The organism is Inquilinus sp. 2KB_23 (genome assembly GCF_052115705.1).
GTDB lineage: Bacteria > Pseudomonadota > Alphaproteobacteria > DSM-16000 > Inquilinaceae > Inquilinus > Inquilinus ginsengisoli_A.
Map to the genome: position 1 here is coordinate 1 of NZ_JBFRHF010000037.1, position 54,508 is coordinate 54,508.

Below are 54,508 nucleotides of genomic sequence, written 5' to 3' on the forward strand. Positions count from 1 at the left end.
GCCCACTGCCGCCCAGCCCGCCGCCGCCGCCCAGCACCTGGCTGAGGATGCCGCCGATGTCGAGGCCTCCCGCGGCCCCGCCGCCGGCGGCGGGCCGGCCGAGGCCGCCCTGCGTCAACGCACCCAAGAGCTTGTCGAGATTCATGGTCTCTCTCCCTCGGTTCGCCGTGACGGCCGCGTCATCGCCAGGTGGGCCGCCGCATTGTCATGCCGGCCGCGGGTGCGGCTCTCAGTGATCTTGACGGAACGGGAGGTGTTCGGCGAGGTCTTCGATGCCGGCCTCGACCGCCCGGGCCTCGCGCACCAGGAAATCGGCCACGGCGCGGCGGAAGCCGGGGTCGCGGATCCAATGGGCGCTGTAGGTGCGCACCGGGCGGTAGCCGCGCATCACCTTGTGCTCGCCCTGGGCCCCGGCCTCGACCCGCTTCAGCCCGCGGGCGATGGCGAAGTCGATCGCCTGGTAATAGCAGGTCTCGAAATGCAGGAAGGGGTAGTCGCGGCCGTCGCTGCCCCAGTTGCGGCCGTACAGCGTGTCGGTGCCGATCAGGTTCAGCGCGCCGGCGATCCAGCGTCCGTCCCGCTCCGCCATGACCAGGGCGATGCGGTCGGCCATGGTCTCGCCGATCCGGGCGAAGAACTCCCGGGTCAGGTACGGGTCGCCCCATTTCCGGTCGCTGGTGTTGATGTAGAAGCGGAAGAAGGCGTCCCAGTGCCGGGGCTTCAGGTCGTCGCCGGTCAGCACGGTCAGGCGGATGTCGCCGTTGACCGCGCGCTGCCGCTCCTTGCGGATGTCCTTGCGCCGGCGGCTGTTCAGCGTCGCCAGGAAATCGTCGAAGCAGGCGTAGCCGTCATTGTCCCAATGGTACTGCTCGCCGATCCGCTGCAGCCAGCCGGCCCCGCCGAAGCGCGACCAGTCGGCCTCGGTCGGGAAGGTGACGTGCAGCGACGACACCTTGTGCGCCAGCGCCGCCTGCTCCAGCGCCCGGATCAGCAGGTCGGCAGTGCCGGAGGGCGCGCCGGGGCGGGTCAGCAGCCGCGGGCCGGTCACCGGCGTGAACGGCACCGCCGATTGCAGCTTGGGATAGTATTCGCCGCCGGCCTGCTCATAGGCCCGGGCCCAGCTGTGGTCGAACACGTATTCGCCCTGGGAATGGCCCTTGAGGTACAGCGGCACGGCGCCCAGCAGCCTGCCGTCCGGCTCCTCCAGCACCAAATGCTGCGGCAGCCAGCCGGTCTCGGCCGAGACCGACCCGCTCTGCTCCAGCGCCAGCAGGAAGGCGTGGGACAGGAACGGGTTGTCCGGCCCGGCGCAGGCATCCCAGGCGGCGGCGTCGATCGCCGAGATGTCGGCGACGAGCTTGAGACTTGCCTCGGGCGTACCGTCGGGCATGGATCGCTCTCTCGCATGTGCGAAAGCCTTAATCTGGTCCCAATGGTTTTGTCGGGCAAGTGCCAGACGGCATCACGGTCTTCCGCCTGGCCCATCCCTCTTCGTCATTGCGAGGAGGCGAAGCCGACGAATCCATCCATGGCGCCGCCTGGCATGGATTGCTTCGCTGCGCTCGCAATGACGTCGTGGGGGATTCCCTACCCTGCCGCGGCGTCCGTCTCCTCCACCACCTGCTCGATGGCGCCGAAGATGGAATGGCCCTGCGCGTCCTTCATCTCGATGCGGACGGTGTCGCCGAAGCGCAGGAACGAGGTCTTCGGCGCACCGGACAGGATGGTCTCGACCATGCGCAGCTCGGCCAGGCAGGAATAGCCGACGCCGCCCACTGCGATCGCCCGGCCGGGGCCGCCATCCGCGCCGCGGTTCGAGACGGTGCCGGAGCCGATGATGGTGCCGGCGCCGAGCGGCCGGGTCTTCGCGGCATGGGCGACCAGGGTCGGGAAGTCGAAGGTCATGTCGGTCCCGGCATCGGCCAGGCCGAAAGGGGCGCCGTTCAGCTCGACCGACAGCGGCCGGTGCAGGCGGCCGCCGTCCCAGGCGTCGGCCAGCTCGTCCGGCGTCACCGCCACCGGAGAGAAGGCCGAGGACGGCTTGGACTGGAAGAAGCCGAAGCCCTTGGCCAGCTCCGCCGGGATCAGGTTGCGCAAGGACACGTCGTTGACCAGCATGACCAAGCGGATGGCCTTGCCCGCCGCCTCGACATCGACGCCCATCGGCACGTCGCCGGTGATCACCGCGACCTCGCCCTCCAGGTCGATGCCCCAGGTCTCGCTGGCCATCCGGATCGGCGCGCGCGGCGGCAGGAAGCTGTCGGACCCGCCCTGGTACATCAGCGGGTCGGTCCAGAAGCTCTCCGGCATCTCGGCGCCGCGCGCCTTCCGCACCAGCGCGACATGGTTCACATAGGCCGACCCGTCCGCCCATTGGTAGGCGCGGGGCAGGGGCGACAGCGCCTGGTGCTCGCGGAAGCGCTCGCTCGGCACGGCGCCGAGCTCGAGGTCGTAGGCCAGCGCCTCCAGCCGCGGCCGCAGCAGGTCCCAGTCGTCGAGGGCGCGCTGCAACGTCGGCGCGATCCCCCCGGCCACGGTGTACCGGGTCAGGTCGCGCGACACGAGCACGAGACGTCCGTCCCGCGATCCGTCCCTCAGGCTGGCGAGCTTCATCGGCCGGTATCCTCCCGATTGGTCTTGTCGAACCGCTTCTCCAGCCCACTCCAGCAGGCCGTGTAATCATCCTGCAACGTCGGAAGCTCCGCTGCATAGCGTGTCAGCTGTTGCGGGAAGCGGGTTTCGAACATGAAGGCCATGGTGCCGGTCAGCTTCACCGGCTTCAGCTCGGCGGTGCTGGCCTTGGCGAAGGCGTCGGCGTCGGGGCCGTGCGGCAGCATGCAGTTGTGCAGGCTCATGCCGCCGGGCAGGAAGCCCTCCTCCTTGGCGTCGTAGCGGCCGTAGATCAGGCCCATGAACTCCGACATGATGTTCATGTGGTACCAGGGCGGCCGGAACGAATGCTCGGCCACCAGCCAGCGCTCGGGGAAGATCACGAAATCGACATTGGCGGTGCCGGCCTCGCCCGTCGGCGCGGTCAGCACGGTGAAGATCGACGGGTCGGGGTGGTCGAAGCCGATGGCCCCGACCGGCGAGAAGGTGCGCAAATCGTATTTCCAGGGCGCGTAGTTGCCGTGCCAGGCGACGACGTCGAACGGGGAATGGCCGATCTCGCTCTCATGGAAGCCGCCGCACCATTTGACCACCACGCGGTGCGGCGTGTCCTTCTCCTCATAGGCCGCGACCGGGGTCTTGAAGTCGCGCGGATTGGCCAGGCAGTTGGCGCCGATCGGGCCGCGGTCGGGCAGGGTGAACTTGGCGCCGTAATTCTCGCAGACATAGCCGCGGGCCGGGCCGTCGACCAGCTCGACCTTGAACTTCAGGCCGCGCGGGATCACCGCGATCTCGGCCGGGGCGATCTCGATCACGCCGAGCTCGGTGACCAGGCGCAGCGCCCCCTGCTCCGGCACGATCAGCAGCTCGCCATCGGCGTTGTAGAAGGCCTCGGCCCCCATCGACTCGGTGACGGTGTAGATGTGCGCGGCCATGCCCGCCTGGGTGAACACGTCGCCCGCCGTGGTCATGGTGCGCAGGCCGGTCAGGAAGGTGAGTCTCTCGTCCGGGATCGGCGTCGGGTCCCAGCGCAGCTGGCCCAGCGGCCGGCCGTGGCGGACGACATGCGGCGCCGTCTTCCAGCCCGGCAGCTCGATCTCGCGGAAGCGCCCGACATGCCGGACCGAGGGGCGCATCCGGTACAGCCAGGACCGCTCGTTGGTGCCGCGCGGCGCGGTGAAGGGCGACCCGGACAGCTGCTCGGCATAGAGGCCGTAGGCGCAGCGCTGCGGCGAGTTCTGGCCCTGCGGCAGCGCGCCCTCCAGCGCCTCGGTCTCGAAGTCGTTGCCGAAGCCCGGCATGTAGCGAAGCGTCATCGCATCCTCCCGACCGGCCGGCGCCTCGCGATTCCGGGGCCCCGTCACTCCATGTTGCCGGAATGATCGTTTCATTTGAAACGAATTTCAACGTGAATCGATGATCACCATAGACCGGCGACACCGTCTGCGCTGTCCTGACATCGGCGACAGACGGGCACGGTCCGGAGTCGAGGGAGCGGCCATGGCCCGATACGCGCATCAGCCTTTCGCGGCATCCACCCCGCCGGAGCTGGCCGGCGGCGGCCGGGCGCGCTATCCCGTGGCCATCGTCGGCGCCGGGCCGGTCGGGCTGGCGGCGGCGATCGACCTGGCGCTGCGCGGCGTGCCCAGCGTGGTGCTGGACGACAACGACGTGGTCTCGGTCGGCTCGCGCGCCATCTGCTGGGCCAAGCGCAGTCTGGAGATCTTCGACCGGCTCGGCGTCGGCCGGCGCATGGTGGCCAAGGGCGTGACCTGGCAGGTCGGCCGGCTGTTCCACCGCGACCGCGAGCTCTATGCCTTCGACCTGCTGCCCGAGCCCGGCCACCGGATGCCGGCCTTCATCAACCTGCAGCAGTATTACGTCGAGCAATACCTGGCGGAGCGCTGCGCCGACTTCCCGGACCTGATCGACCTGCGCTGGAAGAACCGGGTGGTCGGGGTGGCGCGGGCCGAAGACGGCGTGCGCGCCCGAGTCGAGACGCCGGCCGGCAGCTACGACCTGTCAGCGGACTACCTGCTGGCCTGCGACGGCGCCCGGTCGGCAGTGCGCGACCTGCTGGGCCTCGACTTCGCCGGGCGGGGCTTCGAGGAGCGCTTCCTGATCGCCGATGTCGAGATGAAGGCCGATTTCCCCTCCGAGCGCTGGTTCTGGTTCGAGCCGCCCTTCCACGCCGGCCAGTCGGCGCTGCTGCACAAGCAGCCGGACGACATCCACCGCATCGACCTGCAACTCGGCCCCGACGCCGATCCGGAGGAGGAGCGCAAGCCGGAGCGGGTGATCCCGCGCATCCGGGCGATGGTCGGCGACCGGCCGTTCGAGCTCGACTGGGTGTCGGTCTACAGCTTCCAGTGCCGCCGGCTGGAGCGGTTCCGCCATGGCCGGGTGATCTTCCTGGGCGACGCGGCGCATGTGGTGTCGCCCTTCGGCGCCCGCGGCGGCAATGGCGGCATCCAGGACGCCGACAACCTGGCCTGGAAGCTGGCGCTGGTGCTGCAGGGCGAGGCGCCGGCGGCGCTGCTGGACAGCTATGACGAGGAGCGCATCCGCGCGGCCGACGAGAACATCCTCAACTCCGCCCGCGCCACCGCCTTCATGACCCCGAAGAGCGAGATGGAGCGGGTGTTCCGCGCGGCGGTGCTGGATCTCGCGGCCGACCACGACTTCGCCCGCCGGCTGGTCAATTCCGGCCGGCTGTCGCGGCCCTGCGCCCTGACCGGGCTGTCGCTGCAGAGCCCGGCCCCGGCGGCGCCCGGGCTGCTGGCGCCGGGAGTGGCGTGCCCGGACGCGAGGCTGGCCGACGACACCGGGGCCGCGACCTTCCTGCTGGACCATCTCGGCGACGGCTTCGTGCTGCTGGCCGTCGGTGCCGTCGTGGTCCCCGGGGAGGCCGGGCTGCCGGTGCTGCGCGTCGGCGCCGGCGGCTTCGGCGACCCCGAAGGCGACGCCGCCGCCCGCTACGGCGAGGCGCTGTACCTGATCCGGCCGGACCAGCATGTCGCGGCCCGGCTGACCGGCGCTTCGGTGGAAGACCTGCGCGCGGCGCTGGCGCGGGCGAGGGGAGAGAGGCTATGACCGGACGGGATTTCGGCCGCGACCGGCTGGCGGGGCGCGGCGACGATGTCTACGAGGCGCTGATGCGGGCGCATGACGGTCTGGATGCTGCCGAAAGCGCGCGGCTCAACGCGCGGCTGGTGCTGATCCTGGCCAATCTGGCGGGGGATCCGGACGGGGTGATCGAGGCCATCGGCCATGCCGCGCGGAACCGGGAAACGGGGGGAGAGCGATGACGGTGCAGTCCGGGGCGCAGCTGCGGTCGGGGTCCGACCGATCGCAGATCCCCGCCATCGGCAGCCTGAACTGGCGGGTGATCGTCCTGGCCAGCCTCGGCGCCGGGCTGGAGTTCTACGACTTCATCATCTACGGCATCTTCGCCCAGTACATCGCCGCCGCCTTCTTCCCGGCGCAGGACCCGCTGGTCGCGCTGATCAGCGTGTTCGCGATCTACGCCGTCGGCTACCTCTCGCGCCCGCTCGGCGGGCTGGTGTTCAGCCATATCGGCGACCGCCGCGGCCGCCGGCTGTCCTTCATGGCGTCGCTGCTGATCATGACCGGCGCGACGCTGGCGATGGCGGTGACCCCGGGCTATGCCGCGCTCGGCATCGCCGCGCCGATCCTGTTCACGGCGCTGCGCTTCATCCAGGGCTTCGCGGTCGGCGGCGAGATGCCCGGCGCCATCACCTATGTCGCCGAGATGGCACCGCGGCGGGCCGGCCTCGCCTGCGGCATCGTCGTGTTCTTCGTCAACACCGGCGTCTTCCTCGGCACCTCGGTCAGCGTGGCGCTGCACGAGGTGCTGTCGCCGGCCGCGATGGGCGACTATGGCTGGCGGATCGCCTTCGCCGTCGGCGGCCTGCTCGGCGTCGTCAGCCTCCTGCTGCGCCGGGCGCTGCAGGAAAGCCCCGCCTTCAGGGCCATGGCCAAGGCCCCGGCGCGGATCCCGGCGCTGGAGATCTTCCGGCGCTTCCCCGGGGCGCTGATCGTCGGCATCAGCGTCGGCGCCGTGGTCCAGACCTACAACAGCCTGGTCTTCGTGGCGCTGGCACCATACCTGTCGACCGCGCTGGGCTACGACCCGACCACGGTGGCGGTCGCCATCAACCTCGCGGTCGGGCTGCTGTCGATCGGCATCCTGGTGATCGGCTTCGTCAGCGACAGCTTTCCCCGCCGCCACCTGCACCGCTTCGGCGCCTTCGCCATCGCGCTCGGCGCCTATCCCGCCTACCAGGCAATGGTCGGGCACAGCGTCAACATCACCCTGCTGATCGCCGCGATCGGGCTGGTCGGGATCTTCGCCAACGGCACCTTCGCCGCCCTGCTGGCCGATTTGTTCCCGACCGAGGTGCGGTTCAGCGGCGTCGCCCTGGCCTACAACATCACCGCGGCGGTGTTCGGCGGCTTCACCGCCCTGATCACCGCCTGGCTGCTCGCGATCACCGGCGACAAGGCCGCGCCCGGCATCTTCCTGGCGGTGGTCGCGGCCCTCAGCGTCGTGGTCGGGCTGGGCCACCGGCACTATGCCGAGCGGGCCGCCCGGATCGGCTAGCCCTCGGCGGCAAACTCACGCGCGGCGGTGGCCGCTGACCTCGGTGCCGGCGTCGCGGCGCAGCGGCAAATAGTCCAGCAGCGACAGCGCCGCCAGCACGCCCAGCAGGGCGAAGGCGGTCTGGTACTCGGCGATGACCGACCCGACGCCCAGCGCCCCGGCCAGCCGCAGCGCGATCGCCCCCAACGCCACGCCCAGCCCCATCGAGATCTGCTGGGTCACGCTGAACAGGGTGTTGGCCGCGCTCATCTCCGGCTTGGGCACGTCGACGAAGGCCAGGGTGTTCAGGCTGGTGAACTGCATCGACCGGGCGGCGCCGCTGACCACCAGCAGCACCGCGACCAGCGCCGTCGGCGTGTCCGGCGTCAGCAGGGCGCAGGCGAACAGCGTCGCCGCCAGCAGCGCGCCGTTGGCCAGGAGCGCGGTGCGGAAGCCGAAGCTGCGCAGCACCCAGCTGGTCATCGGCTTCATGCCGAGATTGCCGGCGAACAGCGCCAGCACCAGCAGGCCGGAATGCACCGGGTCCAGCCCGAAGCCGAGCTGGAACATCAGCGGCAGCAGGAAGGGCACGGCGCTGACCACCGCGCGGAACAGCGACCCGCCGCGCACGGTGACGCGGTAGGTGTGGATCGCCATCGCCGCCAGCCCGACCAGCGGATGGGCGTGGCGGCGGGCATGGCGCACCGCCCAGGCCCCCAGCAGCACCGCGGCGGCCAGCAACGCGGCGACCCTCGCCCAGGGGATCTCCTGGTGCCCGATCAGGTCCAGCCCGTACATCAGGGCCAGGCAGGCGAAGCCGGTCAGGGCGAAGCCCAGCCAGTCGAACGGCCGGCGGTCGTCGCTGCGGTCGTTGGGAATCAGCCGCAGCGCCAGCACCAGGGCGATGGCGCCCAGCGGCAGGTTGAGCAGGAAGATCCAGCGCCACGACGCGATGCTGGTGATCAGCCCGCCGACCGGCGGCCCCAGCACCGGGGCGGCCAGCGCCGGCCAGGTGATGTACGCGATCGACCGCATCAAATCCTGCTTGGCGGTGTTGCGCAGCACCACCAGCCGGCCGACCGGCACCATCATGGCGCCGCCGACGCCCTGCAGGATGCGCGCGGCGGTGAAGCTCCACAGGCTGTCGCTGGCGGCGCACAGGGCCGAGGCCAAAGTGAACACCGCGATCGCGGTGGTGAACACCGACCGGGCGCCGAACCGGTCGGCGACCCAGCCGCTGGCCGGGATGAACACGGCGAGGGTGAGGAGATAGGCCGACAGCCCGACATTCAGGTCGATCGCCCGGACGCCGAAGGACGCCGCCATGTCGGGCAGCGCCGTGACGATCACGGTGGCGTCCAGGTTCTCCATGAAGAAGGCGCCGGCGACCAGGAGCGCGATCAGCACGGGTTGGCGCGAGGACAGGGTCATGGGGCGGCCGGATCGTGGGGAGGGCCCGCGCGGTGGCGGGCAGCTTGGTCCCCGATAGCACGATCCCGCCGGCCGGTCCCATGCCCAGACGGCGGGGAAGGGGCGCTAACCGGCGGCGGTCTGCCGGGCGGAATCGTCGACCGAAGTCAGCACGCTCTTGACCACGAAGATCTGGCCCAGCTTGCGCGCCACCGCTTCCCATTCCGGGCAGGCGTCGCGGCGGATGGCGATGGTCACCCGCATCTCGTCGCCCTGGCGTTCGGCCAGGACATGGTCGGGCACGATATCGCGCAGGCAGAAATGTTCGAGCAGGCGGGGCAGCAGGTTGGTGTCGGCCATGCCGACCACATGAAAGACGACCTGCGCATCATCGCTGGTCATGGTCATCGTCTTCTCCCGGGGATCGCGAAACAGCACACGGACGAGACCCCGGGGGAGCCGGTGAAGACCGGCCCGGGGCCTAGTGGCTAATTCGCAGGGAGGACGTGGTGACCATTCGCCATGGTTATCCGCTCCCGGCGCGCTTGGCAAGCGCCGACGCGATCTACCGGCAGAGCCCGGATTCTTGATTTTCCCCCGGGAAGGCGCTATGTATATCCCAACTGGATATACAAGATGCCGAGGCCGGCCATGACTCGCACGACGCTGTTCACCAGCAACCGCAGCCAGGCCGTGCGCCTGCCCAAGGCGGTCGCGTTTCCCGACGGGACGCATCAGGTCGAGATCATCAAGATCGGCGACAGCCGGCTGATCACGCCGGCCGGCAAGCGCTGGGACGATTTCTTCCTGCATGGGCCCCGCGCATCGGACGACTTCATGGAGGAGCGCAGCCAGCCGCCGGCCGAGGATCGCGAGCCGCTGTGATGCTGCGCTACATGCTCGACACCAACATCTGCATCTACGTGATCAGGAACCAGCCGCCCGGCCTGCGCGAGCGGTTCAACCAGCTGGCCGAGCAGCTCTGCATCTCCAGCATCACCCTGGCGGAGCTGCATTACGGGGCGGAGAAGTCGGCGCGCCGGCCGGAAAACCTCCGGGCGATCGAGAGCTTCGCGGCGCGTCTCGACATCCTGCCCTTCTCGCCCGCCGCGGCCGCCCATTATGGGCAGGTCCGGGCCAGCCTCGAGCGGGCGGGCCGCCCGTCCGGCGCGCATGACATGCTGATCGGCGCCCACGCCCGCAGCGAGGCGCTGACCCTCGTCACCAACAATGTCCGCGAGTTCGACCGGATTCCCGGGCTGCAGGTCGAGAACTGGGTGCAGGCATAGGCGGCCCTGGTCACCTACACCCTCACCTTGCTGCATAGGAACTATGTCCGAAGTTTTCGGGCGCGTCGGTTGACTCCCGGGGTTACCCCTTTATGAACTGTTGCCCGGCGGAATCAGCGCCGCCGGCCCTCGGCCGGACGACACCGGACGGGGGGAGGCGAGGCGAATGGCGGATCAGGGCCGGATGGGGCGCGGCCTCGTCCTCGCGGCCGCCATCGCGGTCGGGCTGGTCGGGGCGGGGCTGATCGGGGCCGGGCCGGCGGCGGCGCAGATCCCGGCGCAGCCCGAGGCCGGCAGCTTCCGGATGGGGATCGAGCCCTGGCTGGGCTACGGCCTGTGGCATGTGGCGGCGGCCAAGGGGCTGTTCCGGGCGCAGGGCCTGACGGATGTCGAGATCGTCAACTTCACCCAGGACAAGGACATCAACGCCGCCCTGGTCAGCGGTCGGCTGGACGGCGCCAACGTCGCCACCCATACCGCGCTGGTGCTGGCGGCGGCCGGGCTGCGGATCCGGATCGTCGCGCTGCTCGACGTCAGCATGACCGCCGACGCCATCATCGCCGGGCCGGGCATCGCGCATGTTTCCGACCTCAAGGGCAAGGCGGTGGCGTATGAGCCGGGCAGCACCAGCCAGATCCTGCTCAGCTACGCCCTGTCGCAGAACGGGATGACCCTGGCCGACATCACCTCGATGCCGATGCCGGCCCTGGATTCCGCGGCCGCGGTCACCACCCTGCAGGTGCCGGCGGGGGTGAGCTACGAACCCTATCTGTCCCTGGCGCGGATCGTGGATCCGACGGTCCGGCTGCTGTACACGGCGGCGGAGGATCCGGGCCTGATCTCCGACGTCTTCGTGGTGCGCGAGGAGGTGCTGGCCAGCCGGCCGGGCCAGGTCGCAGCGCTGCTGCGCGTGTGGCAGGCGGCGCATGACGACTACGAGAAGGACAGGATTGGCGGCCGCGCCATCATCGCCAAGGCGGTGGGCGCGGCGCCGGAGCAGCTGTCGGCCGCCTTCGACGGCGTGATCTTCAGCTCGCTGGCCGACAACCGGCGGGAGCTGACCGGCGCCTTCACCGAGCATGTCATCGCCGATGTGAAGAAGGCGGCCCGGGCGGCCGGGGTGCTGCATGGCGATGTCGACGCCGCCGGGCTGATCGACCCCCGCTTCGTCGCCGCCACCCGCTGACACCTGCCCGGCTTCGCGATCCGGTCAGTGGCGGGTGACGCTGGTATCGAAGGTCTCGACCTGGGCCACGCCGACATCGGCGCCGACCCGCATGTTGGCGGTGGCGCGCTCGATCAGCGGCGTCACGCTCTCGACCTCGACCGCGGCGGCGATCATCTGGCCGGTCAGGAAGGCCAGCGCCCCGATCAGCGCGCCGCTGACCGCGTCCTGGTCGCCCCCGGCCTCGGCGGCGTAGTCGTCCGAGCGCTCGCCGATCAGGGTCAGCAGGTCGTTGTGGATCTGCTGGGTCAGGGGGCCGATGTTGTTCATGACGTCTTCCTCCGCGATGCCCGTCCGGCCCGGCCATCGCCGGTCACGGAGTCAACGGGGCCTGCGGGCGCCGGGTTCCGGGCGCTATTCCGCCACCACGTCGACGCCCATCGCCGCCAGCAGGGCGTGCTGCTGGTCGCGGCCGATCTTCAGCCCGGCCAGGCTGCGCAGCGCCAGCAGGTTCAGCCCGGCGATCGCGGCGCCGCGCAGATCGGCCCCGGCCAGGGCGGCGCCGGCCAGCACCGCCGTGGTCAGGTCGCTGTCGCGCAGGTCCGCCTCGCTCAGATCCGCATCCGTCAGGTCGGCCTCGCGGAAGTCGCAGCCGGCCAGGGTGCAGCCGGGCAGGCGGATGCCGTGCAGGTCGGCCAACTCGAAGCGGCAGTCGCGGAACTCGGCGCGGGTGGCGATGGTCTTGCGGCCGAAGGCGTGGCTGAACTCGGCGCGGTCGAACTTCGCGCCCAGCAGGTTGCAGCCGGTCATGGCGATGCCGAACAGGCCGGACCGCTCGAAGCCGCAGAAGGACAGGTCGCAGCGGGCGAAGCGGGCGTCGCGCAGCTCGCTGAACGCGAAGACGGTGCCGGTGGAGGCGGCGCGGTCGGTGAACACGCAATCCTCGAACACCGCGTCGCGCAGGGTGGTGCTGGCGAAGCGGCAGCGCAGGAAGCGGCAGTTGCGGAACTCCGCGCCGGTCAGGTCGCCGCCGGCGAAGCCGCAATCCTCGAACAGGCAGTCGGCGAACCGCGCCTCCGCGCCCGCCGCGTCGGGCCACTCGACCCCGCACAGGGCGGCGCCGGAGACGCCGTCCCCGGCCGCCAGCCGGCGGCGGAACTGGTCGAGATCGAGCGGAATCGGATCGGTGGCCATCGCGGGACTCGCATTGCAATCAGCGATTATAGGAATTCCCGAGAGGGTTGCTGCTTCGTTCGAGTGACATCGGGGGCTATGCTCGGGCGAATCCATCGTGCCTTGGCCGGCAGGCCTGGGGCAGGATGGGAAGAATGGGAACATAAGCCGCGGGGAGGGCCATGTTCAGCCACATCACGGTCGGCACCAACGACATCGACCGGGCCAAGCAGTTCTACGACCAGGTGCTGGCGTCGATCGGGTTGCGCTGCCAGCTCGACGACCGGGTCGCCGGCTGGCTGTGCTATGTGCCCGAGGCCGACAGCGGGCCGGAATTCCTGATCTGCCGCCCGATCAATGGCGAGCAGGCGACCTTCGGCAACGGCGTCACCATCGGCTTCAACGTCCGCGACCGCTCGCAGGTCGACGCCTTCCATCGGGCGGCGCTGGCGGCGGGCGGGGCGGATGAGGGCACGCCGGGCACCCGGCCGCACTACCATCCCAGCTACTACGGCGCCTATGTCCGCGACCCCGACGGCAACAAGCTGTGCTGCGTCTGCCACCGCTCGGACGGGGCGGGGCTGTTTCCGTAGAGCGCGTGATCGTCTCAGGTTGAATCACGACCAGTACGCCTTGGCCGAAGACCGACAGGATCCCGAGCGTCAGTCAGATTGCCTCTCCCGCCAGGCGAGACCTTTTCAGAAGAGAGGTTTCGTGATTCGGTTGGGGAAGGGAGACGTGTGGGATCGAAGCGATGTCGCGGCGGGAAGTGGGTCAGCTGAGTCTGGCGGACAGCCTGGTGTCGGGTGTGGGGGCGAACGGGACGCTGGATCGCTTGTCGGAGTTGATCGGCTGGCCGGCGCTGGGGGAATTGGTATCGCCGTTGGATCCGTCGCGTCTGGGTGCGCCGGGGTACCCGGCGTTGGTGCTGTTGAAGGCGCTGTTGCTGCAGCAATGGCATGGGCTGTCGGATCCCGGGCTGGAGGCGGCCTTGGCCGACCGTCTGAGCTTCCGGCGGTTCTGCGGCTTCGCCCTGGATGACAAGACGCCGGACCATGTGACCATCCACCGGTTCCGCGAGGGGTTGCGGCGGCACGGTCTGGCGGAGCGGGTGTTCGAGGAGGTCAATCGGCAGATCGACCAGCGGGAGCTGATCCTGCGGCGCGGCACGCTGATCGACGCCAGCCTGGTGGAGGCGGCGGTGAAGCGTCCGCCGAAGCCGGCGGCGGAGGAGATCCCGGCCGAGGCGGCCGAGGGCGGTGCGCCGGCTCCGGTTCGGCCGGCGAGCAAGCTGGTGCGCAGTGCGGTCGATCCCGAGGCGGCCTGGACCAAGAAGGGCGGCCGTCGCTATTTCGGTTACAAAGCCCATGTCGGGGTCGACCAGGGCTCGGGCATCATCCGGCGGCAACGCCTGACCCCGGCTAACGTCAACGACACGGTCGAGGCCGATGCCTTGATCTGCGGCGACGAGGCGGCGGTCTATGCCGACGAAGCCTACACCACCCATGAGCGCCGGGAGGCCCTGCGGGAACAGGGCATCAAGGACCGGATGATGCACCGGCCCAACAAGCACCATCCGCTCACTCCCCGCCAGATCCAGCACAACAGAGCCATCGGCCGGCGCCGCGCCCCGGTGGAGCAGGTCTTCGCCCAGCTCAAGCGGCTGTGCGGCTGGAGCCGGGTCCGCTACTACGGCGTCGCCAGCAACGCCGTCCATCTCGCCCTGCTGTGCACCGCCCTCAACCTCAAGCGGCTGGTCGTGCTCACCACTCCCAAAACCAAATCCGCCTGACCCCCGAGCTCCGGACCCGGCCGGCTCCTGGACGATCCCAATCCCGCCGCTGACCTCAGGCCCTACTATCCCCTCCGGCCCCAATCCCTCCCACACCGCCGCAACACCCTTTCTGAAAAGGTCTCGCCTGGCGGGAGAGGTCGGGCTCGCACAGCGAGACCGGGTGAGGGCTGGCACCGGCCTCGACAAAACCCCCTCACCTGGAGCCGCTTCGCGCCTCCGACCTCTCCCGCAAGCGGGACCTTTTCAGAATAGACCGAGCCTGCTCCCTTCTTGCTCCCCCTCCCCTTGCGGGAGGGGGGACTCATTTTAACCTCGGCCAATGTCGTTGCGAGCCGCCGGGACGGTTCGGAGGCATTCTGAAAAGGTCTCGCAAGCGGGAGAGGCAACGCCCAGCGTGATCCGACCAATTCATCCGGCTCTGGCGCGTGGGAAGCGCGTCCCGTTCTAGAACTTGCCGAAGCGCAGATAGGCGTCCTTGGGGGCCATGCCCTCCAGGATCGCCTTGCGCACCAGGTTCTCCTGCTTCATCACGTCCTCGACCTTGGCCACCACCGTCTCGGCCAGGGCCTCGGGGATGATGACGACCCCGTCGATGTCGGCCACCACCCAGTCGCCGGTGGCGATCCTGACCTGGCCGATGGTGATCGGCTCGCCATAGGCCTCCGGCACCCAGGCGGCGACGATGTCGCGCGGGCTGCGGAAGCGGGCGAACAGCGGGAAGCCCAGCTTGCGGATGAAGGCGTTGTCGCGCGACCCGCCATCGACGATGTAGCCGCGCACGCCGCGCGACTGCAGGGCCTCGGCCGACAGCTCGCCCATCAGCGCCCGCACATCGTCCTGGGGCTGGCAGATCGCGACATGGTCCTTGGGCACCACGGTCAGCAGCTCGGTCCAGGCCAGCAGGCTCTGATGCGCGTCGACGGTGTCGTCCGGCCGGCCGCGGATGGTGAAGACCCGGCCGCAGACGCTGGTGTCCGGGTCGACCGCGGCGATGCTGCGCGGCAGCACGCAATTGGCGTGGCCGAGGTCGCGCAGCACGTCGAACACGGCGCCGGAATAGCAGGCCTCCAGCCGGGCGGTCAGGTCGGTCATGGTGTGGGTCTCCCAAGGGCTCCGCGGATAGTCCCAATCTGTCATTGCCCGGCTTGACCGGGCAATCCAGGGGCCACCAAGAGCGGTTCTGGCCGCCCCTGGATGCCACGGTCAAGCCGTGGCATGACAAAAAATATGGAGTCCATATAGCCTTAACTCTCGATTCTCGTTCATGATACGTTCCATGGACAAACCGCAGACCGCCCAGACAGCAGAGGCCCCGGCCGCTCCCCAGGAGGAGCGGGCGGCGCGGCATCTGCGGCTGCTGGCCCGGGCGGCCGAGATCCAGATGGAGGTGATGGAGGCGACCCGCGACGAGGCGGTGAAGACGCCGCAGCCCGGCGTCGACTATTGCCAGCGCATCGCCACTGTCACCCGCTCGCTGCGGCTGACCYTGCTGCTGGAGGACCGGTTCTCCCGTGCGCCCGAGGACGGGCCGCCGAAGGCCRAGCCGRCCGGCAGGGCGTCCCCCAGGCTGCGGGCGCTCATGGCCGTGGCCGCCGCGAACTATCACGGCGTCGAGACCGAAGCCCAGGAGACGAAGGCCCGCTCGCGCTTCGGCGACATCCGCGAMCTGTTCGAGCGGCCCGAYGTGGTGGAGATGGTCGAGACCTGCCCGGCGCCGGCGGCCGTGGCCCGGCTGTGCCGGGGGCTCGGGYTGCCGGAGGACACCCGGAACTGGCTCGCGRTCGGGGACATGACSCTGGAGGAGCTGGGCTTCGCGCCGCYGGAGGMGGCGGYCCCGGACCCCGCCGGGCYGCTGGACCCCGTCGCGATCCGGCGCCGGCTGCGGGTSATCATGGCGCTGAGCGCCGCGATCAAGGCCGGGGCGAAGGACGCGGCCGAGTGGGAGCGCCGCTTYGCCGAGATGACCMGGCAGATGGACCGGCCGGAGCTGATGGCGATCGCGGAGACCCGCCCGGCGGCGGAGGCCGTCGCCCTGATCTGCCCGACCTTCGGGCTGCCGCCGGAGCAGGCGGAGCGCTGGSTCGCGGAGGGGGACCGGTCCCTGGCGGAGATGGACCTGCCGCCGGTGGAGGACGATCGGCCGGAACCGGGCTCGGCCGGTGTCGAAAGACGCAAGCCGCCGGACACGGGGTAGGGGCGCTGCCTTTACCATCCACACCCGTCATTGCGAGGAGGCGAAGCCGACGAATCCATCCATGGGTCCGCTCGAACGGCCCGATGGATTGCTTCGCTGCGCTCGCAATGACGGGTGGGGGCGGGAGAGGCGCCGCGAAGGCTGGCGCCGAAGCGCGAACCCAACCTACGAGGACGGTTTTGCCTCTCCCGCTTGCGGGAGAGGCAATATGAGAGGCTGCCCGAGGTCCTTCTCAGCATCCCAACCTCGTCATTGCGAGCGCAGCGAAGCAATCCATGCCAGGCGGCGCCATGGATTGCTTCGTCGGCTGCGCCTCCTCGCAATGACGAAGGAGGAAGGCGGCAGAGGCGACGCGAAGGGCTGCCCCGGCCTCAGGCCGCGACCGGCGGCAGCCAGCCCTGGGCTTCGCGCCAGTCCTTGGGCAGGCCGGCGAAGCGGTCGAGGCGCATCGACGACAGGTCGGCGAAGCTGCAGGCGCCATCGACGATCAGGTCGCGGATGGCGTGGCCGCTGGCCGGCGACAGGCCGAAGCCGACGCTCGACATCGTCGCCACGATGGCGTTGTCGAAGCCCGGCATCCGGTCGATCACCGCGCGCCCATCCGGCGTGTTCTCGATCACCCCCGACCAGCTGCGGATCATCCGGACATGCGCCGCCTTGGGGAACAGCTCCATCAGCCGCCGGCCGATGTTGCGCAAGAGCGGGCTGGACGGCTTGGGCGGCGTCCCGAGGTCGACCGGCGGCAGCCATTCGTGCGGCCCGCCGCCATAGACCAGGTTGCCGCGCAGCGTCTGCCGCCCGTACAGGCCGTTGCCGTCGACCCCGCTCATCGGCATCGCCGGCAGCGGCTCGGTCACGATCATCTCGGCCCGGCCGGAGGCGATCGGCAGGTCGACGCCCAGCATCTCGGCCAGCAAGCCGGTCTGCGGCCCGGCGGCGATCACCACATGGTCGCAGGCGAAGTCGCCGCGGCTGGTGCGCACGCCGGTCACCTTGCCGCCGGCGGTGTCGAAGCCGGTCACGGTGCAATGCTGCAGGATGCGGCCGCCATGGTCCTGCAGCGCCCAGGCATAGGCCTGGGAGGTGCGCTGCGGGTTGGCGTGGCCGCCGTATTTCAGCAGGTAGCCGCGCTCCACCGTGTCGCCGGCCAGCGGTGCCAGCTCGCGGATCTGCTTGCCGTCCAGGGTGTCGTAGTGGAAGCCCTGCCTCTCGCCCATCCGGACCCAGCCCAGCATGAACTCGACGTCGGATTCGTGCAGGACGATCTTCAGCCGGTGCTGCTGGTGCTCGGTGGGATAGCCCAGCAGCTCGTCCATCTGCGGCCACAGCCGCTGCTCCTCCGGGAACAGCGGGCTCTGCGGGTGGGTGCAGCCGCCGCCGTTGCGGCCCGACGCCTCCCAGCCGACGATGCCCTTCTCCAGCACCAGCACGTCGACGCCGCCGCGCGCCAGCCACCACGCCGTGCTCAGCCCGGTGACGCCGCCGCCGATGATGACGACCGAAGCGCCCTTGTCGTTGGTCATGGCTTTGACCCCGTCTTGAAGCTCATCGAAAGATTGAATGAAGACGTCATCCCCGCGAAAGCAGGGATCTCTTCGGGGCGATGCCGACCGGCCGGAGGGAGATTCCCGCTTTCGCGGGAATGACGATGGAGGGAGAGGGAAAGAGGCTGCATCTGCTCAATCCTGCCGGGTCTCGCCCGGCGGGATGTCCCACCACGGCACCCACTGGCTCTCGATGCCGAACCAGGAATCCCATTCCTGGCGCACCACCTCGGCCTCGTCCTGCGGCCACAGCACCTTCAGCGGCAGCGGCCGCACCGGCGGGCGGTAGCTCGCCAGCGGCACCTGGCCGACATCGACATGCGACGACAGCGCCAGCAGCATCGCCACCTGCTCGCGGCAGCGGCGGCCCTGGCACAGCCCCATGCCGGCGCGGGTCAGGCGCTTGACCTGGTCCTGGTTGACCGGGCCGTCCTCCAAAAGGGTGGTCAGCGACCGGGTGCCCATCTTGTTCGACTTGCGCTCGAGGTAGCGCGGCGGGCTGACGTCCAGCAGTTCGCCGCGGCTGACCTCCTCGCACTGGCAGACCATGACGTCGAGCCCGCCGGTGTTCAGCAGCGCCTTCAGCCAGGTCATACGGTGGTCGCCCTGGCCCTGCAGCGGCTGCGCCAGCCCGGTGCGGGCGGCGGTCACGTCGCCCTCCGCGGCCTTGCCCAGCGTGGCGGCGGCGGCGATCGCGGCGACCCGGCCCTCCTGCCGCGCCACCGCGGCGTCGACCGACTTGGCGGCATGGATGCCGGCACAGTCGCCGACGGCATAGGCGAAGGGCAGGGCGGTGCGGCCGTCGGCCTCGGTCACCGGCACATGGCCGCCGCGGTCGAGGTCGTGCACCAGCCTGGCGTCCAGCGCCGCCAGCAGCTCGATGTTCGGCACCGTGCCGATGGCCAGGGCGACGGTGTCGCAATCGATGTCGCGCTCGCTGCCGGCCACCGGCGACAGCCCGTCATCAACCCGCACCAGCGTGGCGCGCGACACCCCGTCGACCCCGCCCGATGCGGCCTTGATGACATGGCCGATGTAGACCGGCACGCCATGCGCCTTGACCGCCTCGGCCAGCGCAGCCGGGCCGACCGGCTCGGCCGCGACCTCGACGATGCCGGCGACCTCCAGCCCGCGTTCCAGCGCCGTCAGCGCCAAGTCCAGCGCCTCGGCGCCGGACCCCAGGATCAGAAGCTTCCGGCCGGCGAAGGCGTCGTAGCCGGTGATCAGCCGGTGCGCCGCGGTCACCCCCATCACCCCGGGCAGGTCCCAGCCCGGGAAGGACATGCCGAGGTCGCGCCGTCCGGCCGCCACCACCACCTTGTCGAAGCCGACCAGCCAGGACCGGTCGGTGTCGGCCAGCCCGGCCACCGGCCCCGGCATCCACTGCACCCCCGGCGCGTTGGCGAACAGGCCCCAGACCGTGGTCTGCAGCATGACCTCGACGCCCTTGTCGTAGAGCTCGGCCAGCTCCGGCGACGCCTCGATGATCCGCTCCAGCAGTCGGCCGGGGGTGTTCACCGCGGCGGTGGCGCGGCCGCCGAAATGCAGCGGCACATCCATGCCGATCAGGGCGCCGTCGACCGGGTTCTCGTCGACCAGCAGCACCTCCAGCCCGCGCTCGGCCGCCTCGGCCGCCGCGGCGATGCCGGCGGGGCCGCCGCCGACCACCAGCAGCTGGACGTGGCGTTCGACCTCCGGGGTCTTTCCGGCAACCGATTTCGGGTCGATCGGTGGATGGGACATGGTGATGTGTTCTCCGACGCGGCGTCCGGGCCGGCTCCCCTCTTGCCTTGCAGGGCGTCGCCTGCTGCGGGCATACAGGGTGGGGTCGGCTTCTGGCTGGTGACCCAAGGCTACAGCCGGCACCGATCGGGGACCGACGCATTGGCGACAGGGAACAGCAGCAGAGCGACGGCGGAGGCGGGCAATGGCCGCCGGACGCTGAGCCGCGAGGATTGGGTCGGCGCCGCGCTGAAGGTGCTGGCAAAGGGTGGCGTCGCCGGCGTCAAGGTCGACCGGCTGGCCAAGACGCTGAAGGTGACGCGCGGCAGCTTCTATTTCCACTTCAAGGACCGCAAGGACCTGCTGGCGGCGCTGCTGGACGAATGGCGGCGGCGCAACTGCGGCCCGTTCCAGGCGCTGGACGGCCGGGACGACCTCCAGGGCACGGCGCTGTTCCGCGCCTTCCGCAACGTCTGGGTCGACGAGGACCCGTTCAGCCCGGCGCTGGACATGGCGGTGCGCGACTGGGGCCGGTCGTCGAAGGAGGTGGCGCAGGCGGTGCAGGGCGCGGACGCGTTCCGCATGGGCCTGCTGCGCCGCGCCTTCGACCAGATGGGCTATGCCGGCGACGAGGCGCTGATCCGCACCCGGGTCAGCTACTTCCACCAGATCGGCTACTACGCCATGGCGTTCCGCGAGCCGCGGGCCGACCGGCTGCGCTACCTCTCGATCTATGACGATGTGTTGACCGGACGACCGATCAGGGAAAACGGGCCATGCTGACGATCTGGGGCCGGCGCAACGCCTTCAACGTGCAGAAGGTGATGTGGCTGGTGGGCGAACTCGACCTGCCGCATGGCCATGTCCCGGCCGGCGGCGACTTCGGCGGGCTGGACGACCCGGCCTTCCGGGCGATGAACCCGCATGGCCGGGTGCCGGTGATCGACGAGGACGGCACGGTGGTGTGGGAATCGCACGCCATCCTGCGCTACCTCGCCGCCCGCGACGGCCGGCTGTGGCCCAAGGACCCGGCCGAACGGTCGCAGGCCGACCGCTGGATGGACTGGTCGCTGGCGACGCTGCAGCGCGACTTCATGGACCTGTTCTGGGGCCATTGGCGGACGCCGGAGGCCGAGCGCGACCCGGAGCTGATCGCCCGCAGGCAGGCCGCCTGCGCCGGCCATTTCCGGCTGCTGGACGCGCATCTGGCCGACCGGCCCTTCCTGGCCGGCGACGCCTTCGGCCTCGGCGACATCCCGGCCGGCACCGTGCTGTACCGCTATTTCGGCATGGGGCTGGAGACGCCTTCGGTGCCGCATGTCCGCGCCTGGTACGCCCGCCTGGCCGAGCGGCCGGCCTATCGCGAGCATGTGATGATGCCCTTCGACGACATGTATGGCCGGCTGGCCTATTGATCCACCGGGAGGCGGCCATGACCAGCTTCGTCATCCTGCTGCGGGCGGTGAATGTCGGCGGCACCGGCAAGCTGCCGATGAGCGACCTGAAGGCCCTGTGCGAGACGGCAGGGCTCGCCGACATCCGCACCTACATCGCCAGCGGCAATGTCGTCTGCCGCAGCGACAGGACGGAGGCCAAGGTCAAGGCGGCGGTGGAGGCGGCGCTCGCGGCCCATGCCGGCAAGCCGGTCGGCGTGCTGGTGCGCACCGCGGCGGAAATGGCGCAGGTCCTGGCGGCGAACCCGTTCCCGGACGCCGCGCCGAACCGGACCGTGGCGATCTTCCTCGACGCCCCGCCGCCCGCCGATGCGCTGGACAAGGCGACCGGCCGGCAGGGCGAGGAGATGCGGCTCGGCAGGCGCGAGATCTACGTGCATTACGGCGATGGCATGGCCCGGTCCAAGCTGGCGATCCCGGCGGCCAAGGCCGGCACCGCCCGCAACATGAACACCGTCGCCAAGCTGGCGGAGATGGCCGGCGAGGGCTGAGGCGCGGTCACCCCGCGGCGGCGGGCTGCACCGTCAGCAGGTTGGCGTCGCGGGCCAGAAGCCAGCGCCCGTCCGGCTGCTTGTGCAGGATGGTCAGGGTCCAGCCCGCGCGCCGCACCTTCTGGCCGACCGGCGGGATCATGGTGATATCGAGATGGCTGCGCAGCCAGGCCCAGTCGCCCAGCACCTGCAGCTCGCGGATCTCGCCGCGGCCGTCGATGTGGAACTCCGACTGGCCGGCGGAGGCTGCGGCGAACGCCTCCTTGCCGAAAGGCTCGTGGCCGGGGACCATGAAGACGGCGTCGTCCGACATCAGGCTCAGGACCGTCGCCGTGTCGCCGGCCTTGCTGGCCTCCATCCAGGTCTCGACCAGGTCGCGGATCGCGCGCTCGTCATCCGTCATCGCGGGCCTCTCCGGTTTGCGGGACGAAAGCAATCTAGCCGGATGCGGCCGCGCGACCAGCCCCCGGATCAGACCCGCCAGGCCCGGAACTCGGCCAGCAGGCGCCAGCCGTGCTCGCCATCGGGCGAGCGCTCGGCGCGCCAGACGAAGCTGTCCGGGGTGATCTCGCGAAAGCTCCAGCGGATCGCGGCGCCGCTGTCGTCGCGGCCGAGCTGGACGATGTCGCGCCCCTCGGCCCGGCCGATCTGCCTGGTGTAGAGCTGCTTCAGCGGGTCGTGCCACAGGATGTGCCAGGCGTCGAGGCCGGGGTCGTAGACCCTCAGCGTGGTGCCGAAGAAGGCGCCGGGCAGGATCCAGACATCCTGGATGGCGCGACCCTCTAGCGCCCAGCCGAAATGGATCTCGCCGCGGCCGGGCGTCGCCTTGCCGTCCTCGGCGAACAGGCGGGTGTCCATCTCCCAGTCGCCGATCAGCCAGCCATAGAGCGCCATCTTGTCGGTGCGGTCCGGCGCCGGGCGGTCGGCGAGCAGGGCGGCGGTCAGGGAGGGGAAGGCGGGCATGGCGGGGACTCCGGTGGCATCGGGGAGTCCTGGATTAGGCCGTGCCGGGCGGCCGCCGCTTGGAGAAAATTGCGGTTCCGGGCCTGCCCCAATGCCGGGGATATCCGTGATCGCCTTCGGTTAAGAAGGTATCGATCATAAATCGATAGACGATAATATTGATTTTATTTTTATTTATGAGAAATGGGAATTACGAATAATTAAGTTTGCATGTTGCAATTCATGACTGCAGATGATCGGGTATGATCAATGGCGTCGACGTGGGCTTTGCCATGCAGGACATGCTGCTCGATCTCGCGATCCCCAGCCGGCTGGAGGCGATAGGCACCGTCCAGGCCCGGCTGGATGCGGCGCTGCGGCGGCTCGGCCTCGACGACGACGCCCGCCACCGGGTCGGCCTCGCGACGCATGAGGCGGTGGTCAACGCCATCGTCCACGGCAATCGCCGGAATCCTGGCCGGCCGGTCGAGGTCCAGCTCGGGTGCGACGGCGAAGACCTCGTCATCCGCGTCGCGGACCGGGGGGCCGGCTTCGACCCGGCCGGTGTCGCCGATCCGCTGCTGCCGGAAAACCTGGCTCGGCCGGGTGGCCGCGGCCTCCTGCTCATGCGGGCCTTGATGGACGAGGTCGGCCATGGGCCCGGCGCGACGGGAGGCACCGTCGCCACCCTGCGCCGGCGCCTGGGTGGGGACCCGCCCCGCCCCGGCTCGGATCACTGAAACCAGAGGAAAGGGAAGATCATGGCGAACATCACCACCCGCGTCCGGGACGGGGTCACCATCGTGGACGTCGTCGGCGGGCTCGGCATCGGCGAGGACGATTCGGGCCTGCGCCAGGCGCTTGACGGCGGCGCCACCAGGATCGTGCTGAACCTCGGCGGGGTCGACTTCCTCAACTCATCCGGAATCAACGTGCTGGCCAGCAGCCGCACTGCGGTGTCCGCCCGCGGCGGGACGCTGAAGCTGGTCTCGCTCCAGCCCAAGGTGCAGGACGTCCTGTCCATCGCTCGGCTCGGCGCCGTGTTCGAGGTCTTCGACAGCGAGGACGAGGCGGTCAAATCCTTTGCCTGATCGGGACTTTTAGGCTCTCAACATCGTCATTGCGAGCGCAGCGAAGCAATCCATCGGGCCGCTCGTGCGGGTCCATGGATTGCTTCGTCGGCTTCGCCTCCTCGCAATGACGATTTGGAGGGAGCGAGGGAGGCGACTACTTCAGGCTGAACGCCTGGGGCGATTCCTGGGGTGGGGTCGGGCGGTGCAGCACGGCCGGGTCGATCCGGGCGCCGTATTCCAGCGCGCCGTCGGCCAGGGCGCCGAGGGTGAATTCGGCATAGGACACCGGCAGCAGCAGGTCGAAGGCGTCGGCCCCGGCGCGCTGCAGATGCACCCGCACATGCTCCAGCCTGGCGGTGGCGAAGTCGCCCTCGGCCAGCATGTCCGGGTGCAGGTCGACCGCCGCCAGCTTGGCCAGCAGGTCGCGCGACCGCTTCCCGTCCAGCCGCAGCCCGACATAGCCGCCGGTGCAGGGCACCGCGGCGACCTCCGCCGGCAGCTCCGGCAGAGCGGCGCCGGCCTCGGCGATCAGCAGCCGGCGCCAGGGGGCGACCGGCCACAGCCGCAGCCTGCCCGCCGTCAGCGTCGCGCCGGCCCCGGCGATAAAGGCGCCGAACACGCCGCGCTCCCAGGCCGCCAAGGCGGCGGCGGAGTCCTCGCTCCAGGCGGCGAGCTGCAGGATCGCGGCGGGGCGCCAGGGCCGGAAGGTCAGCCCGTCGGCGTCCAGGGTTGACAGCGTCTCGATCGGGTTCAGATCAGCCACGGACGCGCTCCCCCTTCGGGTCGTACATGCAGGGTTCGACCACCCGCACCTGGATGTGGCTGCCGCGCAGCGGGTCGGTGGCGAAGATGGTGCCGCCCGTCCGTTCCTTGGCGCGGGCCAGGAAGCCCAGGCCGATCGGCAGCCCGGTCACCGGGCTGGTGCAGCTGGAGGTGACATGGCCCTGGGTCGGCTCGAGGGCGCGGTACATGCCGCCCTCGACCAGATGGGCGCCGGCGACCAGCGGCGCGCCGCCCTCCGACACCAGCCCGACCAGCCGCGGCCGGTCCGGGTCGGCCAGCCCCTCGCGCTGCGCCATCGGCTTGCCGATGTAGGGCCCCTCGCGCTTGGCGAAGCGCTCATGCGCCAGGTCGGCCAGGGTGACCTGGCCGTTGATCTCGGCGCCGGTCAGGAAGCCCTTCTCGATCCGCAGCAGCTCCAGCGCCTCCAGCCCGAAGCGCTGCAGCCCGATCGGCTCGCCGGCCGCGATCAGCCGGTGCCACAGGGCGTGGGCGTGCTGGGCCTCGACATGCAGCTCGTAGCCCAGCTCGCCGGTGAAGCTGACGCGCAGAATGCGGATCGGCAGGCCGTCGACCACCGCGTCCCGCACGGCCATGAAAGGCAGGGCCTCGTTCGAGACATCGGCGGCATCGCCGACCAGCCGGGCCAGCACCGCGCGGGCTTCGGGGCCGGTCAGCGCCAGGGCGGCGCGGGCCTCGGTCAGCTCCGTCACCGCCACCCGCAGCTCCGGCCAGTCGACCTCGGTCAGCCGTTCCATCATCCGCACCACGTCATGCGCCTTGGCGCTGGTGGTGGTGACGTAGAAGCGGTCCTCGGCCAGCCGCGTCACGGTGCCGTCGTCCAGCACGATGCCGTCGTCGCGCAGCATGATGCCATAGCGCGAGCGGCCGACCGGCAGGGTCTCGATCCGGTTGACGTAGAGCCGCTCCAGGAACGCGGCGGCGTCGGGGCCGCTGACATCGACCTTGCCCAGGGTCGAGACGTCGAACACCCCGACATGGGACCGGACATACCGGGCCTCGCGCAGCGACGCCTCGCCCAGGCTCTCGCCCGGCCGGGGGTAGTAGTGCGGCCGCAGCCAGCCGCCGGAGCGGATGAAGACGGCGCCGTCGACGCGCTGGATCTCGTGGAAGGGCGGGCGCCGGGTGGGGTAGGCGTGCCAGCCGACCGACCGGCCGGCGATGGCGCCGAACGCCACCGGCGTGTAGGGCGGGCGGAAGGTCGGCGCCGCGAGGTCGCCGGCGCGCAGGTGCCGCGCCTCGGCCAGGACGCCGAGGGCCGGGCCGTTCGAGGTCTTGCCCTGGTCGGTCGCCATGCCCTGGGTGGTGTAGCGCTTCATGTGCTCGGGCGAGGTGTAGCCCTCGCGCGCGGCCAGGCGGATGTCGGCGGCGGTGACGTCGTTCTGGAAGTCGACGAAGGCCTTGCCCGCGACCTGCGGGTCGGCGACCGCCGGTCCCGTGGCCGGGCTGGGGGCGGGGCGGGCCCATCGAGTCCCCCCTCCCCCTGCGGGAGGGGGGTAGGGGGAGGGGGTTGTCGAAGCGGGGCTCGGTCCGGCCGATCCTCTATCGGCGGCACCAACCCCCTCCCCCTCGCCCCCTCCCGCGAGGGGAGGGGGGACTCTTTTAGGAATGGCGCCAGCGCTCTTCGCAACCCTCGCCGCCAGCCGTCCGATCGCCAGACCATCGGCAATCGCCACTTCGGTGCCGGCGCGGCCGGCGCAGGCGCCGGCGGCCAGCAGCGGGCCGTCCAGCTCGGGCATCACGAAGCTGCCCAGGGTGCCGTCGAAGCGGGGGCGGATGCCGCGCTGGCTCAAGAGATGCGCGGTCGGCATCCAGCCGGCGGAGATGGCGATGGCGTCGCAATCGACCGCGACGCCCTTGCCCTCGCCGTCCAGCCGGCCGATGCGGGCGCCGTCGACGCCGAGCTTGCCCTTGGCCCCCCGCACCGTCGATCCAGTGTGGACCGAAATGCCCGCAGCGCGCAGTTCCTCGGCCAGCGGCCCGGCCGGGTCGGGGCGGGCATCGACCAGCCCGGCGACGTCGACGCCATGGCGCTTGAGGTCCAGCGCGGTGCGTGCGGCGCCGTCATCGATGCCGGCCACCAGCACCCGGCGGCCCGGCGCCACGGCGTAGCGGTTGGCGTAGCGGCGCACCGCATTCGCCAGCATCACGCCGGGCCGGTCGTTGTTGGGGAACACCAGCGGCTGTTCGATCGCCCCGGCTGCGACCACCACCGCAGCGGCGCGGATGGTCCAGAAGCGCTGGCGCGGCAGGTGCGGCGGCGGCTCGGCCAGGTGGTCGGCGACGCGCTCGACCAGCCCGACCGTGCCGTGGTCGTAGATCCCGAAGGCGGTGCCGCGCGGCACCAGGGTGACGCGGTCGCCGAAGCCCTGCAGCGCCGCGACCCGGCCGGCCACCCAGTCAGCGGCCGCCTGGCCCTCGACCGGCTCGCTCTCGCCCAGCAGGGCGCCGCCGAAGCGGTCGTTCTCGTCGCACAGGATGACCCGGGCGCCGGAATCGGCCGCGGCCAGGGCGGCGCTCAGGCCCGCCGGGCCGCCGCCGACCACCAGCACGTCGCAGAAGGCGTGGCGGCGTTCGTAGCGGTCGGGGTCGGTCTCCTTGGGGGCGGTGCCCAGCCCGGCGGCGCGGCGGATGATGCGCTCATAGACCGGCTCCCAGAACGAGGCCGGCCACATGAAGGTCTTGTAGTAGAAGCCGGCCGGGAACACCGAGGACAGCAGGCTGTTGACCACGCCCAGCGCATCGAAGGCCAGCGACGGCCAGCGGTTCTGGCTGTTGGCCGCCAAGCCGTCATACAGCTCGACCATGGTGGCGCGGGTGTTGGGCTCGTGCCGGCCGCCGCTGCGCAGCTCGACCAGCGCGTTCGGCTCCTCCGACCCCGCCGACAGGATGCCGCGCGGCCGGTGATATTTGAACGATCGACCGGTCAATCGGACGCCGTTGGCCAGCAGGGCCGAGGCCAGGGTGTCGCCGGGATGGCCGTCGTAGCGCTGCCCGTCGAAGCTGAAGCCGAGGCGCTGCGACCGGTCGATCAGCCCGCCCTGGGCGAGGCGATGGGACGTCATCGGCCGGCCCCCTTGGCGGGAGCCCGCAGCGGCTCGGCCGCCGTGATCTCATGGGTCAGCGTGTCGCGCGTGACCAGCAGCCAGGACCGGCAGCCATAGTTGTGCTGCCAGTACTCGCGGTGCGAGCCGCGCGGGTTGTCGTGGCGGTAGACATGGTCGAACCAGGGCGCGGCCGCTGTCTCGTCATGCGGCGGGCGGGGCGTCTCGGCGTCGCCGCCATAGTGGAATTCGGACAGGTCGCGCGGGCCGCACCAGGGGCAGGGGATTCGCATCTGTCTGCTCCTCAGTGCCGGTTCGCGACCGGGCCGACGCCGTTCTCGTCGATGATCCGGCCGCGTTCGAACCGGTCCAGGGCGAAGGCGCGGTTCAGCTCGTGCGGGGCATCGTTGGCGATGGTGTGGGCGCAGACCCAGCCGGAGCCGGGGATGGCTTTGAAGCCGCCGTAGCACCAGCCCATGTTCAGGAACAGCCCGTCGATCGGCGCCAGGCCGATGATCGGGCTGCCGTCCATCGACATGTCCATCACCCCGGCCCAGTGCCGCAGGATGCGGGTGCGCGACAGGTTCGGCATCAGCGCGATGGCGGCGGTGGCGATGTCCTCCACCACCGGCAGGTTGCCGCGCTGGGCGTAGGAGTTGTAGCCGTCGAGGTCGCCGCCGAACACCAGCCCGCCCTTGTCGGACTGGCTGATGTAGAAATGGCCGCTGCCGCCCCAGGACAGGACCTGGTTGACCACCGGCTTCAACCCCTCGGACACGAAGGCCTGCAGCAGGTGGCTCTCGATCGGCAGCTTCAGCCCGACCTTGCCGGCGAGGATGGAGGCGGAGCCGGCGGTGGCGAGGCAGACGCGGCCGGCGCTGATCGGGCCCTTGGCGGTCATCACCCCGGTCACGCGCTCGCCCTCGCGCAGGAAATCGACGACCTCGCAATCCTCGATGATGTCGACGCCGAGGTCGCTGGCGGCGCGGGCGAAGCCCCAGGCCACGGCGTCGTGCCGGGCGGTGCCGCCGCGGCGCTGGATCAGCGCGCCGTACAGCGGGAACAGCGCCCCGTCGGAATAGTCCAGGTTCGGCGCGATCCGGCGCAGGTCGTCCGGCTCCAGCCAGTCGGCGTCGATCCCGGCCAGCCGCATGCCGTTGCCGCGGCGGCGCAGCGCCATGGCGCCGCCCAGCGAGGTCGCCAGGAACATCGAGCCGCGCGCCGAGAACATGACGTTGTAGTTCAGGTCCTCGCTCAGCTCATGCCACAGCTTCAGCGACCATTCGTAGAAATGCTGGTTGTCCGGCAGCAGGTAGTTCGAACGCACCACCGTGGTGTTGCGGCCGACATTGCCGCCGCCGATCCAGCCGCGCTCGACCAGCGCCACATTGGTGATGCCGTGGTTGCGGGCGAGGTAGTAGGCGGTGGCCAGGCCGTGCCCGCCGCCGCCGACGATGACCACGTCGTAGCTCTTCTTCGGCGTCGCCTTGCGCCATGCCGGCTCCCAGCCGCGATGGCCGCCCAGCGCCTTCTGTGCCAGCGACAGGAAGGAATAACGCTGCATCCGTTGCGCCCCGCATCCGCCGGTTGTCCGGCGCGCCTCACCTTGGCGGTACAGTACACCACTGTATCTTAGGGGGAAGAGGGATGTTGGGCGGGCCGCGCTTCAGCCCCGTCCGGACCGCCTGTCCGGCAGGCGTCTTTGGCGGTTTCGGGTGACCGGGCGGATGCCTTGCTACGGTCTGCCGCATTGACCGGTGGTCGCCATCAAGATTCTGCGACGGAGTTTCGAGTATCATCCGTGTATTGCTGCGGAAGGGGCGTAGGATACAGCATGTCATCCAACCGCCCTGTGGGCAAGTCCGGGTTCTGACAACAAAAGGACACGGATTTGCCTCAATTGATACTTGGCAGAGCCGATCGGCCAACTTCGATCGGCAGGAGATGGACATGATCACCGGTACGTTGAGGTTTCGCCCCTGGCGTGTTGGTATTGTTGGTGTTTTGGCTCTGTTGGCCGCCTGCGGTCCGACCCCGTCGGAAACGCAGCTGAACTACGCGTCACAGCAATGCTCCTACGGCGACGGCAATGCCTGCAACGCGCTCGGCCAGCTGTCCTACCAGGCCCAGGCGGAGCGCCAGCAGCAGGACACCAACACGGCGCTCGCCGTCGGCGTCCTGGCGCTGGGCGGCCTCGCCGTGGGCGCGGCCCTGGCCGATGACAACGATCACGGCTACTACCGCCGCCGCAACGATGGCTGGGGCCATCGCGGCTACGGCCGTGGGCGCGGTCGCTGGTAAGCCCGGACTGACCCAGCCTCAGAAGTGCCCATTGTCGTAGATGCACTTAGGGGCGGCGCGCCGCCACCAGCGCATCGACGGCGACGGCGCCGCGGGGCAGGACCAGGATCGGGTTGACGTCGATGGTCTCGACCGCGTCGCCCAGCGCGGCGGCGAGGGCGGAGAACCGCGCCGCGGCCTGGGCCATGGCGTCGATGTCCGCGGCCGGGGCGCCGCGGGCACCGTCCAGCAGCGGGCGCAGCCGCAGCCGGTCGATCAGCCGCCGCGCCTCGGCGGCATCGAAGGGCGGCAGGGCGAAGACGGCGTCCTTCAGGGTCTCGGCATGGATGCCGCCGAAGCCGACCAGCACCACCGGCCCGAAATCCGGGTCGCGCTGCAGCCCCAGCATCATTTCCACGCCCTTGTCCCGGACCATCCGCGCCACCACGACGCGCGGCCCCAGCCGGGCGGCCAAGTCGCGATGCGCGGCACGGACCGCGGCCGGATCGGCCAGGGCCAGCCGCACCCCATCGACATCGGATTTGTGGGCGACGCCGACCGTCTTCAGCGCCACCGGGAAGCCGATCCGCATCGCCGCCTCGACCGCATCGGATTCGTCCTTGGCGGCGGCGCAGGGCGTGACCGTCAGCCCGAAATCGGCCAGCAGGCGCAGCGCCTCGGCCTCGCCGATGGCATGCCCGTCGGCCAGCCGCCGGCGCCAGGTCTCGACCATCGCGGCCGGGGCGGCGGGCGGGCGCATCGCCGGCCGGGCCGCCGCGTCGCGCCGGTCGAAGGCCAGGCGGCAGGCGCGTAGGAAGGCCGGCACCCCGTCCAGCACCGGCACCCCGGCGCGGGTGGAGGCCACGGCCGCCGGGTCGGCGCCGCTGCCCTGATGGTTCGACACGATGACCACCGGCTTGCCGCTGGCCGCCCGCGCCCGATGCGCGATCTCGAGATACAGCGGCGTCACCTGGCCGCCCGCGGAGCGGTCCAGCGCCAGCGCGCCCAGCGCGGTGTCCGGGTCGGCCATCAGCGCCTGGAAACAGGCCTCGAAATCGGCGGGATAGTTGCGGCCGGTGCCCCAATGGTCGAGCGGATTGACCGGCGGCAGGCCGGGATCCAGCGCCGCCTCCAGCCTGGCCACGGTCTCCGGCGCCAGCGCGGCGAAGGGCACGCCGGCTGCGGCCGCCAGGTCGACCATCAGCCCGCGCTCGCCGCCGCTGTCATGGGTGCTGGCCAGGCCGCCGGGGCCGATGCCGTTGGCGGCCGGCAGCACCATCATCGCCATCGCCAGCTCGTCGATCGACCGGACCTGGCCGACGCCGTGGCGCTCGAACAGCGCGTCATAGGCGGCGTGGTCGCCGGCGATGGCGCCGGAATGGCTCAGCGCCAGGCCGGCGCTCGCTTTGGTCCGCCCGACCTTCAGCGCCACCACCGGCACGTTGCGCGCCTGGGCTTTGGCCAGCGCCGCGATGAAGCCGGCGGGGTCGCGCGCGGATTCCAGGAACAGCCCGACCACCCGGGTCTCCGGCTGGTCCAGGGCGAAGTCGAGATAATCGGCCAGGGTGGTCGTCAGCTCCTGGCCGGAGGAGACGGCGAGGGCGTAGTCGATCCGCGCCTCGGCATCGACCAGCGCGGTGAACAGCGACCCGGAATGGGTCAGCAGCACTGCGCCGCCGGGGACATGGTCCGGCCGGGTGGCGAAGCCGCACAGCCGCACCCGGTCGGTGAAGTTGTAGAAGCCCATGCCGTTGCCGCCGCAGAGCTTTACCCCGGCCTCCAGCGCCATGGCCCGGATGCGCTCGCGCAGGGCAGGGTCGGCCAGCGGCGCGACGATGGTGGCGGCCTTCACCCCCTGCCGCAGCGCTGCCTCGAATCCGGCCGCGATCTGCTCGTCGCCGATGCAGAAGGCGGCGTGTTCCACCGGCTCCGGCAGGTCGTCGAGCGTCGGCAGGCAGGGCAGGCCCTGCAGCGTCCCGCCCTTCGGGTTGACCGGATGCACCGGGCCGGGGAAACCGCCCTCGACCAGCTGCCGCAGCATGACATTTCCGACCGAACCGGGCCGGGCGCTGGCGCCGACCACCGCGATCGATCGGGGGCGCAGCAGCGGGTCCAGCCGGTGCGCCATGGCGTCAGAACTCCCCGGGCGGCGTGGCCCGGCGCCTGGGCGGGTCGTAGAACGGCCGGTCGACCACCCGGGCCCGCACCATCATCTTGTGATAGGCCAGCTCGCGCAGGGCATAGATCTCGACCCAGAGGTCGTCCTTGACCGTGTCGCCATACGGCCGGCGCAGCGAGGCCAAGGCGATGTTGCGCTTGGCCGAGGGCGACCACGCGGCGGCGGTGATCTGCCCGGCCTCGGCCTTGCCCTTGTGGTAGACGATGGCGTGGTCGGCCGGGACGTTGCCGTCGATGTCCAGCCCGACCAGGCACCAGCGTGCCGACCGGTCGCGGCGTTGTGCCTGGATCGCCCGCTTGCCGGTCCAGTAGGCGGGCTTCTTCTCGTCGATCAGCCAGCCCAGCCCGATCTCGTCGGGCGTGCGGCGGCGGTCGACCCGGATGGCGGTCTCGGCGGTGACGAAATCGCCATTGGCGACGATGAAGCCGGCCTCCAGCCGAGCCAAGTCCAGCGCCTCGTAGCCGATGGCCTGCAGCCCGTGCCACGCCCCGGCCTCCCACAGCCGGTCCCACAGCGGCAGGGCGGCCTCCGGCGCGGTGAACAGCTCATAACCGAGATCGCCGGTGAAGCCGGTGCGGGACACCGTGACCTTGCCGTGCTTGAACCAGACATCGCGGATCTGGAACGGCTTCAGCGTCTCGATGCCGTCGAAGCCGGCGCGGGTCAGCAGGGCCCGGCTGGTCGGCCCCTGCAGCGCCAGCGCGGCGACCTCCGCGGTCTCCTCCGCCACCTCGACATCGAAGCCGATGGCGGAATCCAGCAGCCAGTTCAGGTGCCGCTCCTGGCAGCACAGCCGGAACTCGGTGGCGCCCAGCCGGAACAGGGTGCCGTCGTCCAGCACATGGCCGTCATCGTCGCACCAGGCGGTGTACTGCACCCGGCCGGGGGCGAGACGGGACACGTCGCGCACCGTCAGCCGGTCCAGGAACGCCTCGGCCTCCGGGCCGGCGATGCGGTACTTCACCATCGGCGTCAGGTCGAACAGCGACGCCGCGTTGCGGATGGCGAAGTATTCCTGCTCGGCGTCGCGGATGGTGTGGGCGGAGACATAGCCGCCCCAGTTGCTCCAGTCCTCGGCCTGCATCAGCGCGGCGATGCGCGGATGGAACGGCGTCTGCAGCAGCGGCTTGCGGAAATGATCCCGGGGCAGGGGGCTGCGCATGTCAGGAGCCTCCTGCCAGGATCCGGCGTGCCGCGTTCAGGCCGGCGGCGCCCATGATGCCGCCGCCGGGGTGGCTGCCGGCGCCGCACAGGAACAGGCCGGGCACCGGCGTCGCGTATTGGCCGGCGCCATGCACCGGGCGCAGCATCAGCAGCTGGTCGATCGCCAGCTCGCCATGGTGCCAGTGGCCGCCGGGCATGCGGTAGCGCGCCTCCAGATCGGCCGGGGTCAGCAGCTCCGCCGCCAGCACGCGGGCCGACAGGCCGGGCCAGTGCCGCTCCAGCACGGCCAGGATGCGGTCGCGGAAGGCCGGGCCGCCGGTGTCCCAGCCGGCGCGCAGCTCCGCCGGGGCGTATTGCGCCACGACCGACATCACATGCTTCCCCGGCGGGGCGCAGTCGGGATCGGTCAGCGACGGGATCACGATCTCCAGCACCGGCTCGGGCGAGGCCTCGCCGTATTTCGCCGGGTTGAACGCGGCCTCGACCGCATCGACGCCGGGCGCGACCACCAGTCGCCCGGCCAGCAGGCCCGGGTCCAACCCGGGCAGCTCCGGCAGCCCGTCCAGCGCCAGATGCAGCTTGGCGGCGTTGCCGCGCATGCGGATGTGACTGACGCGCCTGACGAAGCCGGTGTCGAGCGCGCGGGGGCCGAGCAGGTCGAGGAAGGTGGTGCGCGGGTTGGCGCCGGACACGACGACGGGCGCCCGGATCTCCGCCCCATCCGCCAGGGCCACGCCGACCGCCCGGTCGCCCTCGACCAGGATGCGCGCGACCGCGGCGTTGACGCGGATCTCGACCCCGGCGGCCCGCGCCGCGGCGGCGATGGCGGCGGCCACCGCGCCCATGCCGCCCTTCGGCAGGGCCAGGGCTGCCGGCATGCCGTCCGCCTCGCCGGCCAGGCGGTGGAACAGGGACATCAGCGAGGTCGGGGACCGCGGGCCGAGATGGGTGCCCAGCACCGCGTCGAAGGCGACGGCGCCCATCAGGCGCGGATCCGACAGCTCCTCCTCCAGCACATCGGCGACATCCATCAGCACCATGCGCAGGAATTCGCGCATCTCGTCGCGGCCCAACCGGCGGATCGCCCAGCCGAGCTTGCCGAGGGTCAGCGCGTCGCCGCGTCCTCCTCCGCGCAGCCGGGGCGGGATCCGGGCCAGGAACGGGCGCAGCGTGCCGGCGAAGCGCAGCAGCTTGCCCCGCAGCGCCGCCCAGGCCGCTGCCTCGTCCGGCGCGATGTCGCCGGACAGCCGCTCGCCGAACGCGCCATGCAGGGTCAGGTGCCGGCCATCCGCCGCCAGCGCCGTGGTCGGCAGGTTGGCTGCCGCGAGGGTCAGGCCGTGGCGCTTCAGCTCCAGCGCCTGGATCACCTCCGGGTGGAGATGGTTCAGCACATGGGCGACATGGGAGACGCGGAAGCCGGGGGCGAACTCCGCCGTCCGGGCGGCGCCGCCGATCTCCCCGGCCGCCTCCAGCAGCACCACCTTGCGGCCCTTCTTCGCCAGAAGCGCGGCGCAGACCAGGCCGTTGTGGCCGCCGCCGATGACGAGGACGTCACAGGACGGCATAGGCGTCGCTCATGGTCACCGGCTTGCGCTTGAGGTCGCGCAGGATCTCGGACGCCGCGTTGCGGCCCGGCGCGCCCATCACCCCGCCGCCGGGGTGGGTGGAGGACCCGCACATATAGAGGCCGGCGACCGGCGACCGGTACTGGGCATAGCCGGGCACCGGCCGGTTGAACAGGATCTGGTCGAAGGTCAGCTCGCCCTGGAAGATGTTGCCCTCGGTCAGCCCGACCTCGGCCTCCAGCTCGCGCGGGGTGCGGATCTCGGCATGCAGGATCAGGTCGCGGAAGCCGGGCGAATACTCCGCGATCTGGTCGATCACGGTCTTGCCGAAGGCGTCGCGGTCGGCGTCGGTCCAATCGCGGCCCTCGACCTTGGGCGGGCAGTACTGGACGAAGCAGCTCATGAAATGCTGGCCCGGCGGCGCCATGGTCGGGTCGAGCGTGGTCGGGATCATCATGTCGAGGAACGGGTCGGCCGACCAGCGCCCGGCCTTCCAGTCGTCATAGCCGCGCTCCATCCGCTCGACGCTGTCGGTGAAGTGCATGTCGCCGCGGATGCAGGGCGACCCTTCGGGCATCGCCGGGAAGCGGGGCAGGGCGCCCAGCGCGATGTTCACCTTGCCGGAGGAGCCGCGGATCTTGAAGCTTTGCACCCGCTTGACGAAGGGCGCCGGCAGCTCGGTTTCCGGCACCAGGGTCAGGAAGGTGCGCTTGACGTCGAGGTTGGACACGACCTGCCGGGCGCGGATCTCCTCGCCGCCGGCCAGCACCACGCCGGCGGCCCGGCCGTTCTCGACCAGGATGCGCTCCACCGCCGCGCCGGTGCGGATCTCGCCCTTGGCCGCGCGCAGCGACCCGGCCATGGCCTGGGTGATGGCGCCCATGCCGCCGCGGGCGAAGCCCCAGGCTCCGCTGGCGCCGTCGACATCGCCCATGTAGTGGTGCAGCAGCACATAGGCCGATCCGGGCGAACACGGCCCCAAAGCGGTGCCGATGATGCCGGACAGGGCGAAGCTGGCCTTCACCACCTCGCTCTCGAAATACTCGTCCAAATATTCCGCGATGCTCATGGTCCAGAACCGGACCGTGTCGGCCATCTCGGTTTCGGTCAGGTCGTGGAACTTGCGGCCGAGATACAGCAGCTCCTGCAGGTCGCGCGGCCGCAGCGACGCCGGGTCCGGCGGCGTGCGCAGCAGCAGCGGGCGGATGAAGCGGCACTGCCGGACGACATCGGCGGAGTAGCGGTCATAGGCTTCGGCGTCGCGCAGCGAGAAGCGCTGGATCTCGCGCCGGTGGGCGTCGTGCTGGCGGTAGGTCGCCAGCGCGTCGCCGTCGCGGGTGAACACGGCGCCGCCCTCATAGGGGATGACCTGCAGCCCGTGCCGCGGCAGCTCCAGGTCGCGCATGATCTCCGGCCGCAGCAGGCTGCAGACATAGGAGCAGTTGGAATAGAGGATGCCCGGGTGCAGCGACCGGCTGACCGCGGCGCCGCCGACCCAGTCGTTCTTCTCGACCACCAGAACCTCCAGCCCGGCGCGGGCGAGGTAGCAGGCGGCGACCAGGCCATTGTGCCCGGCCCCGACGATGAGGGCGTCCCAGATCTTCATGGGATCGCTGCACAGTTGGCGGGGAAAGCAGAGCGCGTTGCCTCTCCCGCCTGGCGGGAGAGGTCGGACGTCTCTTGGGACGTCCGGGTGAGGGTTGGTCCCGGCCTCGACGAAACCCCCTCACCCGGAACCGCTTCGCGTCTCCGACCTCTCCCGCAAGCGGGAGAGGCAACCCGAGACGTTCCGGTCGAAATTCCCCCCATGGGCTCTGTCTCCGCCCGATCTGCCGGTCAGTGTGCCACGGCTCGCTTGGCGTCGTCGCCGCCCGTCTCCAGGGTGCGGTCGACGGCGCGTTCGAAGCCGGCCAGGGTCTCGGCCAGGCAGCTGTCGTCATGCGCCTCGCAGATGAACCAGGGCTCGCGCGAATCCGGCTCGCACAGCACACCCTCCTCGTGCAGCTCGCGGGCCAGCGCGTCGTAGAAGCTGTAGTCGGACCGCTTCCAGTCGCGGTAGTCGCGCGGCGGCGTGGCGGCGAAGAACAGCCCGCCCATCGAGGGGTGGCCGGCGAAGCAATGCACCACGCCGCGGGCGTCCAGGATGCGCTTGATCCCGGCCTGCAGCCGGCGGCCATAGGCGGCGATGGTCTCCAGCGCCGCGGTCTCGTCCAGGATCTCGAGCGTCTTCTCGGCCGCGGCCAGGGCCACGGAATGGGCGGTGTAGGTGCCGCCATGGGCCACGCCGCGGCCGTAGCGGCGCATGATGTCCTCGCGCCCGCCGATGGCGGCGATCGGATAGCCGTTGGCCATCGCCTTGGCCACGGTGGTGATGTCGGCGGTCACGCCCATCAGCTCCTGCGTGCCGCCGCGGGCGACGCGGAAGCCGGACTTCACCTCGTCGATGATCAGCAGCACACCGTAGCGGTCGCACAGCTCGCGCACTGCGCGGACATAGGCGATGTCGGCGGTGATGCCGCAGCAATTGCCCATGATCGGCTCGATCAGCATCGCCGCGATCTCATGCGACTTGCGGCGCAGCAGGTCCTCCAGCCGGTTGGCGTCGTTCATCGGCGTCAGATGCACCATCGGCCGCACCGCCTCCGGCACGCCCTGGGAGTAGGGCATCACCGCCGGCTCGCGGTCGGTCCGGGACGGATCCCAGTCATCCAGCGCCACCAGCCACATCGCCGCGTCGAACAGCCCGTGATAGCTGCCCTCGACCAGCACGTAGGACTCCTTGCCGGTGTAGGCGCGGGCCAGGCGCAGCGCCGCCATCACCGCCTCGGTGCCGGAGTTGGAGAAGCGCACCAACTCGGCCGCCGGCATCATCTTGGCGATGCGCTCGGCCACCGTGAATTCGCGCTCGGTCGACAGGGCGAAGACGCCGCCGATGTCCATGCCCTGCCGCGCCGCCTCATCCACCCGCGGGTCGGCATAGCCCAGGATGGCGGGGCCGTAGCCGAGCCGGTAGTCGATATACGGGTTGTCGTCGAGGTCCCAGATCCGGCCACCCCGGCCGCGCTTGATGTAGATCGTCCGGTCGTCGCCCCAGTAGCGGAAATTCGAGGCGACGCCGAGGGGCAGGCGGGTCGACGCCCGACGGAATTGCGCATTGCTGCGCGCCAGGCTGCGGGTCATGGCAGCGGGTCCTTGTCTCGTTGGTCCGGCGGTTCTTCGGCCGCAATTTCGAGACTCAGGATGGCATAGGGTCCCGGATTCTGTCCAGGATATTGAATGAACGTTCAATTAACGGCTTGTTGGATGTTCATTCAATATCTTGCCGGCCGACGCATGGGATGCTAGCGTTTTATGGGATTTTGAGGTGGGGGTGCCGATGGCCGAAGGCCAGGCCGCGCGCAGGCTGAACGGGGGGCGGCGGCAGTCGAAGGAGCTGCGGCGGCAGGAGCTGATCGAGGCGACGATCGACGCCATCGCCAAGCGCGGCTATGAGGAAACCACCATGGCCGTGGTCGCGGACGGCGCCGGCCTGTCGCGCGGCATCGTCAACTTCCATTTCGAGAGCAAGGAGAAGCTGCTCGTCGAGACGCTGCGCTACATGTCCGACGAGTACCGCGCCCATTGGCGCCGCGCGCTGCACGAGGCCGGGCCGACCGCGGCGGAGAAGCTGTGGGCGCTGGTGCTGGCCGATTTCGACCGCAAGATCTGCAACCCGCGCAAGATCGCCGCCTGGTGCGCCTTCTGGGGCGAGGCCAAGACCCGGCCGCACTACCGGGCCCTGTGCAGCGCCAACGACCAGGACTATCACCTGACCCTCCTGAACCTGTGCCGCGAGCTGGTGGCGGACGGGCAGTCGCCGCTGCTGCTGGCCCGCAGCCTGAACGGGCTGCTGGAGGGGCTGTGGCTGCATGTGATGATGGGGCCGAAGGAATTCGGCCGCGAGGATGGCCGCGCCTGCGCCGTGGAGATGCTGGCCTCGGTCTTCCCCAAGCACTTCACCAAAGACGGCCCGATCGGGCCGGGGGGCGAGGGATGACCCCATTCTCATTGCCATCCTCGGGCTTGACCCGAGGATCCAGGGGCCATCGAGAACGGTGCTGGTTGCCCCTGGATTGCCCGATCAAGCCGGGCAATGACAAGGAAGGGAATGGCGGGCCTCGGACGCCGGCCCTGGAAGCCTCCTTGCCATGAGCTTCACGCTCCCCGACAGCGCCCGCGACTGGCAGGACCGGATCCGCCGCTTCGTCGAGGCCGAGCTGATCCCGTGGGAGGTGGAGGCGGAGATGAACGGCGGCGAGATCCCGCCCGACATCGCCGCCCGGCATGAGCGCATGGCGCTTGATCTCGGCCTGTCGCGGATCGACGCGCCGAGGGCCCATGGCGGGTTGGCGCTGCCGATCCTCGACCAGGTGGCGATCGCGGAGCAGACCGGGCGCGTCACCAACGCGCTGGCCTGGTGCTGCGGCGAGGCCCAGTCCTGGATGTTCGAGGCCTGTTCGCCCGACCAGATCGACCGCTTCATCCTGCCGCTGATGCGCGGCGAACGGCATTTCTGCACGGCCGTCACCGAGGCCGGCGCCGGCTCCGACGTCGACGACATCGCCACCACCGCCCGGCGCGACGGCGACCATTACGTCATCGACGGCGAGAAATGGCACGTCACCAGCGCCAACCTGGCCGACACGGTGATCGTCCAGGCCAAGATCCAGGGTGGTGCGGCCGACGGCAGCCACGCCCTGTTCTTCGTCGGCCTGCCGGCCGCGGGGCTCAGCACGCTGCGCACGCCGGCCTACACCCACACCTACCGCCACCACCACCCGATCCTGCGCTTCGACGGCGTGCGGGTGCCGGCGGCCGACCGCATCGGCGCGGAAGGGCAGGGCATGGGCTTCATCCATGCCTGGTTCCGGCGCGAGCGGCTGATGATCGCGGCGCGCTGCTGCGGCGCAGCCGAGCGGCTGATCGAGGCGGCGACCGAATTCGCCGCCGGCCGCGCGATCGGCGGCGAACCGATGGCGCGATTCCAGCTGGTGCAGGCGATGCTGGCCGACAGCCTGGCCGAGCTGCACGCAGCGCGGCTGGTGACCTATGAGGCGGCCGAGGCGCATGACCGCGGCCTGGACGTCAAGGCGCTGCACGCCCGCTGCTCGATCGCCAAGCTGCTGGCGTCGGAGATGGCGGGCCGCGTCGCCGACCGGGCGGTGCAGATCTTCGGCGGCCGCGGCTACATGCGCGAGAATGTGGCGGAGCGGTTCAGCCGCGAATTGCGGGTCGACCGCATCTGGGAAGGCACCAGCGAGATCCAGCGCCTGATCATCGCCGGCAGCCTGCTGAAGCGGGGTTTGGCCGGCACGATCGGACCGTAGGAATTCGGTAAAGAATCCGCTGGAGAAATCCGGCGAAGCGGGCTCTGAATAGACACGCCGACGGCCGCGGCGCAGCGACAGAAAACCGGCCGGCAGGTTGAGGCGACATAGGGAGCCAGGCGAATGACGCGTTCCCCCCAGGCGATCCGGCTGCTGGCCGCGACGGCGCTTCTCCTCGGTGCGGCGCTGCCGGCGCTGGCCGATGAGGAGAAGGTCGTCAACGTCTACAACTGGGTCGACTATATCGGCGAGACCACGATCAAGGATTTCGAGACCGAGACCGGCATCAAGGTGGTCTACGACACCTATGACGCGTCGGAGACGGTCGACGCCAAGATGATGGCCGGCAGCTCCGGCTACGACGTGGTGCTGCACGGCTCGCACCTGATCCCGCCGCTGGTCAAGGCCGGGGTGTTCGCCAAGATCGACAAGGCGAAGCTGACCAATTACGGCAACCTCGACCCCGACATCCTGAAGATCGTCGCCGCCCACGATCCGGGGAACGAATACATGGTGCCCTACATGTGGGGCACGGTCGGCTTCGCCTACAATGTCGACATGATCAAGCAGCGCATGGCCGATGCGCCGGTCACCTCGCTCGACATGCTGTTCAAGCCCGAGCTGGCGAAGAAATGGGCGGATTGCGGCATCTCGATCCTGGAATCGCCGACCGACATGATCCCGCTGGCGCTGTCCTACCTGCACAAGAACCCGAACTCGCAGGACCCCAAGGACTACCAGGCCGCGGCGGCGCTGTTCAAACCGATCCGGCAATACGTCAAGGCAGTCGATTCCGCCAACTACCTGAACCAGCTGCCGAACCAGGAGCTGTGCCTGGCCTTTTCCTGGTCCGGCGACTACGCCACCGCGGCCAGCCGGGCGGCGGAGGCGGGGGTGAAGATCGACCTGGCCTATTCCGTGCCGGACACCGGCGGCCCGGCCTGGTTCGACGGCTGGCTGATCCCGTCCGACGCGCCGCACCCGAACAACGCACTGGTCTTCATCAACTACATGCTGCGGCCGCAGGTGATCGCCGCCGCCACCAACTTCACCAACTACGCCAACGCCAACAAGGCGTCGCAGCCCTTCGTCAACAAGGAGATCCTGGAGAACCCGGCGATCTACCCGGACGCCGCGACGCGGGCGAAGCTGTACGTGCCGGCCGACCTGCCCCAGGCCGCGCTGCGGGCCCGCACCCGGGCCTGGAGCCAGATCAAGGCTGGGCAGTAGGGGACGGCGGTGCGGGTCGTCGACAACCCCCTCCCCCTAACCCCCTCCCGCTGGGGGAGGGGGGACTCGATTGTTTTGGCTGGGAGTTCTCTCTCAAAATCCCAAAAACTTAGTCCCCCCTCCCCTTGCGGGAGGGGGTTAGGGGGAGGGGGTTCGCGCCGCCAGAACCCACGCCAACCCTAGATGGCCACGCCCGAGCGCTATCCGGACACCAAGGACCGGCCCTGGCTTGACCCGCAGGCCAAGCCGATCGTCCGGATCGAGGGGCTGACCAAGACGTTCGCCGACTTCGTCGCGGTCGACGCCGTCGACCTCGAGATCCATCGCAAGGAGCTGTTCTGCCTGCTCGGCGGGTCGGGCTGCGGCAAGACCACGCTGCTGCGCATGCTCGCCGGCTTCGAGACGCCCAGCGCCGGCCGCATCCTGATCGACGGCCAGGACATGACCCGGGCGCCGCCCTATGAACGGCCGGTCAACATGATGTTCCAGTCCTACGCCCTGTTCCCGCATATGAGCGTGGAGAAGAACATCGGCTACGGGCTGAAGCACGAGGCGATGACCCCGGCCGAGCGCCGCGACCGGGTCGCCGAGATGCTGGAGCTGGTGCAGCTGCAGGGCTTCGGTCCGCGCAAGCCACACCAATTGTCCGGCGGCCAGCGCCAGCGCGTCGCCCTGGCCCGGGCGCTGGCGAAGAAGCCGAAACTTTTGCTGCTGGACGAGCCGCTGGCGGCGCTGGACAAGAAGCTGCGCGAGCAGACCCAGTTCGAGCTGATGACCATCCAGTACCAGGTCGGCGTCACCTTCATCGTGGTCACCCACGACCAGGAGGAGGCGATGGCGCTGTCGACCCGGATCGCGGTGATGAACCGCGGCCGGATCGTCCAGACCGGCACGCCGACCGACATCTACGAATACCCCAACTGCCGCTTCTCGGCCGATTTCATCGGCTCGATCAACCTGTTCGAGGGCAAGGTCGAGAACGTGGCCGACGGGCAGGTGACGGTCATGACCGAGGAGGTCGGGCCGCTGCAGGTCGCCCATGCCGGGCCGGTGTTGCCGGGCGCGCCGGTGTCGGTGGCGGTGCGGCCGGAGAAGATCGCGATCGGGCGCGAGCCGCCGCGCGACGCGCCGAACACCCTGCAGGGCACGGTGTTCGACCTCGGCTATTTCGGCGACCGCTCGCTGTTCCGGGTGCAGCTCGGCAACGGCAGGCTGGTGTCGGTCAGTCGCCAGAACGAGCGCCGCGGGCGGGAGGAGGACCGGCAGGTCGACTGGGACGACCGGGTCTGGCTGTCCTGGACTCCGGCCTCCGCCCTGCTGCTGACCGAATGACGGCGCTGTCCGACCCTGGGGGCGCGCGGCCGGTCGTACCGCTGTGGCGCCGGGCGCTGCGCCGGGTCGGCGACGCCTGGCGCGGCCTGATCATCGGCGTCCCCACGATCTGGCTGGCGCTGTTCTTCCTGGTGCCGTTCCTGATCGTGCTGAAGATCAGCCTGGCCGAGACCATCGTCGGCCGGCCGCCCTATTCGGCGCTGCTGGAATGGGGCGACGGGGCGTGGCCGACCATCACCGCCTCGCTGCACAACTTCGTGTTCCTGACCGAGGACTGGCTGTACCTCGAGGGCTATCTCAACTCGGTCAAGATCGCACTGATCTCCACCGCGCTGTGCCTGGTGTGCGGCTACCCGATTGCCTACGGCATCGCCCGGTCGTCGCCGGGGGCGCGCAACATCCTGCTGCTGTTCGTCATCCTGCCGTTCTGGACCTCGTTCCTGCTGCGCATCTACGCCTGGATGGGAATCCTGAACAAGCAGGGCATCCTCAACGGCTTCCTGGTGTGGAGCGGCATCCTCGACCAGCCGGTCGAGATGATGAACACCGACTTCGCGGTCTATCTCGGCATCGTCTACTCCTACCTGCCCTTCATGATCCTGCCGCTCTACGTCACGCTGGAGAAGCTGGACCAGAGCCTGGTCGAGGCGGCGATGGATCTGGGGTCGCGGCCGTGGCGGGTGTTCCTCGACGTCACCCTGCCGCTGTCGCTGCCCGGCATCGTCGCCGGGTCGCTCCTGGTGTTCATCCCGGCCACCGGCGAATACGTGATCCCGGCGCTGCTGGGGAACCCGTCCAGCCCGATGATCGGCCAGGTGCTGTTCAACGAGTTCTACTCCAACCGCGACTGGCCGGTGGCCTCGGCCGTGGCGGTGGTCCTGCTGCTGCTCCTGGTGCTGCCGATCCTGTGGTTCCAGAACCGCCAGGTGCGGGAGGGGGCGGCATGAACCGCGGCCGGTCCCGCTTCCTCACCGTCTGGCTGGTGGCCGGCTTCGTGTTCTTCTACGGGCCGATCGTCTCGATGATGGTGTTCTCGTTCAACCAGTCGCGGCTGGCCACGGTGTGGGGTGGCTTCTCGACCAAATGGTACGAGGGGCTGTGGGGCAACGACCAGATCATCGACGCCGCGCTGCTGAGCCTGCGGATCGCGGCGGTGTCGGCCACGGTCGCCACCATCCTCGGCACCCTGGCCGGCATCGCCCTGGCCCGCTTCGGCCGGTTCCGCGGCCGGCTGCTGCTGGCCGGCATGGTCACCGCGCCGCTGGTGATGCCCGAGGTCATCACCGGCCTGTCGCTGCTGCTGCTGTTCGTGGCGCTGGAGGACAGCTTCGGCTGGCCGTCCGGGCGCGGCGCCGGCACCATCACCATCGCCCACATCACCTTCGCCATGGCCTATGTCGCGGTGGTGGTGCAGTCGCGCCTGGCCGACATGGACGGGTCGATCGAGGAGGCCGCGGCCGATCTCGGCAGCCGGCCCTGGCAGGTGATGGTCGACATCACCCTGCCGCTGCTGGCGCCGGCCATGGTGTCGGGCTGGCTCTTGGCCTTCACCCTGTCGCTGGACGATCTGGTGATCGCCACCTTCACCTCGGGCCCCGGCGCCAACACCCTGCCGATGGTGATCTTCTCCAAGGTCCGGCTGGGGCTGACCCCCGACATCAACGCCCTGGCGACCATCATCATCCTGGTGGTGGCGAGCTTCGTCATCGCCAGCGCCGTGATCCTGAACCGGCGTGACGCCCGCAAGCTGCGCGAAAGCCGCGGCGCCTCCGCCGGACCTTAGCCGCGGTTCTGGCGGAGAAGCGCGGCGCTTTCCGGAATTGCCTGCAAAATGCCAGGGGAACAGTTTGTCCCTTCGTCCCGTTGGGCTTGGGATGTGGCGCCGAATCGCGTCGCACCATGAACTGGAGGACGTGACATGCGTTCCATTTCCAAGGTTGTCGCCCTCGCCGGTCTGTCGCTGCTGGCGGCCGCCTGCACGGTCAACAACACCCCGCCGGATCGGCCGACCACCGTCGTCACCCAGCCGGCTCCGTCCGTCGTCACCACGCCGGGCACCACCACCTACGTCACGCCGGCCCAGCGCACCACCGTGGTGACGCCGGCCTATTGAGGCGGTGCCGGCACGACGGATGCGGCGACAGCCGCCAGTGCGCCGGATGATCCGGCGCCCGCTTCCTGGTTCGCCGTGCCGGCCCCGCCCACCCCGGTGGAACGGCTCTGCCGTTCAACCCGGTGGAACGGCTCTGCCGTTCAACCCGGTGGAACGGCTCTGCCGTTCAACCTGAGGGAACGGCTTTCGCCGCCGTCCTGTTGGTCTCTGAGCGGTGCCGATTCATGCCGCCTTCCACCGAAACCGGAGGATTGACATGCGCTCCATGACCTTTGCCATCGCCCTGATCGGGCTTCCGCTCCTTGGGGCCTGCACGGTGAACAACCAGCCGCCGGACAAGCCGACGACGGTCGTGACCCAGCCGGCGCCGACCACCACCTATGTCGCCCCGGCGACGCGGACGGTGGTGACCCCGGCCTACTAAGGCCAAGCCCTGACGCGCCGGCACGGGCCGCCCGAAGACGGGTCGCCCGCGCCGCGCTTCACTGCGTGTGATGGGACTCGGCCAGGGCGTAGACCGGCGTCGGGATCCCGGCCTCCCTCGCCTTGATCTGCAGGGCCAGGGCCCGGGAGAACAGCCGCGAGGTGGAGAAGTTCCCGCCGTGGAACCACAGCGCCTTCTGCTGGGTCGGTTTCCACAGGTTCCTCAATTCCCCCTCCCATGGCCCGGGGTCGCCGCGCACGCCGGAGCCCAGGCCGTAGATCTTCCCGACCTTCTCCACCATCTCTGGCGGCAGCACCTGTGCCGCCCAGCCGCCCGCCGGCGAGAAGCCGGTGGCGTAGACGATGACGTCGGCCGGGATCTCGCTGCCGTCGCTCAGCACCACGCTGTGCGCGCGAATGGTCTCGATGTTGACGCCGCTCCGCACCTTGATGCTGCCATTGGCGATCAGCTCCGACGCCCCGACATCCATGTAGTAGCCGGATGCGCGGCGGTACAGCTGCGGGATGATGCCGGAATGGTCCTCGCCATCCGTCAGCAGGAAGCCCGCCTTTTCCAGCCTGGCGTAGAACGCGGCTTCCTGCTGCTGCAGCTTCGCCGTCAGCGGCACCTGCAGCTGCGCCTGCAGCCGGAAGGGGGTGGAGGCGAACAACAGGTCCGCCCGGTCCGGCGTCATGCCCTGCGCCACCGCCGCGTCGGAATACAGGCTGCCGATGGTCTGCATCAGCCAGGGCAGCCGGACGACGATGGTCGGGGTGCGCTGGATCATGGTGACGTCGGCCCCGGCCTCCCACAGCGCGGCGCAGATGTCATGGCCGGAGGTGTTGGCGCCGACCACGACGCAGCGCCGGCCCTTGTAGGCCGGGCCGCCGCGATGGGCGCTGGCATGGTGCTGCTCGCCCTTGAAATCCGCCGCGCCGGGGAACTTCGGGACGTTCGGCGGCCCGGACAGGCCGCTGGCGAAGACCAGCTGCTTGGGCCGCAGCGTCATGACGCGGCCGCCGCGGATGACCTCGACCCGCCATTCGTCGTGCTCCTCGTCGAACACCGCGCTGCGGCATTCGGTGCCGGTCCAGATGTCCAGCTCCATCAGCGCGGCATAGGCATCCAGCCACGCCGCCACCTGGTCCTTGGACCGGAACACCGGCCAGCCCGTGGGATAGGACAGGTACGGCATCTCGTCGAACAGCACCGGCGAATGCAGCATCAGCGCGTCATAGCGGTTGCGCCATGTGTCCGACGGCCGCTCCAGCCGGTCGATCAGCAGCGTCGGCACGCCGAGATGCTTGAGACGGGCACCCAGCGCCAGCCCGGCATGGCCGGCGCCGACGACCAGGCAGTAGGGCTGCCGGGTGGTGCCGATCTCCGCCTGCTCCTGCGCCTTCCGCACCGCAGGGGACGGGCGGCCCGCCTGGTAGGCCAGCGACACCCCCAGCGGGCGTCCAGTGCCGATCGCCTCCTCATGGCCCTTCAGCCCGGTCATCGCGGTCAGCAGGGTCCAGCAGCGGCCATCCCGCAGCCGGACGACGCCGCTGCCCCGCGCCACCGCCGTCTCGAACGTCACGGCGCCCTCGACCACGCCGTCGACCAGCCGGGCCGGACCATCCGCCTTCCAGGCGCTGGGGGCGGCGCCGGCGAGGCACGCCTCGAGCAGGCTGCGGATCGCATCCTGGCCATCCGCGGTGTGGATGTTCCAGGTGAAGGCGACGATGTCGCGCCAATAGGCGTCGGGCAGGAACAGGGCCATCGCCGCGGCGACATCGTTGCGGGACAGCGCACCGTCGAATTCCTGGAGCCAGCGTGCCAGCAGCTCGTCCGGCGAAACAGAAACCAACGTATCCATGGGACAACCGACCGTCTGATGTGAAGATCGTCCCTGGCTAGGCCCGCCGCGTTACCTTCTCATGTCCGCGCGGGTTACCGCTGCAACCCCCTCACAGCGCCATCCCGGGCATGTCCTGCCGGATCCAGCCCTGGAAGGCGCGCAGGTTGATCTCCTTCTCGCCCAGCACGCCGGCGCCATAGGCCGAGCCGGCGAGGCCCTGCTGCACCGACCGGATCAGTGCGGCATCTTCGTCATGCACCCGGTTGTTCACCCGCAGGTTCAGCCGCCGCGTCACCTGCATGGCGCGGCGGTCGTCCGGCCGGGCATAGGCCCGCCAGCGCAGGATCGAACGGCCGGGGCCGGCGGGCAGGATGTGGAAATAGTCCAGCATGTCGGGATACAGCTCCAGCGACACCGCCGGATACAGGAACAGATAGGTCCAGCGCCGCTGCAGCGCCTCCGGCAGATGCGGCACGTCGGGCAGGGCCCGGGCATAGGCGCGGGTCGACCAGCCGCCATCCGGGTCGCGGCGCAGCGCGTGGCTCAGCCGGATCGTCCGGGTCTCGTCATCCGGCTCGCGGTCATAGGCGCCGGACATCAGCCCGAACAGGCCGGGATGGCCGGTCGGGAAGTGGTAGTCCTCGAGGTAGTTGTCCCAGACGTTCTTCCAGTCGGCGTCGATCCCGCCGATCCAGTAGTCGGCGATCGGCACCATCTCCTCGATCCGGTGCGCCGCCAGCTCTGCGGCATAGGGGGCATAGCGCTCGGCCACCGACGGGCCGCCACCCCGGAAGCGCAGGAAGACGAAGCCGGCGAACACCTCGCTGTCCAGCGGCACCAGGCCGAGGCCCGAGGTCTCGATCTCCGGGAAGGTCTTGGCCGCCGCCACGGCGCGCAAGCGTCCGTCCCAGGCATAGCACCAGGCGTGGTAGGGGCAGCGGATCAGGCCGCTGCAATGGCCGTCGCGGCCTTCCAGCACGGCATGGGCGCGGTGGCGGCAGACATTGTGGAAGGCGCGGATGCCGCCATTCTCGCCGCGGATGACGAAGGCGCGCTCGCCCAGCGCCTCGAAGGTGACGTAGTCGCCGGGGTTCGGCAGCTCCGACACATGCGCGACGAGGTGCCAGGCCGGCCGGTGGATGCGCTCGATCTCGGCGGCGTGGAAATCGGGATCGGCATAGGTCCAGCCGGGCAAGGTGGCGGGCAGGGCGGAGGATGCGGGGGCATCATCCTCGGCCACCAGGCGCAGCCGGGCCGGGGCTGCGAATTCCGCCGGGAACAGGTTGGCGAGGTAGCGGCGGCAGGTGTCGGCGGCATCGTCCCAGTCGAAGGCCTCGTGCTGCACCAGCGCCTCCTGCGACAGGGCGTCGACCAGCCCGCACAGGCCCAGCGCCGCGGCGCGCAGCTCGATCCTTGCGCCGGTGCGCTCCGCCAGCTCCGCCATCAGCGCATGCACCGCGTCGTAGAAGGCGCGGTCGGAGGTGCCGACGATCGCCATGTAGTCGTCGCGCGCCCGGCTTTCGCCCCAGAAGGCGTACCACACCGCCAGCCGCTCCAGGCTGGCCACCTCGGGGTCGAAGCTGGCGCGGATCAGCGCCATCAGCGCCGCCTCCGGCGCCCGGCCGGCCGTCGCCACCGCGCTTTCGCACAGGGTGCGATAGGTCTCGGCCATGCGCGACAGCGTCGCCTGCAGCAGTTCCTGCTTCGACTTGAAGTGGAAATTGACCATGCCGGCGGTCAGGCCGGCCAGGCTGGCCACCTTGCTCAGCGTGATGTTGGACAGGCCGTGCTCGGCGATCGCCGTGATCGCGGCCTCGATCAGCTGTTCGCGCCGCGCATCCTGCGGCAACCGCGCCCGGACCCGGCTTTCCAGGACGTCATCCATCCCCGCCTCCCGACTGGCCGTTCGATCCTTATTGAATGATTATTTTATTGAATCGAATGACTGTTTGGCAAGGGCCTGCTCATTCGTCATTGCGAGCGCAGCGAAGCAATCCATGCCAGGCGGCGCCATGGATTGCTTCGTCGGCTTCGCCTCCTCGCAATGACGGCGAAGGGGTGAAGGCGGATCGGATCAGCCCGCCTGCATCCGCGCCGCCAGCGCCTGGTGGCTGCGGATCAAAGCGGGCAGGTCGAGGCCGGGGATGGCGCCCTGCCGCACCCGCCAGGCGCCGCCGACCATGACGTAGTCGGCCCGGTGGGCGCCGCACAGCACCAGCGCCGCCAGCGGGTCGCCATGGCCGGCGAAGCGCAGCTCGTCCAGCGCGAACAGGGCGAGATCGGCCTGCTGGCCCGGCGCGATGACACCGAGATCCGGCCGGCCGAGGCAGGCGGCGGATCCCGCGGTGGCCCAGCGCAGGGCGTCGCGATGGCTGATCGCGGTCACGCCGTAGTGGAGCCGCTGCAGCAGGAAGGCGGCGCGCACCTCCTGCATCAGGTTCGAGCCGTCATTGGAGGCGGAGCCGTCGACGCCGAGGCCGACGCTCATGCCCGCGCGCTCCATGCCGTGCACCGGGCAATGACCGGAGGCCAGCGTCTGGTTCGAGCAGGGGCAATGCGTCACCGCCGTGCCGGCCCGGGCCAGCCGGCCGATCTCGGACGGGTCGAAATGGATGCCGTGGGCCAGCCAGGTGCGGGGGCCCAGCCAGCCGCATTCCTCCAGATAGTCCAGCGGCCGGCAGCCGAATTTCTCCACGCAGAAGCGGTTCTCGTCCTCGGTCTCGGCCAGATGGGTGTGCAGCCGGACGTCGTGCCGCCCTGCCAGCTCGGCCGTGCGCCGCATCAGCGATCCGGTGACCGAGAAAGGCGAGCAGGGGGCCAGCGCGATCTGGATCATGGCGCCGTCGCCGGGCTGGTGGTGCGCCGCGATCAGCCTTTCGCTGTCGGCCAGGATTTCATCCTCGTCCTGCACCACGCTGTCCGGCGGCAGGCCGCCGTCGCGCACCGACAGGTTCATCGAACCGCGCGTCAGCATGGCGCGGAGGCCGAGCGACCGCGCCACCTCGACCTCGATGTCGATGGCGTGCTCCAGCCCGTCCGGGAACACGTAGTGGTGGTCCGAGGTGGTGGTGCAGCCGGACAGCAGCAGCTCCGCCATCGCCACGGTGACGGCGCTGCGCAGCGCCTCCGGGTCCAGCCGGGCCCAGACCGGGTACAGCGCCTGCAGCCAGGGGAACAGCTCGCGGTCCAGCGCCGCCGGCAGGGCCCGGGTCAGGGTCTGGTAGAAGTGGTGGTGGGTGTTGATCAGCCCGGGCAGGATGACATGGGCGCCGGCGTCGAACACGCTGTCGACCGGCGCGGCGGGCTCGCGCCCCGCCGGCACCAGCTCGGCGATGCGGCCGTCCTCGACCACCACGCCGCGCTCGGCGTCCTCCGCCAGGATCGCCAGCGGGTCCCTGATCCACAGCCGCATCGCACGCCTCCGATCCTGTCGGCGGGAAGCCTAGCACCGAACGGCGGAGGTGGGAGGGGCGGCGGATTTGAAGGAGCTTCAAACGGAGACGCACCCCCTTCGTCATTGCGAGGAGGCGAAGCCGACGAAGCAATCCATGGCGCCGCCTGGCATGGATTGCTTCGCTGCGCTCGCAATGACGATTCAGGAAGTCACGCCGCGTCCTGCTGCTGCGTTGCCGGGCCGGCGATCTCGAAATCGGCCTGGCGCTCCAGCACCTTGAGGATGGCGGAATGGTCCCAGGCGGCGCCCCCTTGGGCGACCGCGGCGTGCAGCAGCTGCTGGGTCGCCGCGGTGTTCGGCAGCGGCACGCCCAGCGCCCTGGCGCCGTCCAGCGCCAGGGCCAGGTCCTTCTGGTGCAGGGCGATGCGGAAGCCCGGCGCGAAGTTGCGCTGGATCATGCGCTCGCCATGCACCTCGAGGATGCGGGAGGCGGCGAAACCGCCCATCAGCGCCTGGCGCACCCGGGCCGGGTCGGCGCCGGCCTTGGCCGCGAACAGCAGGGCCTCGGCCACCGCCTCGATGGTCAAAGCGACGATGATCTGGTTGGCGACCTTGGTGGTCTGGCCGTCGCCGTTGCCGCCGACCAGGGTGACGTTCTTGCCCATCGCCTCGAACAGCGGCTTCACCCGGTCGAAGGCGGCCTGCGGCCCGCCGACCATGATGGTCAGGCTGGCGGCCTTGGCGCCGACTTCGCCGCCCGAGACCGGGGCATCGAGATAGTCGCAGCCCAGGGCGTTGATCCTTTCGGCGAAGCCCTTGGTCGCGATCGGCGAGATCGAGCTCATGTCGACCACGATCTTGCCCGGCGACAGGCCTTCGGCGACGCCGCCGGGGCCGAACAGCGCCGCCTCCACATGCGGCGTGTCGGGCACCATGGTGATGACGATGTCGGCCCGCCCGGCGGCTTCGGCGGCGGAGGACGCGGCGATGGCGCCCTTGGCCACCAGCTCCTCCGGCACGCCGGTGATGTCGTGCAGCACCAGGCTGTCCCCGGCGGCGATCAGGTGGCCGGCCATGGGGCGGCCCATGATGCCGAGACCGATGAAGGCGACGTTCATGGCGAACTCCTATCAGGAGAGGAAGTGGAGGCACCGAAGCCGCCTCCTTTCTCTTGTCATCCTCGGGCTTGACCCGAGGATCCAGGGACTGCCAAAGCCGTTCTGGGTGGCCCCTGGATTGCCGGGTCAAGCCCGGCAATGACAAACAGAGGGGGCTTGCCGGGGCCTCGGCTAAGCCGCGACGGTGGCCTTGGCTCTGTAAAGGTCGAACCAGCCGAGACCCGCCTCGGTGCCGGATTGCGGCACGTATTCGGCGCCGACCCAGCCGGCGTAGCCGAGCGCGTCGAGCAGGCGGAACAGGAAGGGATAGTGGATCTCGCCGGTGCCCGGCTCATGCCGGCCGGGGTTGTCCGCCACCTGGATGTGGCCAATGCGGGACAGCAGCGTCTGCAGTGTCGGGCCCAGGTCTCCCTCCATGATCTGCATGTGGTAGATGTCGTATTGCAGCTTGGTGTTCGGCGCGTCGACCGCATCCAGCACGTCGAGCGTCTGCTGCGACCCGCTGAGGAAGAAGCCCGGGATGTCGCGGGTGTTGATCGGCTCGACCAGCAGGTCGATGCCGGCCTCGCCCAAGGCCTTGGCGGCGAAGCGGAGATTGTCGACCAGCGTGTCGCCCAGCACCGTCTCGGCCACGCCGGCCGGCCGCTTGCCGGCCAGGCAGTTGATCTGGCGGCAGCCCAGTGCGGTGGCGTAGTCGATGGCCTGGCCGACGCCGTCCTGGAACTCGCCGCGGCGGTCGGGCAAGCAGGCGATGCCGCGCTCGCCCTTGGCCCAGTCGCCGGCCGGCAGGTTGTGCAGCACCTGGGTCAGGCCATGGCGCTGCAGCCGCTCGGCCAGCTCCTCCTTCGGGTAGGGGTAGGGGAACAAGTACTCGACCCCGGTGAAGCCGGCCTCCGCGGCCCGGCCGAAGCGGTCGAGGAAGGGATGCTCGTTGAACAGCATGGTGAGGTTGGCGGCGAAGCGCGGCATGGCGGCCTCCGGGCTCAGACGGTTTCCGGCTCGCGGGCCGGGGCGGGGGCGAGGTCGACGATCTCCTCGAACTCGGTGACCTTGTCGATCTCCGGCCCCATGGCGATGTTGGTCACCCGCTCGGTGATGATCTCCAGCACCACCGGCAGGCTGGCCTGGGTCGACCGGGTGCGGGCCCATTGCAGTGCCTCGGCGATCTCGGCGGGGTCGAACACCCGGCGGGCGATGCAGCCGAAGGCTTCCGCCGCCTTGACGTGGTCGACGCCGTAGTCGCCGATCTCCGGCGCGTTGATGTTCTGGAACGAGAGCTGGACCTCGTAATCCATGTTGTAGCCGCGCTCCGCCTGCCGGATCAGGCCGAGATAGGCGTTGTTCAGCACCACCAGCACGAAGGGGATGCGGTACTGCGCCGCCACCGCCAGCTCCTCGATCAGGAACTGCAGGGAATAGTCGCCGACGATGCCGACCACCTCGGCCGACGGGTCGGCCAGCTTGGCGCCGGTGCAGGCCGAGACTTCCCAGCCCAGGGGACCGGCCTGGCCGCAGATGATGTAGTTACGCGGCTTGTACACCTTCTGGAACTGGCCGGAGGCGATCTGGTACAGGCCGATCGCGGTGACGAAGCGGGTGTCGCGGCCGAAGGCGGCGTTGATCTCCTGGAACGCGCGCTGCGGCTTGATCGGCGTGTTGTCGAAATCGGTCCGGCGCAGCATGGTGCGCTTGCGCTCCTGCACCGCGCCGGCCCAGTTCTCGTGCTTCGGCAGCTTGCGGCCGCGGGCCTCGGCGATCAGCGCCTCCAGCGCCAGCCCGGCATCGGCAACGATGCCCAGGTCGGGGCAGAACACCCGGCCGATCTGGGTCGGCTCGATGTCGACATGGATGAATTTGCGGCCCTTGGTATAGACATCCGTCGATCCGGTGTGGCGGTTGGCCCAGCGGTTGCCGATGCCCAGCACCACGTCGCTCTGCAGGAAGGTGGCGTTGCCATAGCGGTGCTGGGTCTGCAGCCCGACCATGCCGGCGTTCAGCGGGTGGTCGTCCGGGATGGTGCCCCAGCCCATCAGGGTCGGCACCACCGGCACGCCCGTCAGCTCGGCGAACTCGACCAAGAGGTCGGAGGCCTCGGCGTTGATGATGCCGCCGCCGGCGACGATCAGCGGCTTCTCCGCCGCCAGCAGCATGTCGACGGCGCGGGCGATGGCGCTCGGGTTCGGCGCCGGGCGCGACACCGGCAGCGGCGCGTCGGTCTCGGGATCGTAGTCGATGATCTCCTTCTGCACGTCGATCGGCAGGTCGATCAGCACCGGTCCGGGACGGTCGGAGCGCATGATCTGGAAGGCGCGGCGGAACACCCAGGGCACCTGGGCGCCCTCCATCACCGTGATCGCCCATTTGGTCACCGGCCGGGCAATGGCGGCGATGTCGACCGCCTGGAAATCCTCCTTGTGCAGCTTGGCGCGCGGCGCCTGGCCGGTGATGCACAGGATCGGGATCGAATCCGCGATGGCGGAGTACAGGCCGGTGATCATGTTGGTGCCTGCGGGGCCGGAGGTGCCGATGCAGACGCCGATGGCGCCGGCCCGGGCCCGGGTGTAGCCCTCGGCGGCATGGGTGCCGCCCTCCTCGTGCCGCACCAGCACATGGCGGATGCCGCTGTCCTTCAGCGCCTCGTAGAAGGGCAGGATCGCGGCGCCGGGCACGCCGAACGCCACCTCCACGCCCTCGCTGCGCAACACATGCACCGCCGCTTCCATCGCCGTCATCTTGGGCATCGCGCCCTCCCGTTCAAAGGTTCCGGGGCGATGGTGGCAAGCGGGGCGGGCCGGGGCCAGCGAAGGCCTGAGATATTCCAGGGCGTGAAAAGCGGGCGCCGAGACGGCGGTTTTTCACCTGATGAAATGAAAGGGCAGGCCTTCTTTCACCTTGTCATGCCACGGCTTGACCGTGGCATCCAGGGGCGGCCAGAGCCGCTCTTGAAAGCCCCTGGATCCTCGGGTCAAGCCCACGAGTGTCCGGTTGAGTTTTGTGGACAAGGTGCATGGCGTTGATTCTGCTGGATCTCGAACGTCTGGCAACGTTTCGGGACAGCAAAGGGCAACGCCATGCAGCACAAGAATAGCGTGTTCCACGATCTTCTGAAGCACGTTCCTTGGGCCGGCTTCGAGGGGCTGGTCGAGCAGCATGGCGCCGATTTCCGGGTGCGCAGCTTGCCGAGCAAGAC

50 protein-coding genes and 1 pseudogene are annotated in these 54,508 nt (G+C 70.1%); 24 read left to right on the forward strand and 27 right to left on the reverse strand.

Going from position 1 to position 54,508, the window contains the following annotated elements; genetic code table 11:
• Positions 1-229: 229 nt before the first annotated feature.
• The 3 genes from AB4112_RS33015 to hmgA form a co-directional block, all read right to left on the reverse strand.
• Entirely contained in the window at positions 230-1,390 is a 1,161-nt protein-coding gene (locus AB4112_RS33015; RefSeq protein ID WP_309793634.1) for a GNAT family N-acetyltransferase, read from the reverse strand.
• A gap of 197 nt (positions 1,391-1,587) precedes the next feature.
• On the reverse strand, positions 1,588-2,613 hold the full coding sequence (locus AB4112_RS33020; RefSeq protein WP_309793636.1) for a fumarylacetoacetate hydrolase family protein: 1,026 nt from the start codon (positions 2,611-2,613) through the stop codon (positions 1,588-1,590).
• On the reverse strand, positions 2,610-3,926 hold the full coding sequence (gene hmgA, locus AB4112_RS33025) for a homogentisate 1,2-dioxygenase (protein WP_309793638.1): 1,317 nt from the start codon (positions 3,924-3,926) through the stop codon (positions 2,610-2,612). Before hmgA ends, AB4112_RS33020 begins: the two co-directional genes overlap by 4 nt.
• 184 nt (positions 3,927-4,110) lie before the next feature.
• Between hmgA and AB4112_RS33030 the strand changes: the two genes are divergently transcribed.
• Genes AB4112_RS33030 through AB4112_RS33040 form a run of 3 tightly spaced genes read left to right on the forward strand, consistent with a single transcriptional unit; the run spans position 4,111 to position 7,234 of the window.
• On the forward strand, positions 4,111-5,703 hold the full coding sequence (locus tag AB4112_RS33030; protein ID WP_309793640.1) for an FAD-dependent oxidoreductase: 1,593 nt from the start codon (positions 4,111-4,113) through the stop codon (positions 5,701-5,703).
• Positions 5,700-5,918, forward strand: a complete 219-nt coding sequence (locus AB4112_RS33035; RefSeq protein WP_309793642.1) for a DUF2783 domain-containing protein — start codon at positions 5,700-5,702, stop codon at positions 5,916-5,918. The genes AB4112_RS33030 and AB4112_RS33035 overlap by 4 nt, the downstream gene beginning before the upstream one ends.
• On the forward strand, positions 5,915-7,234 hold the full coding sequence (locus tag AB4112_RS33040; RefSeq protein WP_309793644.1) for an MFS transporter: 1,320 nt from the start codon (positions 5,915-5,917) through the stop codon (positions 7,232-7,234). Before AB4112_RS33035 ends, AB4112_RS33040 begins: the two co-directional genes overlap by 4 nt.
• A 15-nt stretch (positions 7,235-7,249) precedes the next feature.
• Here AB4112_RS33040 and AB4112_RS33045 read toward each other — a convergent pair whose 3' ends face one another.
• The gene (locus AB4112_RS33045; RefSeq protein ID WP_309793646.1) at positions 7,250-8,644 is read right to left on the reverse strand and encodes an MFS transporter; all 1,395 of its coding nucleotides are present in this window, start codon (positions 8,642-8,644) and stop codon (positions 7,250-7,252) included.
• 105 nt (positions 8,645-8,749) lie between these two features.
• Positions 8,750-9,031, reverse strand: coding sequence for a hypothetical protein (locus tag AB4112_RS33050; RefSeq protein WP_309793648.1), 282 nt, complete (start codon positions 9,029-9,031; stop codon positions 8,750-8,752).
• Between the two features lie 243 nt (positions 9,032-9,274).
• Here AB4112_RS33050 and vapB point away from each other — a divergent pair, with 243 nt between their 5' ends.
• The 3 genes from vapB (at position 9,275) to AB4112_RS33065 (ending at position 11,098) form a co-directional block, all read left to right on the forward strand.
• On the forward strand, positions 9,275-9,508 hold the full coding sequence (gene vapB, locus AB4112_RS33055; protein ID WP_309793650.1) for a type II toxin-antitoxin system VapB family antitoxin: 234 nt from the start codon (positions 9,275-9,277) through the stop codon (positions 9,506-9,508).
• Complete coding sequence (gene vapC, locus AB4112_RS33060) at positions 9,508-9,912, forward strand: type II toxin-antitoxin system tRNA(fMet)-specific endonuclease VapC (protein WP_309793652.1); 405 nt, start codon at positions 9,508-9,510, stop codon at positions 9,910-9,912. The genes vapB and vapC overlap by 1 nt, the downstream gene beginning before the upstream one ends.
• Before the next feature lie 166 nt (positions 9,913-10,078).
• Positions 10,079-11,098: an ABC transporter substrate-binding protein gene (locus AB4112_RS33065; RefSeq protein ID WP_309793654.1), complete on the forward strand. Its 1,020-nt coding sequence runs from the start codon at positions 10,079-10,081 to the stop codon at positions 11,096-11,098.
• Between the two features lie 24 nt (positions 11,099-11,122).
• Here the strand turns inward: AB4112_RS33065 and AB4112_RS33070 are convergent, their stop codons facing one another.
• Entirely contained in the window at positions 11,123-11,407 is a 285-nt protein-coding gene (locus AB4112_RS33070; protein ID WP_309793656.1) for a hypothetical protein, read from the reverse strand.
• Between the two features lie 84 nt (positions 11,408-11,491).
• Positions 11,492-12,271 carry a pentapeptide repeat-containing protein gene (locus AB4112_RS33075; protein ID WP_441726215.1) on the reverse strand — a complete coding sequence of 260 codons (780 nt, stop codon included), beginning with the start codon at positions 12,269-12,271 and terminating at the stop codon, positions 11,492-11,494.
• Positions 12,272-12,432: 161 nt separating this feature from the next.
• Here AB4112_RS33075 and AB4112_RS33080 point away from each other — a divergent pair, with 161 nt between their 5' ends.
• Together AB4112_RS33080 and AB4112_RS33085 are read left to right on the forward strand one after the other, a co-directional pair.
• Positions 12,433-12,843: a VOC family protein gene (locus AB4112_RS33080; protein ID WP_309793660.1), complete on the forward strand. Its 411-nt coding sequence runs from the start codon at positions 12,433-12,435 to the stop codon at positions 12,841-12,843.
• Between the two features lie 161 nt (positions 12,844-13,004).
• Positions 13,005-14,042 carry an IS5 family transposase gene (locus AB4112_RS33085; RefSeq protein ID WP_441726218.1) on the forward strand — a complete coding sequence of 346 codons (1,038 nt, stop codon included), beginning with the start codon at positions 13,005-13,007 and terminating at the stop codon, positions 14,040-14,042.
• 447 nt (positions 14,043-14,489) lie between these two features.
• On the opposite strand, the gene AB4112_RS33090 is transcribed toward AB4112_RS33085, so the two are convergent.
• On the reverse strand, positions 14,490-15,137 hold the full coding sequence (locus AB4112_RS33090; RefSeq protein ID WP_441726221.1) for an RraA family protein: 648 nt from the start codon (positions 15,135-15,137) through the stop codon (positions 14,490-14,492).
• 184 nt (positions 15,138-15,321) lie between these two features.
• Between AB4112_RS33090 and AB4112_RS33095 the strand changes: the two genes are divergently transcribed.
• Positions 15,322-16,239 carry a hypothetical protein gene (locus AB4112_RS33095; protein ID WP_441726223.1) on the forward strand — a complete coding sequence of 306 codons (918 nt, stop codon included), beginning with the start codon at positions 15,322-15,324 and terminating at the stop codon, positions 16,237-16,239.
• Between the two features lie 371 nt (positions 16,240-16,610).
• Here the strand turns inward: AB4112_RS33095 and AB4112_RS33100 are convergent, their stop codons facing one another.
• Positions 16,611-17,762, reverse strand: a complete 1,152-nt coding sequence (locus AB4112_RS33100; protein ID WP_441726226.1) for an NAD(P)/FAD-dependent oxidoreductase — start codon at positions 17,760-17,762, stop codon at positions 16,611-16,613.
• A gap of 156 nt (positions 17,763-17,918) precedes the next feature.
• Complete coding sequence (locus AB4112_RS33105) at positions 17,919-19,526, reverse strand: FAD-dependent oxidoreductase (protein ID WP_441726229.1); 1,608 nt, start codon at positions 19,524-19,526, stop codon at positions 17,919-17,921.
• Positions 19,527-19,667: 141 nt separating this feature from the next.
• On the opposite strand from AB4112_RS33105, the gene AB4112_RS33110 reads away from it, so the two are divergent.
• From AB4112_RS33110 to AB4112_RS33120, 3 genes are read left to right on the forward strand one after another with little or no spacing between them, the layout of a single operon-like run.
• Positions 19,668-20,288, forward strand: a complete 621-nt coding sequence (locus AB4112_RS33110) for a TetR/AcrR family transcriptional regulator (protein ID WP_441726232.1) — start codon at positions 19,668-19,670, stop codon at positions 20,286-20,288.
• On the forward strand, positions 20,282-20,920 hold the full coding sequence (locus AB4112_RS33115; RefSeq protein ID WP_441726235.1) for a glutathione S-transferase family protein: 639 nt from the start codon (positions 20,282-20,284) through the stop codon (positions 20,918-20,920). The genes AB4112_RS33110 and AB4112_RS33115 overlap by 7 nt, the downstream gene beginning before the upstream one ends.
• A 17-nt stretch (positions 20,921-20,937) precedes the next feature.
• Entirely contained in the window at positions 20,938-21,450 is a 513-nt protein-coding gene (locus tag AB4112_RS33120; protein ID WP_441726238.1) for a DUF1697 domain-containing protein, read from the forward strand.
• A 7-nt stretch (positions 21,451-21,457) separates the two neighbouring features.
• Here AB4112_RS33120 and AB4112_RS33125 read toward each other — a convergent pair whose 3' ends face one another.
• Both AB4112_RS33125 and AB4112_RS33130 read right to left on the reverse strand, forming a co-directional pair.
• The gene (locus tag AB4112_RS33125) at positions 21,458-21,853 is read right to left on the reverse strand and encodes a YybH family protein (protein WP_309793675.1); all 396 of its coding nucleotides are present in this window, start codon (positions 21,851-21,853) and stop codon (positions 21,458-21,460) included.
• A gap of 68 nt (positions 21,854-21,921) precedes the next feature.
• Positions 21,922-22,413, reverse strand: coding sequence for a hypothetical protein (locus tag AB4112_RS33130; RefSeq protein WP_441726241.1), 492 nt, complete (start codon positions 22,411-22,413; stop codon positions 21,922-21,924).
• Between the two features lie 242 nt (positions 22,414-22,655).
• Here AB4112_RS33130 and AB4112_RS33135 point away from each other — a divergent pair, with 242 nt between their 5' ends.
• Positions 22,656-23,132 carry an ATP-binding protein gene (locus AB4112_RS33135; RefSeq protein ID WP_309793677.1) on the forward strand — a complete coding sequence of 159 codons (477 nt, stop codon included), beginning with the start codon at positions 22,656-22,658 and terminating at the stop codon, positions 23,130-23,132.
• 21 nt (positions 23,133-23,153) lie between these two features.
• The gene (locus AB4112_RS33140; protein ID WP_441726244.1) at positions 23,154-23,483 is read left to right on the forward strand and encodes an STAS domain-containing protein; all 330 of its coding nucleotides are present in this window, start codon (positions 23,154-23,156) and stop codon (positions 23,481-23,483) included.
• Between the two features lie 136 nt (positions 23,484-23,619).
• Here AB4112_RS33140 and AB4112_RS33145 read toward each other — a convergent pair whose 3' ends face one another.
• From AB4112_RS33145 to AB4112_RS33160, 4 genes are read right to left on the reverse strand one after another with little or no spacing between them, the layout of a single operon-like run.
• On the reverse strand, positions 23,620-24,228 hold the full coding sequence (locus AB4112_RS33145) for a sarcosine oxidase subunit gamma family protein (RefSeq protein WP_441726247.1): 609 nt from the start codon (positions 24,226-24,228) through the stop codon (positions 23,620-23,622).
• Complete coding sequence (locus AB4112_RS33150) at positions 24,221-27,331, reverse strand: 2Fe-2S iron-sulfur cluster-binding protein (RefSeq protein ID WP_441726250.1); 3,111 nt, start codon at positions 27,329-27,331, stop codon at positions 24,221-24,223. The genes AB4112_RS33145 and AB4112_RS33150 overlap by 8 nt, the downstream gene beginning before the upstream one ends.
• On the reverse strand, positions 27,328-27,603 hold the full coding sequence (locus AB4112_RS33155) for a sarcosine oxidase subunit delta (RefSeq protein WP_441726252.1): 276 nt from the start codon (positions 27,601-27,603) through the stop codon (positions 27,328-27,330). Before AB4112_RS33155 ends, AB4112_RS33150 begins: the two co-directional genes overlap by 4 nt.
• Before the next feature lie 11 nt (positions 27,604-27,614).
• Positions 27,615-28,874, reverse strand: a complete 1,260-nt coding sequence (locus AB4112_RS33160) for a sarcosine oxidase subunit beta family protein (RefSeq protein WP_441726255.1) — start codon at positions 28,872-28,874, stop codon at positions 27,615-27,617.
• Positions 28,875-29,314: 440 nt separating this feature from the next.
• Between AB4112_RS33160 and AB4112_RS33165 the strand changes: the two genes are divergently transcribed.
• Positions 29,315-29,611, forward strand: coding sequence for a hypothetical protein (locus AB4112_RS33165; RefSeq protein ID WP_309793683.1), 297 nt, complete (start codon positions 29,315-29,317; stop codon positions 29,609-29,611).
• A 46-nt stretch (positions 29,612-29,657) separates the two neighbouring features.
• Here AB4112_RS33165 and AB4112_RS33170 read toward each other — a convergent pair whose 3' ends face one another.
• The 5 genes from AB4112_RS33170 to AB4112_RS33190 all read right to left on the reverse strand — a co-directional run bounded on the left by AB4112_RS33170 (position 29,658) and on the right by AB4112_RS33190 (position 37,678).
• A complete protein-coding gene (locus tag AB4112_RS33170; RefSeq protein WP_441726259.1) occupies positions 29,658-31,718 on the reverse strand; it encodes an acetate--CoA ligase family protein in 2,061 nt (686 codons plus the stop codon).
• Positions 31,719-31,722: 4 nt separating this feature from the next.
• Entirely contained in the window at positions 31,723-32,931 is a 1,209-nt protein-coding gene (locus AB4112_RS33175; protein WP_441726262.1) for an aminomethyltransferase family protein, read from the reverse strand.
• A 1-nt stretch (position 32,932) separates the two neighbouring features.
• Positions 32,933-34,498: a phytoene desaturase family protein gene (locus AB4112_RS33180; RefSeq protein ID WP_441726264.1), complete on the reverse strand. Its 1,566-nt coding sequence runs from the start codon at positions 34,496-34,498 to the stop codon at positions 32,933-32,935.
• Positions 34,485-36,104, reverse strand: a complete 1,620-nt coding sequence (locus tag AB4112_RS33185) for a phytoene desaturase family protein (protein WP_441726267.1) — start codon at positions 36,102-36,104, stop codon at positions 34,485-34,487. Before AB4112_RS33185 ends, AB4112_RS33180 begins: the two co-directional genes overlap by 14 nt.
• Before the next feature lie 230 nt (positions 36,105-36,334).
• A complete protein-coding gene (locus AB4112_RS33190; protein WP_441726270.1) occupies positions 36,335-37,678 on the reverse strand; it encodes an aspartate aminotransferase family protein in 1,344 nt (447 codons plus the stop codon).
• A gap of 196 nt (positions 37,679-37,874) precedes the next feature.
• On the opposite strand from AB4112_RS33190, the gene betI reads away from it, so the two are divergent.
• From betI to AB4112_RS33230, 8 genes are all read left to right on the forward strand, one after another.
• Positions 37,875-38,534, forward strand: coding sequence for a transcriptional regulator BetI (gene betI / locus AB4112_RS33195; RefSeq protein ID WP_309793689.1), 660 nt, complete (start codon positions 37,875-37,877; stop codon positions 38,532-38,534).
• A gap of 151 nt (positions 38,535-38,685) precedes the next feature.
• Positions 38,686-39,864 carry an acyl-CoA dehydrogenase family protein gene (locus AB4112_RS33200; RefSeq protein WP_309793690.1) on the forward strand — a complete coding sequence of 393 codons (1,179 nt, stop codon included), beginning with the start codon at positions 38,686-38,688 and terminating at the stop codon, positions 39,862-39,864.
• A gap of 123 nt (positions 39,865-39,987) precedes the next feature.
• On the forward strand, positions 39,988-41,094 hold the full coding sequence (locus AB4112_RS33205) for a polyamine ABC transporter substrate-binding protein (protein WP_309793691.1): 1,107 nt from the start codon (positions 39,988-39,990) through the stop codon (positions 41,092-41,094).
• 183 nt (positions 41,095-41,277) lie between these two features.
• Positions 41,278-42,426, forward strand: a complete 1,149-nt coding sequence (locus AB4112_RS33210; protein WP_309793692.1) for an ABC transporter ATP-binding protein — start codon at positions 41,278-41,280, stop codon at positions 42,424-42,426.
• Entirely contained in the window at positions 42,423-43,373 is a 951-nt protein-coding gene (locus AB4112_RS33215; RefSeq protein WP_309793693.1) for an ABC transporter permease subunit, read from the forward strand. The genes AB4112_RS33210 and AB4112_RS33215 overlap by 4 nt, the downstream gene beginning before the upstream one ends.
• On the forward strand, positions 43,370-44,209 hold the full coding sequence (locus AB4112_RS33220; protein ID WP_309793694.1) for an ABC transporter permease subunit: 840 nt from the start codon (positions 43,370-43,372) through the stop codon (positions 44,207-44,209). The genes AB4112_RS33215 and AB4112_RS33220 overlap by 4 nt, the downstream gene beginning before the upstream one ends.
• Before the next feature lie 135 nt (positions 44,210-44,344).
• Positions 44,345-44,539 carry a hypothetical protein gene (locus AB4112_RS33225; RefSeq protein ID WP_309793695.1) on the forward strand — a complete coding sequence of 65 codons (195 nt, stop codon included), beginning with the start codon at positions 44,345-44,347 and terminating at the stop codon, positions 44,537-44,539.
• A 256-nt stretch (positions 44,540-44,795) separates the two neighbouring features.
• Complete coding sequence (locus AB4112_RS33230) at positions 44,796-44,963, forward strand: hypothetical protein (RefSeq protein WP_309793696.1); 168 nt, start codon at positions 44,796-44,798, stop codon at positions 44,961-44,963.
• 58 nt (positions 44,964-45,021) lie between these two features.
• Here the strand turns inward: AB4112_RS33230 and AB4112_RS33235 are convergent, their stop codons facing one another.
• The 6 genes from AB4112_RS33235 to gcl form a co-directional block, all read right to left on the reverse strand.
• Complete coding sequence (locus tag AB4112_RS33235) at positions 45,022-46,824, reverse strand: NAD(P)/FAD-dependent oxidoreductase (RefSeq protein ID WP_309793697.1); 1,803 nt, start codon at positions 46,822-46,824, stop codon at positions 45,022-45,024.
• A 91-nt stretch (positions 46,825-46,915) separates the two neighbouring features.
• Positions 46,916-48,691: an SRPBCC family protein gene (locus AB4112_RS33240; RefSeq protein ID WP_441726277.1), complete on the reverse strand. Its 1,776-nt coding sequence runs from the start codon at positions 48,689-48,691 to the stop codon at positions 46,916-46,918.
• A gap of 189 nt (positions 48,692-48,880) precedes the next feature.
• Positions 48,881-50,218, reverse strand: coding sequence for an 8-oxoguanine deaminase (locus AB4112_RS33245; RefSeq protein ID WP_441726280.1), 1,338 nt, complete (start codon positions 50,216-50,218; stop codon positions 48,881-48,883).
• A 191-nt stretch (positions 50,219-50,409) separates the two neighbouring features.
• Positions 50,410-51,318, reverse strand: a complete 909-nt coding sequence (locus AB4112_RS33250) for a 2-hydroxy-3-oxopropionate reductase (RefSeq protein ID WP_309793700.1) — start codon at positions 51,316-51,318, stop codon at positions 50,410-50,412.
• A 171-nt stretch (positions 51,319-51,489) separates the two neighbouring features.
• Positions 51,490-52,287: a hydroxypyruvate isomerase gene (gene hyi, locus AB4112_RS33255; RefSeq protein WP_309793701.1), complete on the reverse strand. Its 798-nt coding sequence runs from the start codon at positions 52,285-52,287 to the stop codon at positions 51,490-51,492.
• Positions 52,288-52,301: 14 nt separating this feature from the next.
• Positions 52,302-54,059 (reverse strand): glyoxylate carboligase, encoded by a 1,758-nt coding sequence (gene gcl / locus AB4112_RS33260; RefSeq protein ID WP_441726285.1) that lies wholly within the window; start codon positions 54,057-54,059, stop codon positions 52,302-52,304.
• Between the two features lie 330 nt (positions 54,060-54,389).
• Between gcl and AB4112_RS33265 the strand changes: the two are divergent.
• Positions 54,390-54,508, forward strand: a pseudogene (locus AB4112_RS33265) (IS4 family transposase); the annotation flags it as partial.

Bases quoted from the DNA above. Each gene is read 5' to 3' on its own strand.
- AB4112_RS33015 (WP_309793634.1), bottom strand. From the start codon at position 1,390: ATGCCCGACGGTACGCCCGAGGCAAGTCTCAAGCTCGTCGCCGACATC.
- AB4112_RS33020 (WP_309793636.1), bottom strand. From the start codon at position 2,613: ATGAAGCTCGCCAGCCTGAGGGACGGATCGCGGGACGGACGTCTCGTG.
- hmgA (WP_309793638.1), bottom strand. From the start codon at position 3,926: ATGACGCTTCGCTACATGCCGGGCTTCGGCAACGACTTCGAGACCGAG.
- AB4112_RS33030 (WP_309793640.1), top strand. From the start codon at position 4,111: ATGGCCCGATACGCGCATCAGCCTTTCGCGGCATCCACCCCGCCGGAG.
- AB4112_RS33035 (WP_309793642.1), top strand. From the start codon at position 5,700: ATGACCGGACGGGATTTCGGCCGCGACCGGCTGGCGGGGCGCGGCGAC.
- AB4112_RS33040 (WP_309793644.1), top strand. From the start codon at position 5,915: ATGACGGTGCAGTCCGGGGCGCAGCTGCGGTCGGGGTCCGACCGATCG.
- AB4112_RS33045 (WP_309793646.1), bottom strand. From the start codon at position 8,644: ATGACCCTGTCCTCGCGCCAACCCGTGCTGATCGCGCTCCTGGTCGCC.
- AB4112_RS33050 (WP_309793648.1), bottom strand. From the start codon at position 9,031: ATGACCATGACCAGCGATGATGCGCAGGTCGTCTTTCATGTGGTCGGC.
- vapB (WP_309793650.1), top strand. From the start codon at position 9,275: ATGACTCGCACGACGCTGTTCACCAGCAACCGCAGCCAGGCCGTGCGC.
- vapC (WP_309793652.1), top strand. From the start codon at position 9,508: ATGCTGCGCTACATGCTCGACACCAACATCTGCATCTACGTGATCAGG.
- AB4112_RS33065 (WP_309793654.1), top strand. From the start codon at position 10,079: ATGGCGGATCAGGGCCGGATGGGGCGCGGCCTCGTCCTCGCGGCCGCC.
- AB4112_RS33070 (WP_309793656.1), bottom strand. From the start codon at position 11,407: ATGAACAACATCGGCCCCCTGACCCAGCAGATCCACAACGACCTGCTG.
- AB4112_RS33075 (WP_441726215.1), bottom strand. From the start codon at position 12,271: ATGGCCACCGATCCGATTCCGCTCGATCTCGACCAGTTCCGCCGCCGG.
- AB4112_RS33080 (WP_309793660.1), top strand. From the start codon at position 12,433: ATGTTCAGCCACATCACGGTCGGCACCAACGACATCGACCGGGCCAAG.
- AB4112_RS33085 (WP_441726218.1), top strand. From the start codon at position 13,005: ATGTCGCGGCGGGAAGTGGGTCAGCTGAGTCTGGCGGACAGCCTGGTG.
- AB4112_RS33090 (WP_441726221.1), bottom strand. From the start codon at position 15,137: ATGACCGACCTGACCGCCCGGCTGGAGGCCTGCTATTCCGGCGCCGTG.
- AB4112_RS33100 (WP_441726226.1), bottom strand. From the start codon at position 17,762: ATGACCAACGACAAGGGCGCTTCGGTCGTCATCATCGGCGGCGGCGTC.
- AB4112_RS33105 (WP_441726229.1), bottom strand. From the start codon at position 19,526: ATGTCCCATCCACCGATCGACCCGAAATCGGTTGCCGGAAAGACCCCG.
- AB4112_RS33115 (WP_441726235.1), top strand. From the start codon at position 20,282: ATGCTGACGATCTGGGGCCGGCGCAACGCCTTCAACGTGCAGAAGGTG.
- AB4112_RS33120 (WP_441726238.1), top strand. From the start codon at position 20,938: ATGACCAGCTTCGTCATCCTGCTGCGGGCGGTGAATGTCGGCGGCACC.
- AB4112_RS33125 (WP_309793675.1), bottom strand. From the start codon at position 21,853: ATGACGGATGACGAGCGCGCGATCCGCGACCTGGTCGAGACCTGGATG.
- AB4112_RS33130 (WP_441726241.1), bottom strand. From the start codon at position 22,413: ATGCCCGCCTTCCCCTCCCTGACCGCCGCCCTGCTCGCCGACCGCCCG.
- AB4112_RS33135 (WP_309793677.1), top strand. From the start codon at position 22,656: ATGATCAATGGCGTCGACGTGGGCTTTGCCATGCAGGACATGCTGCTC.
- AB4112_RS33140 (WP_441726244.1), top strand. From the start codon at position 23,154: ATGGCGAACATCACCACCCGCGTCCGGGACGGGGTCACCATCGTGGAC.
- AB4112_RS33150 (WP_441726250.1), bottom strand. From the start codon at position 27,331: ATGACGTCCCATCGCCTCGCCCAGGGCGGGCTGATCGACCGGTCGCAG.
- AB4112_RS33155 (WP_441726252.1), bottom strand. From the start codon at position 27,603: ATGCGAATCCCCTGCCCCTGGTGCGGCCCGCGCGACCTGTCCGAATTC.
- AB4112_RS33160 (WP_441726255.1), bottom strand. From the start codon at position 28,874: ATGCAGCGTTATTCCTTCCTGTCGCTGGCACAGAAGGCGCTGGGCGGC.
- AB4112_RS33170 (WP_441726259.1), bottom strand. From the start codon at position 31,718: ATGGCGCACCGGCTGGACCCGCTGCTGCGCCCCCGATCGATCGCGGTG.
- AB4112_RS33175 (WP_441726262.1), bottom strand. From the start codon at position 32,931: ATGCGCAGCCCCCTGCCCCGGGATCATTTCCGCAAGCCGCTGCTGCAG.
- AB4112_RS33180 (WP_441726264.1), bottom strand. From the start codon at position 34,498: ATGCCGTCCTGTGACGTCCTCGTCATCGGCGGCGGCCACAACGGCCTG.
- AB4112_RS33185 (WP_441726267.1), bottom strand. From the start codon at position 36,104: ATGAAGATCTGGGACGCCCTCATCGTCGGGGCCGGGCACAATGGCCTG.
- AB4112_RS33190 (WP_441726270.1), bottom strand. From the start codon at position 37,678: ATGACCCGCAGCCTGGCGCGCAGCAATGCGCAATTCCGTCGGGCGTCG.
- betI (WP_309793689.1), top strand. From the start codon at position 37,875: ATGGCCGAAGGCCAGGCCGCGCGCAGGCTGAACGGGGGGCGGCGGCAG.
- AB4112_RS33200 (WP_309793690.1), top strand. From the start codon at position 38,686: ATGAGCTTCACGCTCCCCGACAGCGCCCGCGACTGGCAGGACCGGATC.
- AB4112_RS33205 (WP_309793691.1), top strand. From the start codon at position 39,988: ATGACGCGTTCCCCCCAGGCGATCCGGCTGCTGGCCGCGACGGCGCTT.
- AB4112_RS33210 (WP_309793692.1), top strand. From the start codon at position 41,278: ATGGCCACGCCCGAGCGCTATCCGGACACCAAGGACCGGCCCTGGCTT.
- AB4112_RS33215 (WP_309793693.1), top strand. From the start codon at position 42,423: ATGACGGCGCTGTCCGACCCTGGGGGCGCGCGGCCGGTCGTACCGCTG.
- AB4112_RS33220 (WP_309793694.1), top strand. From the start codon at position 43,370: ATGAACCGCGGCCGGTCCCGCTTCCTCACCGTCTGGCTGGTGGCCGGC.
- AB4112_RS33225 (WP_309793695.1), top strand. From the start codon at position 44,345: ATGCGTTCCATTTCCAAGGTTGTCGCCCTCGCCGGTCTGTCGCTGCTG.
- AB4112_RS33230 (WP_309793696.1), top strand. From the start codon at position 44,796: ATGCGCTCCATGACCTTTGCCATCGCCCTGATCGGGCTTCCGCTCCTT.
- AB4112_RS33235 (WP_309793697.1), bottom strand. From the start codon at position 46,824: ATGGATACGTTGGTTTCTGTTTCGCCGGACGAGCTGCTGGCACGCTGG.
- AB4112_RS33240 (WP_441726277.1), bottom strand. From the start codon at position 48,691: ATGGATGACGTCCTGGAAAGCCGGGTCCGGGCGCGGTTGCCGCAGGAT.
- AB4112_RS33245 (WP_441726280.1), bottom strand. From the start codon at position 50,218: ATGCGGCTGTGGATCAGGGACCCGCTGGCGATCCTGGCGGAGGACGCC.
- AB4112_RS33250 (WP_309793700.1), bottom strand. From the start codon at position 51,318: ATGAACGTCGCCTTCATCGGTCTCGGCATCATGGGCCGCCCCATGGCC.
- hyi (WP_309793701.1), bottom strand. From the start codon at position 52,287: ATGCCGCGCTTCGCCGCCAACCTCACCATGCTGTTCAACGAGCATCCC.
- gcl (WP_441726285.1), bottom strand. From the start codon at position 54,059: ATGCCCAAGATGACGGCGATGGAAGCGGCGGTGCATGTGTTGCGCAGC.